This window comes from Alphaproteobacteria bacterium, assembly GCA_037200005.1.
GTDB lineage: Bacteria > Pseudomonadota > Alphaproteobacteria > UBA9219 > RFNS01 > JBBCGY01.
Genome location: JBBCGY010000001.1, coordinates 1,181,967 through 1,237,033 on the forward strand (window position 1 = coordinate 1,181,967; position 55,067 = coordinate 1,237,033).

Here is a 55,067-nt window from a genome sequence, read left to right on the forward strand (position 1 = left end):
ACGTCGGCCGCAGCCTCGCGCTTGACGCCGACCAGCGCCTCGAGCCTGGCGGCGAAATCCGCGTCGGCGCTATGCAGCAGGACGGGCATGGGCGATGCCTTCAAAACGGTCGATCCAGGGGCGCAACCGCGCGCCGTCGGTCTTGAATTTGACCCGGTTGACGACCAGGCGCGACGAAACTTGCGCGATGGTTTCGGCTTCGACCATGCGATTGGCGCGAAGCGTCGCGCCGGTTGCCACCAGATCGACGATGTAATCCGCAAGGCCCAGCGTCGGCGCAAGCTCCATCGCGCCCGACAGGTTGACGCATGACGCCTGCACGCCCGCCGCCGCGTAATAAGCGCGCGTGGTCACGGGATATTTGGTGGCAACGCGCACCTGGCCGCTGCGGCGCGGATCGGGCAGATCCGCCGCATCCAATCTGCAGATCGAAAGGCGGCACAAGCCGATGCCAAGATCGAGCGGAGCATATATTTCCGTATCGTCGCTTTCATGCAGAACATCGCTGCCGCAAACGCCGAGATCGGCGCCGCCGAAGCTGACGAACATCGCCACGTCAAAGGCGCGCACGCGAATGATTTCCATATCCGGCAGATCGGTCTTGAAGCGCAATTGCCGCGCATGCGGATCGTCGAAAGCCGCCTCCGGCCTGACGCCTATTTTCCGCAGGAGCGGCTGGAATTCCTCGGCGATCCGCCCCTTGGGCACGGCGAGAACGAGTGGCCGGGAAGGCTTCATGCCGCGTCCGTGGACGGATCGTGGCGCGGGCAATTGGATGTCGGCCACGGCGCGCCGAAATCCTCCAGCCTGGCAGACCAGTCGCCCAGTTCCAACCGCAGGCAAGCGCCGCCGGCAAAGACCAGCAACATCGCCTGCCCTTCCAGGATCAGTGCCAGCAGCTCATGGATAACACTCTTGGCCGCGAGATCGATTTTCTGGCATTTGACGCCCGTGACGCCTTCGACGGTCACGGCGCAATTGATCCGCTCATAAACCGGCTTGCCGTCCTGTCCCGCTTCCGTGCGCTCCCAGCGGAAACGGCTGACGGCCATGACGAACCGGCGCTCCGCCGCCTCATAGGCGATGTCGCAGACCGGCACGATGGCGTCTTGCAAAATCGCGGAAATGATTTGCATATCTTCCGCGTCTTTGGCTTTAAGCCTGAGACAATCCGCCTTTGTCATTCCCTTACCCTCGCGATATCCGCACCACAGGCCGAAAGCTTGTCTTCGAGCCGCTCATAGCCCCGGTCGAGATGATAGACTCTGTGCAGCATGGTTTCCCCCTCCGCCGCCAGTCCCGCCAGAACCAGCGAAACCGAAGCCCGGATATCGGTCGCCATGACCGACGCGCCGCGCAATTTCTTGACCCCGCGCACCATGGCCGATCCGCCATGCACGGTAATATCGGCCCCCAGCCGCGTCAATTCCGGAACATGCATGAAGCGATTTTCGAAAATCGTCTCCGCGATGGTGGAAACGCCGTCCGCCACGCTCATCATGGCCATGAACTGCGCTTGCAGGTCCGTGGGAAAGCTGGGAAAAGGCGCGGTCATGACGTCGGCGCTGCGCAGCCCCGCGCCAGCCAAGCGCGCCCGAAGCCCTCCTTCGCACGGTTCGATGGAAACGCCGCTCTCGGCCAGCAGGCGGATGGCGGCTTGCAGATGATCGGCGCAGGCGCCCTGGAGAATAAGGTCGCCGCCCGTGATGGCCGCCGCCATGATGAATGTTCCCGCCTCGATCCTGTCGGGAATAATATCGTGCCGCGCGCCATGCAGCCGGGCTTTCCCCTTGATATGCAGGATTTCGGTGTCGATCCCGCCGATTTCCGCGCCCATGGCAACGAGGCAGCGCGCCAGGTCGCCGATTTCCGGCTCGCGGGCGGCATTGACCAGAACGGTTTCGCCGTCCGCCAGACTGGCCGCCAACAGAAGGTTTTCCGTCGCCCCCACCGAGACGACGGGAAAGACGATCTCCGCGCCACGCAAGCCCTTTGGCGCCGTGGCGCGAACGCAACTTCCCGCCAGCTCGATTTTCGCGCCCATTGCCTCCAGGCCTTTGAGGTGCAGATCGATAGGCCGCGCGCCGATGGCGTCGCCGCCGGGCAGAAAAACCGTGGCCTCGCCGCAACGCGCCAGAAGCGGCCCCAGCACGAGGATACTGGCGCGCATCTTGTGCACCAGATCATAGGGGGCGGTCGTGGTGGTGATCTTGCGCGCCGTCAGCTCCAGCATGCGCCCGGCATAGCCCTCTCCTTCCGGCGCGCCGTTAAGGCCGATGCCGACGCCATGCTGCCCCAGCAGATTGGCCATGATCGTGATATCCGCCAGATGCGGCACATTGCCGAGCGTCAGGGTTTCTTCCGTCAGCAGCGCGGCAGGCATCAAGGTCAGCGCGGCATTCTTCGCCCCGCTGATGCGGATGGTTCCCTTGAGCGGATTGCCGCCCCGAATACGCATTTTATCCATGGATTACTTTTTTCCCTTATTCATTTTCTCTTCCTTGAGAATATCCTCGAGCAATTTCCCACCCTTGGCGAAGTCGTGATCGGCGATGTCGTGCCAAAAGATTTCAACGAGTTCCGGGTCCTTGTTCAGCTCCTTGACGAAGACATCAGTGATTTCTTCCGACAGTCTGCGCTTCTGCGCCTTGGAAAGCCCGGCGCGGTGATTGATGTGAATGACGGGCATGACGGCTCTCCGGATTTACGGACGGACAGCCTTATGGATAGGCAATTTGCAGGATTTAGGGAATAGGGAAAGCGCGGCGTTCGCTAATTTTAGACAGGCGTGCAAGCGGAATTCCGCCGCATGATGCGGCCGATGTCATAAAGGCGCATCGGCTTGTCGCTCACGTCGGCGTAAAGCCATTGGCCGTCCGGAATCTGCGTCCGGCCATGCAGGACTTCATAGGCCTTAATCTGCGAATCCATCAGCGGGCCGGGATAGGCGAAAATCTGCTGGTCGAGGCTATTGGGAGACGTCAGGCGTCTTTCCAGGCTCGCCTGTTCCGTCATCAATGCATAGGTCAGGGCGTGCTCTTCGAGAATGAAAGCGATTTTATCGGGAGTCGGCTGGCGGCCCTGCCGGGCAAGATCGGCATGGACGGCGTCTTTAAAGGATGGGTCGGTATTATAGGCCTGCCGCAACCTGCCGCGCATAACCCCGAAATCGGAAACGGAGAACATCATCTGATCCCAGCCATGCAACTGATAGGCATACGGAATCACCATGGAATTTTCGCTAGCGGCCTGATCGATAAGCTGGGAAAATTTTCTCCGGTATCTCATGCTGGTGTCCAGCATGCCTCGCCATTTGAAGGCGGTCAGACTCTCATCATTGGCGTAAAGGCCTTCCGAAGTGATAATATGGGCGTCGACCTTGGGGCCGGTGACATAGTCCATGAAGTCATCAACGAAAACTTCGGCCACGGCTCCAGGCTTCTGCTGGCCTTTGATCTTCGCCATGGAAACCGGAACGAAAATCTGCGCCGCGCCAAGCCGGAATTTATCCAGCGAAACCAGACCCGCGCCTTTATCTAACTCCGGCATATCCTAACCTTCCGAAAAATATGCCGGATTTTATGACTCGGATTTACTTTCAACAAGGCTGAACTTACAGCCTCGGCAGCGTCACGCCGGTCTGGCCCATATATTTGCCGCCGCGATCCTTGTATGAAATCTCGCAGGCGCTGTCGCCCTTCAAAAACAAGAATTGGCATAAGCCCTCATTGGCATAGACGCGCGCGGGCAGCGGCGTGGTGTTGGAGATTTCCAGCGTGACATGCCCCTCCCACTCCGGCTCCAGCGGCGTGACATTGACGATCAGGCCGCAGCGCGCATAGGTCGATTTGCCCAGGCAGATGACCAACACATCCCGCGGAATGCGAAAATATTCGACGGTGCTGGCGAGCGCGAAGGAATTCGGCGGAATGACGCAGACATCGGTCTTGCGGCGAACGAAGCTTTGCTCCGAGAATTTTTTCGGATCGACGATGGCGCTGTCGACATTGGTGAAGATCATGAACTCGTCGCCGACGCGCGCGTCATAACCGTAGGACGACAGGCCGTAGGAGATCATTCCCTCGGCCCGCTGCTTCTCGACGAAAGGTTCGATCATGTTCTTGTCGCGCGCCATGGCGCGAATCCAGTGATCGGGCATTATGGACATTCGGCTTGCTCCCCTATTGTCGCTTCGGACCGCCCGCGTTCCTGGGCCTTGCGCTTGCGCAGATTATCGCGCATGGCGGCGGCCAGACGGGCTTCTTGCCGCGCCTTCGCGTTCGGCCTAGAATCGGTATTCTGTTCCACATCTTTCATACAGTTTGCTTAACGCATGAAGCCCTACCGGACAATCCCTATCAAGGAATGCGGCGACCCTATGGTTCCGATCCCGGAGGGGCCGTTTCTATTCACGACCCCTCATCCCTATGTCGCGCTGGGCGCGTCCTATGGGGGCGAAAACCCCTGGATGCTCAGGAAAAACGTCCTGGCGTCCCTGACGCAAGCGCAAGAAACGCTGGCGATCCGGAAACCGGGCTGGAAATTGAAGCTATTCGATGCCTACCGCCCCAACGATGTGCAAGCCTTTATGGTCGAATGGGAGTTCCGGCAGCATTCCGGAGGACACCCATCTTCGGACGTGCCGGAACCGGAACGTACAAGATGCTACGAGAAAACCTTCCAAATCTGGGGCATTCCCAGTGAAGACCCGAAAACACCGCCGCCGCACAGCACCGGCGCGGCTGTCGATCTGACGATTGCCGATGCCGATGGCCGGGAAATCGACATGGGATCGCCGATCGACGAGAATTCCGAGCGCTCGGTCCCCGATTATTACGCCCAAAGCAACCCAGAGGCGCACGCCAACCGCCAATTGCTCCATGACGTGATGGCCGCGCAGGGATTCCGGCGGCATCGCGTGGAATGGTGGCATTTTTCCAAGGGGGACCAGATGTGGGCCTGGCTGGGGCGCGAAGAACAGCCGGAAAACCAGGGCATGGCCATCTATGGCCGGGCGGCTCTTTTACCCGATGAAGTATCTTAGGCAAGCTGTTGCCTTTGGCTATCTTTCTGTGGCACAACGCCTTGGTCTTTTCAGATAAGCTGCCGTAGCACAGTGGTAGTGCGCATCCTTGGTAAGGATGAGGTCGGGAGTTCAATCCTCCCCGGCAGCACCACGCTTCGCCCTTACGGGCTACGCGTGGCGCAGCCACCGTAGACCGTTAGGGCGAAGCAGTGTCCGGCGAAGCTCCCCGTAGGGGAGCGAAGACGGACTGGTGAAGTAGGCGCGCCCTCGCGCTATCAGCCATTCATGCGCCCCACCCCCTACCCATTATGGTTAATGGCCTCGCCATGACGATTTCGCTGACGAAACTATATAAGTAATTGCAACTTTCTGGTCTTGACCCTATAACCAGATTCGCGCTTATAGCTTGATCGCCATATTTTGATCGAAATTGATTAGCTAAATAGCCGGATCAACAACCAATGAGATTTTTGAGGGCGTGAAGCCATGCAGCAGCTGCAACAGTTCAAATTTTACGACCTCGGCGCCAAGCTCTACGGCGTCTTCAATCTGCGTAATCACGGCCGCGTCGCCGATCTGTTCGGCCCGCTGACCGACGCGCAAAAATCGCTCGACGCGCTGATCAAGGGCGATCCCATCGAACTCAAGCTCGCCAAGGGCGAAGCCAGCAAGCTGCTGACCCAGATCAGCGCGCTGTTCGACAAATATTTCATCGACAAAACCAACCGCCAGCTGCGTTTTCCCAGCGGCGAAGAAAAAGTCGATCCGCAGGAATTGGCGCTGATCCAGCTCGCGCTGGAGAAATTTGAAAGCGCCCTTGCCGCCGAACTCAGCAGAATCGTCGTCTATCCCGCCGTGCAGCGCGGCATATACAGCTCCGTCGACCTGATCGAGAACGCGCATCTCGCGCTTCCCGAAAGCGCGCAGGCTTACGTCTCCGCGGCAGCCAAGCGCGAACTTGATTCGGCGGGCCGCGCTATCGGCTTCGAACTCGGCACGGCGGCGACGGTTCATGCGCTGAGGGCGCTCGAAACCGTCACCGTGTCCTATTACGAACTCTTTGCCGCACCGCTTACGGGCCGCAACGAGCGGAATCTGACGACCTATCTGCGCAAGCTGGCGGCGCTGGCGGACGAAGAAGATTTGAAAACCCGTCCCGATCAGCGTCTGGTCCAATTGCTCACCCAGATCAAGGACAGCTATCGCAATCCCGTCATGCATGCGGATGCCATTGTCGAAGTCGGCACGGCGGCAAGCCTGTTCGGACTGGTCACGAGCGCGATCGCGCAAATCGCCGAGCAGATCGCCGCGCACCAGGAACCTCAAGCGAAGGCGAGCAGCACGGCGGCAGCCGAATCTTCCACCGTCATCAGCCCCATGATGCCCGACGAAGCGAAGCCCGGCCTGATGGAAACCGACGACGGCGAAGACGTGTACGACTTCCGCATTTCGCAGGCGGGCTAAGGCTAACCGCCGTTTTCCGTTGACGCCGCTATCGCCGCATCCGGATCATGCCGTTTGGCCATCGCCAGCACGGCAAGCGCGGCTTCATCGAGGCGCGCATCATCCGTCCCCCGTACTACAAACGCCAATCCATATCGGCCAAGCTTGAACCACGGATAAGAACCTATGTCGCAGTCAGCATAAGCGTCTGCGATTTTTTCCAGTTCATCGGCGATCACACTTTCCGGTATGTGGCAATTGACCGTGCGGCTTTGCAGCGGCGCGCCGCCTTTCAGTCGGGCGGCGATCCCGTCCATCATCGCCCGCATGATCTCCGGCACGCCGGCCATGACATAGACATTTCCGATCTGAAATCCCGGCGCGGCGCTCAAGGGATTATCCAGCAGCGCCGCCCCCTGCGGCATGCGCGCCATGCGCAGCCGCGCATCCGTCAAATGATCGGTGCCGTAATGATGCAGAAGCCTTTGCCTCGCCGCCGGATCGATAACGAGCGGCAGGCCGAACGCCTTGGCCACGGCGGCGGCGGTGATATCGTCATGGGTCGGCCCAATGCCGCCGGTCGTGAAGACGTAATCATAGCGCCCCCGCAGCGCATTGACGGCATCGACGATCTCGGCCTCGATATCCGGCACGATTCGCGCCTCGGCCAGCCTGATGCCTAAAGGCTGCAAACGCGCGGCGATGGCATTGAGATTGCCGTCCTGCGTCCTGCCGGAGAGAATTTCATTGCCGATGATCACGATGGCGGCGGTGGGATTGTTTTTCATGCCTATGATCTTAATAGCCTTATGGGCTTCAGACAAATTCCCTTTGCCTGCGCCGCCATGAAGGCTATATTCGCCCCTTCCTCCGCACCCAGACCTCCAGGATACGCCCATGCAGGACTTTCATTTCATCAGCCCGGCCTTTGCCCAGGAAACGACTGCGGCCACGGTGCAGGAAGAATCTCCGATCCCGGTGCAGCCGGCATCGCCCGTAGACAGCCTGATGCAATTCCTGCCGCTGTTCCTGATTCTCGGCGTGTTGTATTTCCTGCTGATCCGTCCCCAGCAGCAAAAATTCCAGCAGCATGAGCAATTGCTGAAATCGCTGCGCCGGGGGGACAAGGTCGTGACCGGCGGCGGCATTATCGGAACCATCTTCAAGCTGGAAGGCGACGACATGCTGGTCGTCGAGATCGCGGATAACGTGCGCGTCAAAGTTCAGCGCGCCACCATCGCCGGCGTCGTCGCCCGCACCGAACCCGTAGGAGCGGCAGGCGACGGCGAACAGAAGACGGAAGAAGTGAAACGCCTCGTCCAGAACGATAATAAAAAATAAGCCTGTTCCCATCCTTCATCCGCCGCCCCTCTCCTCAGTCATCTGAATTATGATCAATATTCCCCGCTGGAAAGTTATTCTCGTCATTGCGCTTAGCGTATTGGGCATATTGTATGCCTTGCCGAACGCCCTGCCGCCTTCCGCGCAGCGCTGGCTGCAGGACCATATGCCCGCCGTCCTTCCCCATCAGACGGTCAATCTTGGCCTCGATCTGCGGGGCGGATCGCATTTGCTGCTCGACGTGCAGCTTGATGTCGCGCTTGCTGATCATCTGAACAGCATGGTCGATGAAGTGAGGAGCGGGCTGCGCAAGGAGAAAATCACCTATACCGAGCTTGGTGTCAGGGACGGGAAAATCAGTTTCCGCGTCGGCGACCCCGCTCAGATCGATGCCGCGCGCGAAGCGGTCCGGATCAACCGGAGCCTGGACATCAAGGCGGACGGCCAATTGATCACCATCGCCCTGCCCGTGGATATGATCCGCGAACGGCAGAATTTAGCCATGGATCAATCCATGGAAATCGTGCGCCGCCGCATCGACGAAACCGGCACCCGCGAACCTTCGATCCAGCGGCAGGGCGGCAATCGCATCCTGGTGCAGCTGCCGGGCGTGGACGATCCGCAGCGGATCAAGCAATTGATGGGACAGACGGCGAAGCTGGCATTCCGCTTCGTCGATGAGAACGCCACCTTCGGCGATCCGAAGGCCAGCCCGCCGCCGGGAACGGAGCGGCTGCCCGCCGCCTCGTCTCCGGATCGCGGCGTCGTCGTGCAGAAGCGCGTTATCCTTTCGGGAGAAGCCCTGGTCGACTCCCAGGCCAGCTATGATCAATACAATAACGCCGCCGTTTCGTTTAAGTTCGATTCCCTCGGCGGCAAGAAATTCGCCGAGGCCACACGCGCGAATGTCGGCAGGCTGTTCGCCATCGTCCTCGACAACAAAGTGCTGAGCTTCCCCAAGATCAACGAGCCGATCTTGGGCGGCAGCGGCATCATCACCGGCCATTTCACGATCGAAGAGGCCAAAGACCTGGCGCTGCTGCTGCGCGCCGGCGCGCTGCCCGCGCCGATCAAAGTTCTGGAAGAGCGCACGGTAGGGCCGGGACTTGGCGAGGATTCGATCAAGGCGGGCGCCTTGGCCGCCGTCGGGGGGATCGCCCTGGTCGTCATCTTCATGCTGCTGTCCTATGGATTGTTCGGCATATTCGGCACCATCGCGCTTTTCATCAATCTCGCTTTTATCTTCGCGCTGCTGTCGATTTTGCAAGCTACGCTGACCTTGCCCGGTATCGCGGGCATCGTGCTCACCGTCGGCATGGCCGTGGACGCCAATGTGCTGATTTTCGAGCGCATCCGCGAAGAAGCGCGGCTGGGGCGCTCGATCATCGCCTCGATCGACGCGGGCTATAGCCGGGCGCTGTCGGCGATCATGGACGCCAACGTCACGACGCTGATTTCCGCCTTCCTGCTGATGATTTTCGGCAGCGGCCCGATCAAGGGCTTTGGCGTCACCCTGACCATCGGAACGATCACGTCCGTCTTCTCCGCCGTATGGGTGACCCGATTGATGGTCATCGCCTGGCTGCGCGTCACGAAGCCGAAAGCGATTCCGATTTAATTTAGAAGCCCCGCTCAATGGTGAAGTCGATAATATCGAGCAGCGCGGCTTTCACCGGCATATCCGGAAAAATACCCAAGGCATCGCGGGCGATGGCTCCGTAATGGCGGGCGCGGGCGGCGCAATCCGCCAGCGCGTTATGCCGATGCAGCAGATCCTGCGCCTGCGCCAGATCGCCGGGGCGTTGTTCCAGCCGCTCCAGCACGCGCCGCCAGAAAACGCGCTCGTTTTCGTGGCCGCGATTGACGGCGAGAATGACCGGCAGGGTTATCTTGCCTTCGCGGAAATCGTCGCCAACGGTCTTGCCCAGCTCGGCCTGTTTGGCGCTGTAATCCAGAACATCGTCGATGATCTGGAACGCGATGCCGAGATTGAGGCCGTAGGTGCGCAGCGCCTCTTCCTCGACCGCGCTCTTGCCCGCCACCACCGCGCCGATGCGGCAGGCGGCGGCAAAAAGCTCGGCGGTCTTGGCCCGCACGACTTCCAGATAAGCCTGCTCGCTGGTCGCGGCGTCGTTCATGGTGCTGAGCTGCAAGACCTCGCCCTCGGCGATCACCGCCGAGGCATTGGACAGGATTTTCAGCACTTCCAGCGAACCGTCCTCGACCATCAGCTGAAAAGCGCGGCTGAACAGGAAATCGCCCACCAGGACGCTGGCCTGATTGCCGAATAAGGCATTGGCTGAGGGACCGCCGCGCCGCAAATCGCTGGCGTCCACCACATCGTCATGCAGCAAGGTGGCGGTATGGATGAATTCGACGGACGTCGCAAGCTTGCGGTGCCGCACCCCTTCATAACCGCACATCCGGGAGCATGCGAGCGTCAGGATCGGCCTCAGCCGCTTGCCACCCGCCGCCACGATATGGCCGGCAAGCTGCGGGATCAGCGCCACGCTGCTTTCCATGCGCTGCACGATCAGCGCGTTAACCGCCGTCATGTCTTCCGTGACCAGCGCGGCCAGCCGGTCGAGCGCGTCTGCGTCGCCCTTGCGGTGCGCCTCCGAAAGCGGGATAATTCTTGCCATGCTAAACCCTCTTAAAACAGCGCCTCCTTATAGCGCATCTCCTATCATTTGCGAATAGGCTGCCGATGCGAAAAATAAACACGGCCGACGCCCTTTTGGACGGCAAAGTCGTGCTGGAACAGCCGGCGCAAGGCTATCGCGCCGCCATCGATCCGGTGCTGCTGGCCGCGAGCGTTCCCGCCAAGGCCGGGCAGACGGCGCTCGACCTCGGCTGCGGCGCGGGAGCGGCGATGTTTTGCCTCGCGGCGCGGGTGCCGGGCCTGGCCTTGACCGGCGTGGAACTGATGCCGGAATACGCGGCTTGCGCCCGAGCCAATATCATACGCAATGACGGCCTGGGAATCTTCCACCTGCTGGAAGGCGACGCGAGAAAACTGCCGCGAATCCTGGCGGCGAACAGTTTCGATCATGCGTTCGCCAATCCGCCCTATCATGACAGCAAGGCCTACGATCCCGGCCCGAAAGCCGCCAAGGCCCACGCGCACGCCATGACGCGGGACGATCTGGCCGCCTGGATCAAATCCGCCCATGGCAGATTGAAGCGCAAAGGCACATTGACGATCATCTATCGCGCGGATGGGCTTGCCGATCTGCTGGAGGGCATGGCGGGAAAATTCGGCGGCCTTGCGGTCATGCCGCTATGGCCAAAATCCGGCATCGCCGCCAAACGGGTGATCGTGCGCGGCATCAAGGAATCCAAAGCCCCGCTGCAGCTGCTGGCGGGAATGGTTCTGCATAAGCCGGACGGAAGTTATACGGATGAGGCGGAAGCCATTCTTCGCGGCGGCTGGATTGAAGCGTGATGACGCGATAAATGCAAACAGAGCCGTCATTCCCGCTCGCCCCTGCGGGGCCGTCGGGAATGACGGCTCTATTTGAACCTAATCACGCTCCAACCTAAAACTGATTGAGCAGCCGCTCGATATAGTCGCGCTCTTCCTGCGGGCGGGTATATTCGCCGGAGCGGCGGCGCAATTCGTCGAGAATCTCTCGCGCCCGCTGAAGTTTCTGCTCGGCGGGAATCTTGACGCTGCCGTCATCGACGGAATCGCCGTCATCTTTCGCCGACCGGCCAAAAGGATCGCGCGGCTGCCCGCGGCGGCCCCCGCCGGGAACGATCATCATCTGAGCCTGCATGCGCTGCTTCATGTCTTTGGACAATTCTTCGAGCGCCCGCACGGTTTCTTCCTGCGCTCCCTTGGCTTTGGTCATTTGCTCCTGGCGCAGGTTTAGCACGGCGGATTTCATCCCCTGATCGGCAGTCGCCAGCTGCGGCGGCAACTCCGAATGCCGCCCAGCCAGATCGTCGATCAAAGCGCCGAGTTTAGCGCGCAATTTCTCCTGCCGCTCGGCCAGACCGGCGCCCATGCCTTGTCCGCCATCGCCCCCCTGCTCTTCTCCCGTATCGGCCGCCTTGCTTTCAGGCGGAGCGGCATCGCGCAATCGCTTTTGCTCGTCGATCATTTGCTTGAGATTCTTCATCGCCATGAGATCGGCCTTCTGCTGCGGCGTCATTTCGCTGGCATGATTGAGGCGTTCGAGGATTTGCCGCAGCTCCTCCAATTTCTGCTGGGCCGCCTCGCGCGAGCCGGTTTGCGCCAAATCCTGAATCTCCTGCGCCGTCTGCATGAGATCGTCGACGAGATTTCTTCCCATATCGGCCATCATGTCTTCGGGAATCATGTCCTGCTTGCCGACCAGATTATGCGCCATCGCCGACAGATATTCGACGAGAGCGCCCTGCAATTTGTCGGTCAGTTCCTTGATTTTCTCCGGACTTTCATGATTGGCGATCGCCGACTCAAGCTGCTGCTGAACGGCGCGCAGATTTTCCTGGGCGTTGGCAAGCCCCTTCGTATCGAGCCGCAGCGCAACCTGCCATATGACGGCGGCGACGGGCGCCAGTCCTTCGCGGAACCTGTCCAGATGCATGCGCATGGCGGCGCTGCGCAGTCCGAGAAACACGAGCGCGTCGCCGCGATAAAGCTGCGGCTGGGCCGCCGCGCCCGCCATAAAATTGGCCGTGCCGTTCCATTGCCCTTCCGGGTCGGTCAGCAGCTTCTTGCGGATATTGACCAGAAGCTTGGCGAGCGGATCGGCAAATTCGCGCTCCGGCAGCGTCAAGGTGACGGCGGCGGTCTGTGTGCGCTGCCCCGCCTGGTCGACCGCCGAAAGCCGCAGCGTCACGGGCATTCCCGCCCAGGCATTGCCGGTCAGATCGAGCCGCGCACGGCCTTCGATATCCTTTTGACCGACGCCGGACAAGGATACGGCGAAAGGCTCGTTCGGCAATCCCGGCGTGCTTACGGCCGGAGTTACCACGGCTTCGATCATGGCCATGCCGTAATCGTCATGCGCCCGGAAGTTCAAGACGACATCCTGGCCCTCAACCTGCGGCGGCTCCTGCCAGTCGATCTGCGGCGGCTCGTCCGGAACGACATCGACCTTCCACCGGCCAAGCCGGGTCCAGCCGCTCCGCACTTCCAGCGTTCCGGCGCGCGGCACTTCGCCGTCGAACGTATAGCTCGACGACTCCTCGCCCGCCGCGATCAAATCCGTGACGGCATGATCGGCATGGAGGCGCGGCGTTTCGGAACTTTGGTTGACCCGCAGCGCGATCTTGCTGCCGGCTGGAATTTTAATGACTTCGCCGTTATTTTTTCCGGCTCCGCCTTGCGCCAGCATGATCGGCGGCATTTTTGTGTAAGCGGGCGGGGTCACCCACGCATCCAAAATCGGCCCAGTCTTCTGAGTTAGAGAGAGCGACGGGGCCGCCAGCATAAAGGCTTGGGCAAAACGGGAATGCAGTTCGCCCCATCCGCTCACCGCCGCGACCGCCACGACAACGATAACGGCATAACGCAGCGCCCAGGGATCGTCATGGCTCAAATCCAATTGCGGGCGGGATAAGCGCAGCCTGGCAAGCGCGGCCTTGGCGTCGGCCTGATGGCGCTTCCATAAGCCTTTGACCGTGGCCGTGTTATTGACGGGCGTACCCGCCAGGGCTTCATAGGGACGGTGCTGGATGCCGCTATCGGTTTCCAGGCGGCGGGCGGCGGCCTCGATCGGCGGCATGCGCCATGCTGCGCCCGTGCCGCGCAAGCCGCGGATCGCGGCCAGCATAAAGAAGGCCATCAGCAGCAAATGAAGGGCAAACGGAAGATTTTCGAAAAGGCCGAACCATGCGGAGGCCAGAAAAAGCCCCACGACGCAGTAAAATCTCCAGCATTGCGCGATATGCCGTTCGGCGAAAATCACCCATCTGGCGAAGTGCAAATACCCCTGCCCCGGCAATGGAGCGGCTTTTTGGGATTCGCTAAGAACCGTGCGGCGTTCGTTATGACTCATGCCTGGAACTTGTAAGGTGTAATCTGTTGGTCACTTTATCCAGCATTACAGCGGACGCATCCTATCATAAATAGCTACGCAAACGCACAAAAAAAGCCTTCCCGGCGGAATTATTTGGTAAACGAAATCCTAACGCGACCACACCGGCGCGACGTCCCAGGCGATCTGCTCCTCGATGCCGACCGGGCGGCGGATGAGCGCGAATTGGTCGCCGTCCACCATGACTTCGGGGACAAGCGTCCTGGCGTTGTAGGTGGAGCTCATGCTCGCGCCATAGGCGCCCGCGCTCAAAATAGCCACCAGATCGCCGGGCGCGGGCGCGGGCAAAGGCCGGTCGTGGCCGAATAAATCCCCGGTCTCGCACACCGGGCCGACCACTTCCCAATTTTCCGTTGCCGCGCCCGGAGGCGCATTGACCGGAACGATATCATGCCAGGCGTCATACATCGCCGGGCGGATGAGATCGTTCATCGCCGCGTCGATGATAAGAAAATTCTTGGCGACACCCGGCTTGACGATCATGACGCGGCTGAGAAGAATGCCCGCCGGGCCGACCAGGAACCGTCCCGGCTCCAGCGCAAGCCGCAGATCGAGCTTGCCGAAATGCTTGCCGATCAGTCCGGCATACGCGGAAAGATCGATCAGGCTCTCATCCCGATAGCGAATGCCGATGCCGCCCCCTATGTCCAGCCGCCGGATATCGAACCCCGCGGCGCGCCAGTCGCGCACCAGCCCGGCAACGGTCGCGAACGCAAGATCGAACGGCTCAAGCTCGGTCAATTGCGATCCGATATGCACCGCAAGGCCGCATAAATCCACGTGAGGCAAACCCCTGACCGCATCCAGCGCCAGGCCGATCTGCGTCATCTCGATGCCGAACTTGGATTCCTTATGTCCCGTCGCGATCTTGGCATGGGTGCGCGGATCGACATCGGGATTGACGCGCAGCGCGATGGGAAGCTTCCTGCCCTGCTCCCTGCCGACCGCGTTCAGCAGATGCAGTTCCGGGATCGATTCCACGTTGAATTGATAAATCCCGGCGACGGCGGCTTCTTCCATCGCATGGCGGGATTTGCCCACGCCGGAGAAAATGATCTTGCCCGCGTCCACGCCCGCCGCGAGCGCCCGCTTGATTTCGCCCTCGGAGACGACGTCGGCTCCCGCGCCGAGTTCGGCAAATTCCCGGATGATCGAAAGATTGCCGTTCGCCTTGACCGCGTAGCAGATCAGCGGGTCGAACGGCAGCAAAGCTTCTTTCAAGGCCCCATAAGCCTGACGCAGCGCCGCGCGCGAATAAACATACAGCGGCGTGCCATAGGCTTCGGCAAGACGGGCAAGCGGCACCGCTTCGACATTCGCGGCGCTCATGGCTTCGTTACGCTGGGATAAGTGCGCGGAAAGGTTCCCGACGCGCCCGGAGGCGGATCGACATTCTGCGGCTTAACGCCGCACGCCGCCAATGTCCCGCACAGCAGGGCCAGCACGATAAGGAGATGGGACAGATTTTTCATGCTTTCGTTCTAGCCGCAATTGCCTCTTGCTGCCAATCTCAAAATTATGGTCACATGCCGCCATCGAACTGAAAAGGTCTATCATCATGACTCGCCTCTTTATTCTGTCCTGGCTGTTCATCGGGGCAACGACGCCCATTGGCACAGCGGCGATGGCGACGGTTGCCTTCCAGGCCGCGGGGGTCATGAAAGCCGCCGCGTCGGCGACTCTAGCCCTGGAGCGCATCGATCCGCCCGTGCCCGCGCCCGACCTCTACATGCGCGACGCCGACAACAAGCTGGTTCGCCTCAGCGAGTTTCGCGGACGCTATGTTTTGCTGACATTCTGGGCGACATGGTGCTTGCCGTGCATCGGGGAAATGCCGAGCCTCAACCGGATGCAGGCCGATCTCGACGAAAAAGATTTCAAAATCGTCCCTCTATCGCTGGAGAGCGGCGATCAGCACAAGGTCAAGGGCTTTTACCGCGAGCACGATATCGATAAATTGCCGATTTACGTGACCGAGGGTTATTCCGAACAGGAAAAATACGAGGTGCATGGCATCCCGACATCGTTCCTGATTGATCCCCAAGGAAAGCAAGTCTGGCAGCATGTCGGCGAGATCGACTGGGATGCCGCGGAGACCCGCGCCTTCTTCAAGGAATATCTGAAGCAGCCTAAACAGCCCAAATAGCTTTAGAAACCAACTCAAAAGTCATCAGGCCGAGGCGAAAACCGTGCTTTTCGAGAACCGGGGCGCAGCCTATTCAACATAGGTGAGCACCGGAAGCGCAGGAAAGCGCGATTTGCAGCCCGGCATCATGGCTTTTCAGACGGTTTCTTACGCCGCGACTTTATCGCCGGGGCTATTATAGATATTCAGAATCTTGCTTTCATCGATATGCATGCCGCCGAAGGAAAGCGTGTTGCCGGTGGTCCCTTTCTCGATGCCGGTGACCTTGCCCATCATGCTCTGCTCGGAAACGGCGATCGGATCGCCCTTTGAGTCAAGAGCGGTGATCGACATTTTGTAAGCGCCGTCGGGCAATTGGTTGCCCTCGTTATCCGTGCCGTCCCAGACGACTTGCTGCGCCCCCGCCTTGCCGGTGCTGGTGAAGCTCGCGACCTTGGCATCGTCTTTGTTCATGATGTCGATCGTCACGCTGGGCGATGACTTGTCGAGCGAGTAGCTCATATAAGCGCTGCCGTTCTGAAGCGCGAAATCGGTGCCGCTGACTTCGGCATAACGGCCGAGATAGTCGAGCAGCGCGGAGGTGCTGTTGCCATTGGCCTTTGAAACATTGACCAGGCTGCCCAATTGATCGTTCGTCTTGATCTGCTGCTCGACCTGCGAATAGCTGACCAGCTGCTGGGTATAGGTCGTGGAATCGGTCGGAGCCAGCGGATCCTGATACTGCAGCTGCGCCGTCAGCAGCTTCAGAAACATCGTGTAGTTGCCGCTGAGCTGCGACAGAGCGCTGCCGCCGGATACCGTGCCGGAATTGGTGCCGTTGATCGGCGCGGTTGATACCGGGGGCAATGTCGCGGTCGAAGGTATGCCGCTGATAGGATCGGTCGTAGCCATGAGGTATCTCCTTACACGCGCAAGTTCACGCGCCCTGGTTCAATGAGGTAAACATCGTCTTCCGTTGCGATATCCGCACTCTGGTCGAGAACGGCGGCCAATTCGGCGGTGCCGCGGGAAGCCTTGGAACCCTTGTCGCCGCCCCATGAGGATCCATTGCCGGGATCGCGCAATTGGAACGACAGCGAACCGCTGTCGGCGCGCAAGCCTGCCTCCTGCAGAGCGCGCTCGAGGCTTCGCGAATCCTTCGCCAGCATATCCAGCGTCGCCTGGCTGTCGGCCGTGATCAGCCCTTTAACGACACCATCGTGAAAATCCAGCTTGATATCGACGCGGCCAAGATCGGCGGGACGGAGATGAATGGTCATCTGGTCGAGATTACCCTTGGCTTGCTGGTAAAGTTTGACCGTGACCTGCTCCATGACCTGAGTCCTGGCGACGGTCGAAGATTTCGCGCCCTTTGAAGAAGCCAATTGCGCCGTGGCGTCATAGCCCAGCAAGGGCTTCGCGCCTTCAGGCATCGGCGAGCCCGCGCCGATGCGGGAAATATGCGCCGCGACGCCTTCAACACCGCCACGATTCGCCGCGCCGACAGGATTCACCGTCGGCTTAGGGGCGCTTGCGGCCAGGAAACCGAGATCGGGAGTTTTCACCGCTGCCGGAGAGGCCGAAGCATGATCGACGCGCGGCGCGGCCTCGGCTTTGTCAGTGTTGATTTCCTGCGATACGGACAAAGGCTTCGGTTTCGGCGTCTGGGGATGCGCGTCAACGCTGGCTTCAACGGCCGCTTTCGCGGCAAAGGATGAATCCGCTACCGCGTCTTTTTGTATGCCGTCCACGACGGTTTTGGCTTGGTTCTTAGCCTCAAGCGCCGCATCCGCCGCCACCGAGGCATCCGCCGCCGCATCTTTCTGAACGCCATCCGCCACAGCCGCGGCAGCCGCCTCGACGGCGCTAAGCCGCTTCGCGTGGTCGCCGTCTTTTCCCGAGACGGTTTTAATGGGTGTCACATGCTGAACCGGCGCGGGCGCCACGGCGGCGACAATGGCGGCTTCGGCATCGGATCGCACCGCATCTTGGGTCGATTTCGGCGCGGCGTCATCAACCGCCGCCTCGCCGGTCGCCGCCGGCGCGGAAACGGTTTCGACGGCCTCTGTTTTTTGATCCGGCGATTTCAGCGCGGCCGCATCGCTTTTTTGGTGCTGGCTATGCTGGGCATGTTTGTGCTCTTTCGAAATGCCCTTATTTTTATTGTCCTGCTTGGAGCGGGGAGCGGCAATTTCAGCGTGATTTTTATCCTTGTCATCGCTCTCGGCAGCCGACACATCATCCCGCTTCGAGGACGGAAGCTCATCGCTGCGGGATTTGTCGTCGGCTTTCGGAGCGGGCCGCTCGCTTTTAGCCTTGACCTCCGGCGCGGGCGTAAAGAGCGCGGCATCGAACTGCTGAAGCAGCGCCGAAAATCCTTTCTGCCCGTCGATCATGGCAAACAAATCAGCGCGGGCGCTGATCGCCGTTTGCACGGCGGGCGCCGGGGAAGTGGCTGCGGCGGCGATGGAATTGTCGGTCATGGAAGCGCCTTTCGCTTATGCTGTCGTCTTGAACAGCGCCGACTGGATCGGCGTATTCGAGTTGGGTTGAACCAGATGCTGATAGCCGCGCTGCCCCAGCTTTTCGTCGCGCACGCTTGCCATGATTCCTTGCAGCAGCCGCTGCGTCGCCGTCATCGCGACCTTGACGATCCGGACGTTGCGCTCGGCGACTTCATTCAATTTCGTGCTCGCGCTGCGCAGCAGCGATTTCTGCGTTTGGGGCAATTGCTTCAGCCATTCGGGATGTTCGGTGGCGACCTTGAACTCGGCCTGGTAATCGACCAGGAGCCGCTGCTTGCGCGCCACCAAGGCGGGAAGATGCTCGTTCAAATGCTCTTCCACGGCGGCGATCTCGCGCTCCATCACGTCGGCAAGCTCGTTCATCAGCTTGATCAATTGAATATCCTGGCTTTCCGCGGCTGGCTCTGTCTTGACGGTCATGATGCGATCTCCTGATGTTGAAGCATCTGCTGCTTGATGGTCGAAGCGAGTCCGAGACTGTCGCCTGCCGCCACGATTTTTCCGTATTCCTGCAGCATCATCGTGCGGAAGACCTCTTCGCCGTGCCCGCCGCCGGTTTCCTCGTCTACCGGCACGGTTTCCCACATCGGCGAAAGCATCTGCGTCGCGAACATGGCCTCGAATTCCTTGGCCGCTTTTCCCGCGCGCTCGAGACGCGCCGGCATGGCCTGAGCCGGCATGGCCTGAGATTGCGCCTGCGCCTGAATTCTCATGGTGCTGGATCCGATCGCGTCGATCATCAGATGACCTCCAAATCGGACTGCAGCGCGCCTGCCGCCTTGATCGACTGCAAAATCGTGATCATGTCGCGCGGGCCGACCCCAAGCGCATTCAAGCTCTGCACCAGTTCGGACAGGCTGACGCCGGTTTTAAGCACCGCCATGCGCTTGTCGCCGCCTTCGTCCACATTGATATCGGTGCGCGGCACGGCCACCGTCGTGCCGCCCTGCGAGAACGGCGCGGGCTGCGATACCTGGGGGGTTTCGGTAATGCGGATGGTCAGATTGCCCTGAGCGATGGCGACCGTGTTGATCCGCACATTCTCGCCCATGACGATGATGCCGGACTGATCGTCGATGACGACTTTGGCCGTCTGATCCGGCGTGATCTGCAGCTGCTCGATGGATGTCAGGAAAGCGACCTTGTCGTTATTATGTTCGGGCGGGATCGTAAGTTTCACGGTCTTCGAATCCACGGCTTCGGCGGTTGCCTTATGCTCATGAGCGTTGATCGCGTCGGCGATGCGCGTGGCGGTCGTAAAGTCGGGATTCTTCAACGACAGTCTGAGATGGTCGAGATCGGCGAGCTGGAATCTGATTTCCCGCTCGACAATCGCGCCGCTCGCGATCTTGCCCGAAGTCGGCACGCCCTTCGTTACGCTCTGGCCCGCGCCTTCGGCGGAAAAGCCGCCGACCGAAACCGCGCCTTGGCCCACGGCGAAAACCTCGCCATCGGCGCCCAGAAGCGGCGTGACAAGCAAGGTGCCTCCCATCAGGCTTTTAGCGTCGCCCAGCGTGGATACAGATATGTCGATCCGGCTGCCCTGCGACGAAAAAGGCGGGAGGGTGGCCGTAACCATGACGGCAGCGACATTCTTGGTCTTGAGCGAATCTCCCCTGGTATTGACGCCAAGGCGCTCCAGCATGCCGATCAGGCTTTTGGCGGTGAAAGGCGAGTTGGTCAGGCTGTCGCCGGAGCCGTTCAGGCCAACGACAAGGCCATAGCCGACCAGCATATTGTCGCGCACGCCTTCGATGTCGACGATGTCTTTAAGGCGGGACGACGCGTGGGCCGGCGAGGAAAGGGTCAGGAGGACAATAGAAAGAAAGGCCATACACAGGGATAAAGCCGCGGGGCGGGGTAACCGGCGCGCGCGTGCCAACTTCACGACCGGTGGGTGGGAAAAGCTTGAATCTAACGAATATGGGTTCCGCATGTGCATGGCTTTCTCTATCGTCCTCCGTCGCTTGGTATGCGAAAGCCATGCCAAAATGCCCGCCAAGACAACACATTGAATTAATTATGTTTTTTATTGCCTGCTTAGGTCAGACCCGCCTATAATGACTTTGCCGGAAGCTATCATCAGTGAAAAAGTGCCGGAACGAAGGGCAAAAATTGCCGCTGAATCCTGCTGAATCTTAGTAACCAATCCTTCATTGCCAATCGTTCATATTGGTCCATCGTGAGGACAAAGCCTTGATTGAGAAAGTCGAAGGGCCGGGATCAGTCCGCGGCGCGCAACAGACGAGAGAAGTTCGGCGCGTGGTGCGCACGGGCAGCACCGGCGGCGCGACCTTTGTCAAACACCTCGATCCTTTATCGGAAAGCGAGGCGGCAGGCGCGGCTTCGGGCGCGACGTCGCTGGGCACGATCAGCCCCGTCGTAAGCTTGCAGGAAGTCGATGACGCCATGGCGCGGAAATCGCGCGGCAAAGCCAGGGCTAAGGAAATTCTCGACCGGCTTGAAGATATTCGTCTCGAATTGCTCACCGGGTCCGTCAGCAAGGACAGATTGATGCAGCTTTCCCGCATGGTCGCGCAGCGCCGCCAGGATATCGACGATCCCCGGCTGACGGAAATTCTTGACGACATCGATTTGCGGGCGCAAGTCGAGTTGGCCAAACTAGGATACTAGAATAAAAAGGCTTGCAACCCAGTACGCGGATTATGTAACACGGCTCAGCATTCGCGAACGGAGAAAACAGAATCATGGCTCTGGTAAATGTGCCCGACGATTATCGTCCGACGGAAAAAGAACCCTACATGAATCCCATCATGCTGGGGTACTTCCGGAAGAAGCTGCAGCAATGGCAGAGCGAAATCCTGCATGAATCGTCGGAAACCCTGCAGGAGCTTCAAGACGAAGGCGGCCTGCAGGAACCCGACATCGCGGATCGCGCTTCCGTCGAAACCGAAGTCGCGCTGGAGATGCGCGCGCGCGACCGGCAGAGGAAACTGCTTTCCAAAATCAGCGAAGCCTTGCAACGGATCGCGGATGGCAGCTATGGTTATTGTGAGGAAACCGGAGAGCCTATTGGTATCAAGAGGCTCGAAGCCCGACCGGTGGCAACGTTAACCGTGGAGGCGCAAGAACGCCATGAACGCAAAGAACGCACTCAACGGGATGAACGCGAGTAGCATTTTTACGCTGCTGGCCTTTTTCTTTTTACTCAGCTCTCCGGCTATCGCTCAGGATCCTTCCGCGGCCGACCAGCCCGAGGATGCCTTCGCCAATACCGCACCGGCGCTCTATGAGCTTAAGGAAGTCCTGGTCGAATACCCGGTCTTCGTCGATCCCAGAACCGCCAACGATTGCGGTCTGATGAGGGAAGCGTTGCTTACGACCCTGCAGCGCAACCTCCAGGATCCCGGCCTTGAAGTCATGATGGTCAACGAAACCCATCCTCGCGTCGGCGCGCGCGTCAATTTGACGGTCGAGATCGGCACCGTGAAGCAGGACAAAACATGCTGGTCGTGGATTGATTTCCCCCTCACCGACAAAGCGCCGATCATGCTGCCTCCCGTCAAAGTGCCGCGCACCATGACGCTTACTTTCTGGCATCAAAGAAAACTGGCGACCTCCTCGGTGGAAAGCCATCAGAGTGCCGTGAACGACATGCTGGCGACGCTTTCCCGGCAGTTTCTGCGTGATGTCAAACTCGCGCTGCCCGGCGCTTTTACCCCGGACGGCAAGCGCGCCGACAGCGAAGAAGACAAGCGAGAGCAATTGCTCAAGTCGCTTAACGACAGCGTCTCCAAAAGACTCATTCAGCAACAAGGGGTTACAATTCCCTAAAATATAACATTATCAATGAGATGAGGCTAACGTGCTTCATGTATTTTTTAATACCTCTTGCAACACACCCCAAGGGCACCATATCATTGGGTGTGAATAATTTTTGAGCGGCAAAGGAGACTACTCGCATGCCCATCGATCAAATCCAACCTCGGTCTTATGCCGGTATCGGCGAGAGCAGCGGCAGTTTCGACGCGGGTCTGCGCGCTCATATGCAGCGTGTATACAACTACATGGCGGGCGGCGTTGGCCTGACGGGCGTTCTGGCGTGGCTTGCGGCGAACACGCCGCTGGCGAATATAGTGTTCGCGCCGGGGCTCAGCCTGGTGTTCGCTTTGTCGCCGCTGGCGTTTATCCTGGCGTTGAATTTCGGCGTCCAGCGCATGAAATCCGGCACCGTGCAAACCTTGTTCTGGCTATTTTGCGCCAGCATGGGCCTGTCGATGGCCTATATCTTCCTGATATACACCAACGCCAGCATCGCCCGGGCCTTTTTCATCACCTCGGCGACCTTCGCGGGCATGAGTCTGTGGGGCTATACGACCAAGCGCGATCTCAGCGCTTTCGGCAGCTTCCTCATGATGGGCCTCATGGGGCTTGTCATCGCTTCGCTCTTCAATCTCGGCATCATGCTGTTCACCGGACAGGCTTCAAGCATGCTGCATTGGATGATCTCGGTCATCGGCGTGCTGATTTTCACCGGCCTGACCGCATGGGAGACGCAGCAGATCAAGCAGACCTATGCCCAAAGCTGGGGCAGCGAGGCTAATAGCAAGCTGGCCGTCATGAGCGCGCTGAGCCTCTACCTCAATTTCGTCAATGCGTTCCAGTTTATGCTTCGCCTGATCGGCGATCGCCGGTAAGAAGCGACAACTTTTATAAAGCCGCCGGGGAAATTCTCCGGCGGCTTTTTTTATGGCATAGAGACCACCTGAAAAGTCATCAGGCCGCGGCGAAAACCATGCTTTTCGAGAACCGCCGCGCAGCGTATTCAATATACATGAGCAGCGGAAGCGCAGAAAAGCGTGGTTTGCAGCCCGGCATCATGACTTTTCAGATGGTCTCTAAACGACAATCTTATGCGTCGCCAGTTCCATCATCGGCAGATCGTGGGGCGCATTGCCATAGGCCCAAATCTCGTCATAGGGGCCGGTAGCCGCGATCAGGGCCGCGACCCGCCTCGCCTTCTCTTGCCGCACGCAGTTGCCTTTCAGCAAGCCTGTCACGCGGCCATCGGCGACAGCCATCTCGGTGCATAATAAATGGTCGACGCCTAAGTCCTGCAAGATAGCCGGCAGATACAAATCAAGCCCGCCGGAAGCCACGGCAATTGTGTCGCCGCGTTCCTTGTGCCAGACCAGACGCTCGCGAATGCGGTCGAGCCAGCGCAATTGTTTTTGGAGCGCGGCAACGGCCTGCGGCATTCGCTCGACAGGATGATGTTTAAGGGCAAGACGCAGCCATAGAGTCTTGAACGCCGTGCGCCTGTCCGCCTCCAAAAGAGTTGTTGCAGCCGCAATCGACGCCGTCCCCAGGGCTCGCGGCCAGCCGACGCAGGCGGCGACGAAACGGGGCAAACTATCCCCGGCGACCAAAGTGCCGTCAAAATCGAAAATGGCGATGCGGCGAGGTGCTGGCGTCAAGACTCATAAATCTCCGGCTCCGGCGTAACCTCCGGAATCAGCTTCGCCGCCGTGTACTGATCGAACCAGTCGATGCCGTTGAGCGCCCCGCATTGCGGGCAGTTGATTTCCCATTGCGGGGTTTGGTGGCCGCAATGGTGGCAGCGCCAGGAAGCTTCGATAGGCGCCGTTGCCGCCTGCTGCAGCCAGTCATGGCCCGGCTTGCGATCGAGGGGATTGGCCTTATCGAGCTGCGCCAGCATGAGATAGGTCTGCCGCGTCGGCGCGATTTCGGCGGCGCGCTGCAAATTGCTTGCCGCCTCGCCCCACAATTGCGCGGCCATCGCCGCCTGGGCAAGCAACAGCAAGCTGACCGGATGCTGAGGGGCGCGGACAGCCAACTGCCCGACCTTTTTATATTGCTTCAGGGCATCGCTATCGCCCAGCAATTCGAGATATAACGCTCCCAATTCAGGATGCGGCGTCGTATCCCAGAATTTCTCGATCTTCTTCAGCGCCAGCCTGGTATATCCCATGGCCGCTTGCGTGCGAACCAGCTCGATGCGCGCGGGCAGCCAGTCCGGCTGTATATTCTGCGCGTGCTCCGCCGCCTGCAGAGCGCGCGGCAGTTGATTCTCGGCCCGCGCCGCGCGCGCTTCGGCGACCATGGCCGCCGCCTGCTGCCGCCGGGCGGCGGAATGATTGAGCAGCTGGCGAGCCGTCGCGTGGCGCAGCGACTCCGCCGCCTGAACCCATGCGCCGCGCCGCGCCGCGATCTCGTAGCGCGCCACATGCAGCCATGGGCTTTTCGGATGGTGCGCCGCGAATTGCTCGACATAACCCGCGGCCTTGTCGTCGTCATGGGCGCGAAGCGACGCCGCGATCAGGCCGCGATAGCCGATCGGCGCGCCATCATGATCCTTGCTGAGCTGCAGGAATATCTGTCCCGCCGTCGCGTGATCGCCGGACAATTGCGCCGCCTGCGCCTGCAGCCAGTTGATGAGCGGCGACGACTGGCCCAGCATTTTGCGCGCCGCGACGGCCTTCGCGCCCGCCGCCGCCGCGTCGCCGCTGGCCAGAGCCGAAAAGCCCTTGCTGAGATGAACCAGGCCGAGATTCTGCCGGCGCAGCTGACGCCGCAGCCGCAAGCCGCGGCGGCCGTAGCGCAAAAAGCTTATTCCCCGATAGACCAGCAAGCTGGCGCCGACCAGCCCCAGCACGCATACGAGCAAAAACGCCGCCGAGGTCTGCACCAGATAATCATTCCATACGATCCTGACTTCGCCCGGATTCTCGGCGAGCCATACCGCCAGCGCGATCAGGACGGCGAATTTCGTAATGAACCAGATGAGCCGGATCACGGTGCAGCCTGTTCTTTGTCGTCGTCATGGGCGATATGCTGTCCGAGCAGCGCGCCGATGCGAGCCATCGCGACATCGAGTTCGCGGCGGGCGCGGGCGTCGCCAAGCCATTCCTGCAACTGCTTTTGCGCCGGTTCCGGCATGGCTTCGACCCGGCTGATCGCTTTCGGAAGATCGCCGCGCTGCAACGCCGCCGCCGCGTCATGCACCATGCGCGCCGGGCTGCCGCCGCTGCCGTCGTCGTTCAGCTTGCGCACCATGACGACTTCTTTCATGTGAGCCGACATGCGCTCCCACCAGGTGGTCGCCGCCGCCAGTTCCGCCGCCTGCAAGGCCGAGCCGGACATGACATTAAATCGCGACAGCAGCATCGGCAGCGTGGCGACGCCCCCCTGGGATGGGTTTTCCAGCTTGGAGAATTCTTTGGTCAATTCAGGAGAGCTTCTGGCAACGTCGCTCAGCGCCTGCAGCTCAGTCGCGAAAGGCGCCGCCGTCCCCGCCCTCTCGCGCAGTTGCATATAGGCTATGATTTGCGCGCGCGTGGCGGATTCAGCCGCCGCCGTTTCATGCGTGGTATCGGTAATTTTCTGGACGCTGCCGGACATGGAGGACAGCGATTCCTTGGCCTCCGCCAACTCGCCCTTCAGCCGCGCGATTTCCTGATGCACCGTGCTTGCGCTTCCGACGCTTTGCTGCAATTCGGCCAAATCCGCACGCAAGGCCGCAATCTGGGCAAGCGCGGCCTTCAGCTGCGCGGCGCTCGCCTGATCTTGCGCAACGGCAGGCGGTTCCGGCGCAGGGGCCTGCGCTTGGGCTTGAGCTATCGCGGCGACGTCCTGTTTCAGCAGGTCGAGTTCCTGCGCCACCTCTTTCTGCCTCGCCTTAAGAGCGCTCACATCGACAGGAGGCGCGGCGATAACCGGCGGCGCATCCGGCGGCGGCGGCTGAAGCTGGGGCCAGGCCAAAGTCCCGGCGGCCAACACCAGCGCGATACAGGCGAGTACGCGGGCAAGCCCGTCCGCTCCCCTCGCCTGCCGCGGCTCATCTTCGACCATGGCGGGAGGCAAGCGCGACGGCGCGGTGTTGTTTCCGGATTCTTGCGTATCTGTCATAAGAGCCTCTTGGAAACGCTTGGCCAAGAAAGTCCTAGCGCGCCATTGTCTCGCATAGGGCTTCGATCAATGCCGCTTCGTGGGGTGCCGATGCGACGATAACTTGTTGCCAGGGCAATGCTTTTGCGGCATCGGCCACGGCTTCACTAAGGCATAACGCGATCAGGCGGCGGCAGCAAGCCGTCAAATCGCTTTGCCCGGCTAATTCGGCGAAGATTTGCGCCGACCGCGGCGAAAAGAACAAGGCGGCGCGCAGGCTTCCGGCGAGCGCCTCCCTGCAGGCGGGGGAGAGTTCGATCGCCGCTTCGGCCCGGTAAACCGGCCAATGGGTTATGCCGTAGCCCGCGCGGCGCAGCGAATCGTCAGGCTCCCGCGAAAGATCGGCGCCGCAAACATGCAGCAGCGTTCCCTGCTCCGGCCCCTGAGTCTGGCGGATGATCGCTCCGAGTTCAAATCCGTCGCCGCCACCCGCGATGGTTTTCTTCCATCCCTGCTTCTGCGCCGCCGCTGTGGTGCGATCCCCGACGCAATAACACGGCCAGGACGGCCAAGACGGCAGCAATAATTCATAGGGCAACAGCGCCGCGCCATGCGCGCTGGTGAAGATGACGGCGGCGATATCATCGAGCGGCGGAGGCGGCTCGCGGGCCGCCACAATTTTTGACATCGGCTCGACGAGCGGCGAAAAACCATGCGCCTGCAATAGGGAACTCAAGCGCCATGCATCGTCTTCAGGGCGCGTAATCAGAATATCCGGGCGGCTCATTGCAGGCAATTCTGCGCGAAGAGGGCATGCGCGCGAGTATCATCCGTCAATTCGGGATGAAAGGTCGCGACCATGTGGCGATCCTGCTCCACCAGAACGGGATGGCCGTCATGGCGCGCCAGAATCTTGCCGCGCGCGCCCACGCGGCGAATGACCGGCGCGCGGATCAGAACGGCTTCCATGCTACCCTGGCGCGTGCGGGCGAGAAATTCCGGTTCGGGATCGATCTCGACGATGCAGCTGTCGCGCTGCCGGCCATAGGCGTTGCGCTCGATATCGATGTCGACGACGTTCAGGCTTTGCTGCGGCGGGTTGGAAACATTTTTCGCCAGCAGGATCGCGCCCGCGCATGTGCCGAAAACCGGCTTTTCGGAGGCGAACCGGATCAAAGCCTCCATCAGCCCGTCATAGTGCAGCAGCTTGAGCATGGCGGTGCTTTCCCCGCCGGGAATAATCAGCCCGTCGATTTGCCCGAATTGCGCGGCATCGCGCACAAGCAGCGGAATATTTCCGGTCCTGGCAATGGCGGCCTCATGCGCGGCAAAATCGCCTTGCAGGGCCAGAACCCCGATCATCGCCCTACCATCCCCGTTTCTGAAGCATCGCCGATTCAGGAATCGCGGCGATGTCCAGACCCGGCATCGCATCGGCGAGCGAGCGGCTGGCCTCCAGAAGTTTCGCGGGATCGTTGTAATTCTTCGTCGCCTGCACGATGGCGGCGGCGCGCTGGGCGGGGTCGGAAGACTTGAATATCCCCGATCCCACGAATACGGCTTCCGCGCCAAGCTGCATCGCCAAAGCGGCATCGGCGGGCGTCGCGATTCCGCCCGCGCAGAAATTGGGCACCGGCAGTTTGCCGTGCTCGGCCACCCATTCGACCAGCTCCAGGGAGGCTTGCAAGTCCTTCGCCTCGCGCGCCAGCTCCTCCGGCCTCAGGGCCGCCAGCTTGCGCATATCCCGCGTGATGGCGCGCATATGGCGCACCGCTTCGACGATATTACCCGAACCGGCCTCGCCCTTGGTGCGGATCATGGCGGCACCTTCGGCGATCCGGCGCAAAGCCTCGCCCAGATTGCGCGCGCCGCAGACGAAGGGAATGGCAAAGCCGGTCTTGTCTATATGATGCTCGTCGTCCGCCGGGGTGAGGACTTCGCTTTCGTCGATATAATCGACGCCGAGGGATTCCAGAATCCGCGCCTCGGTGAAATGGCCGATGCGCGCCTTGGCCATGACGGGAATGGAAACCGCTTTCATGATCGCTTCGATCACGTCGATATTGGCCATGCGCGCGACACCGCCTTCCTTGCGGATGTCGGAGGGCACGCGCTCCAGCGCCATGACGGCGACCGCGCCGGAATCTTCGGCGATTTTCGCCTGCTCGCTGTTGGTCACGTCCATAATGACGCCGCCCTTGAGCATTTCGGCCAGGCCGACTTTCAGACGAAATTCTTTATCTTTCAATGGCACCATTTTCTTTACCTGCTTTGCTATAGCGATAGCGTTGAATATTACAAACCCGATTGATTACAGACCCGATGCGCGTGAAAGCGCGGCGATATTCAAATCTGCCGGGCAGACGAAACATCAATGATCGGGCACTCCGATATTGCCCCAGTTTACTCCGCTTGTGAAGCGGTAAGGAGATCGGGCGGCAGGTAGCCGCGCAATTCGCCGCCTAATTCCCCGGCCAGCCGGAGCGCGGCTTCGCGGGCAAAAACCTCATGCCGCCGCTCCAGCTTGCGCCCGTCGGGCGTGGCGACCAGCGCCGAGAAATCGATCCGCCCATCCGCGCGCAGCGTGGCCAGCGCCGCGACCGGCGTATGGCATGAGCCGTCCAGGCGACGGAGAAATTCCCGCTCGATCGTGACGCAGGTTTCCGTGCGCGCGCAATTGATGCGGCGCACGAGATCATAGAGCGCCGTATGATCGCGGCGCATTTCCACGACCAAAGCGCCCTGCGCCGCTGCGGGCAGCATATCGTCGAGCGGCAGAATATGGACATATTCGTCAACCGCGTCGATCCGCTGCAACCCGGCATAGGCCAGCAGCAGGGCGTCGGCCTGGCCGTCCGCCAATTTGCGCAGCCGCGTATCGGCATTGCCGCGCAGCGGCACGACGACAAGATCGGGCCGCATATGCAATATCTGCGCGGCGCGGCGCAGGCTCGACGTGCCGACGCGCGCGCCTCCCGGCAGATCGCGCGGATGCGCCGCCTGAAAAGAGATGAACGCATCGCGGCTATCGTCGCGCGGCAGGAATGCCGCAAGGCACAGCGCGTCCGGTATCGACGTTTCCAAATCCTTGGCGCTGTGCACGGCGAGATCGATCTCGCCCGAGAGCAAGGCTTCTTCAAGTTCCTTGGCGAACAGTCCCTTGGTCGCGCCCATGGCGGCGAAATTACGCTCTCCCTGCTCCGGCCGCCAATCACCCGAACTTTTCATCGGGATGATGTCAATGGCCAGTTCCGGCGCGGCGGACGCAAGAACGCCACGCAGGATATCCGCCTGCTTCAGGGCCATTTTACTAGTGCGGGTACCGAGACGGATAGAGGCGGAACTCGAAACAGAAATATTGGTTGTCATCATCAACACGGAGGTAAAAGAAGGTATGCGATGCAGGTTAATAGCAAGAAAAAATAGCAATGCCATCTTTTCTTGCAGCCAATGGTTAAGTTGTTGCCTGAAATGGATAGTGGATGGCGTGTTAATAAATTTTTTACTTTAATATCAATGCATTAGTTTCATTAAAATACGCTATAATGTTTTTATGCATTTAAACGAGCGTCATTTAAACGAATACATTAATACGACCGCCTCGGCTGCCTTTGCCGGCAGGAGCCGGTGTATTTCTCTGGGTGGCGGAACTGGTGGCATTGCCCTTACTGCCATGCTCGCCCGCTTCGATAGCGCGGGGCGTAATGGGCGCCGCGGCAGGCGGCTGAATGACAGCGCGAATCGCTTGCGGCGGAATGGCGGCCGGAACAGCCGCCTGAGGCACACTCGTGGGGATTGGAACCTGCACGGAAAATACTCCGCCGCTAAAATAATATTTAATGATTGTCTCACGGCTGCCGTGAATAAAAAGTTAAGGAATCAGTGTTTAGTTCAGGTAGCGCAATGAACGAATTAACGGAAGCTTATACTAACGAACAGGATTCAATGAGCCTTATGATGTCTCAACAGGCCATTAATAAGCTTTTGACGCTGGCGCATGACCGCTCCGAGCATGGGCGCGGCAATCTGGTCACGGAACTGGCGACATTGTTCGAGCGCTCCGATGTGATTCTCGGCGTGCGCGAGCAATCCCTGGTCAATGACATCGTCGACGAGCTTATCAGCAACGCGCAAATCACGGCGCGGCAGCAACTGGCGGAAATGCTGGCGCCGAAAACGACGACGCCGCGCCGGCTGGTCCTGGCGCTGGCCAGCGACCGGATCGAGGTGGCGCGCCCTATATTGATGCATTCCCCCATCTTCACCGACTCCGATTTGATGTCGCTGGTCGCGACGCAGGGCGTGGAACATTCCCGCGCCATTGCGCTGCGCGAGGAAATCGGCGAAGCGCTCGCCGACGCGCTGATCGTCACCGGCGATCTGGAAGTCATGCAGAACGTGGCCGAGAATCTCGGCGCCAAGATATCCCCGAAAACGATGACGGTGCTGACGAATGCCGCGCGATTTGCGGAGAAGCTTTGCCGCCCGCTGCTGCAGCGCCCGGAAATGACGCCGGAATCCGCCTCCAAGCTGTATTGGTGGACATCGCAGGACATGCGCCGTTTCGCCTTGCAGCGCTTCGGCGTGACGGTGGGCCAGATCGACCAGACGCTCGAGCAAACCGTCGACGACCTTCTCGCCCGCTATGAAAACGAGAAAAATAACGAGCAGGTCATGGCCTATGTGGCGGACTGGCTGATCGAACGCGATCTCAACACGCCCAAGATTCTCGTGCAGGTTCTGCGTCTGGGGCATTTCCGCCTGTTCAACGTGCTGCTGGCGCGGCTTATCGATCTGCCGGTGGCGCTGACCGATGTCATCGTCGCGGAAATGGGCGGACGCTCGCTGGCGGCGGCCTGCCGCGGCACCAATATGGAGAAGCCGCAATTCGTTTCCATCTTCCTGCTGTCGCGCGCGGCGCGCCGCGATGAGCAAGTCGTGCATCCGCGCGAGCTTAATCACGCCCTGCTCGCCTTCGACCGCCTCAACCCCGTCGTCGCCCGGCAATTGCTGGACACATGGCGCCGCGATCCCAGCTATCTGATCGACCGCGCGCAGGGCAGGCCGGTGGCGGTGCAGTAGCAGTTACATGGTTTATCCTGAAGACATCCAGAATCTCAATGCGAACTCAAGGGCGGCCATTCGCGAACTCTGGGGAAACGTCCGGATCAATGCCGGATTCGAGAAAATGTTTTCGGAGCAGATCCACACCATAGCGGCTCATGAAGTTTTGGGAGACGGCGGCAAGGCGATGCTCGCCCTGAGAATAAGCGATACTCCCGGAGGCAGGACGATTTTTGTAGCGCAAGACGGATCCGGAGGATTCGAGGAGTTCATGAGAGACGACGATGGTCTGCGCCGCCCGGCCTTATCGCCGGAATATGCGGGCAAGATTCTCAATCTCGTGAGGCAATTAAAGCAAGACCCGGCATTCGTATATCGTCCCTTGGAACCGGCCTCGCCGTCGCGGACGAGCGGCGTGCTTGCTCCAACGCCCGAAACCTTGACACTATCATAAAAAAACTTCGGGCCGTGAAGCTTGCGCCGCACGGCCCGTTTTTCATTCTGGATTCCGGCTCTCGCCGGAAGCGCCTTACTTCTTCTTGCCGTTGACGCTTTCCTTGAGCTGCTTGCCAGCGCGGAACTTCGGCTGCTTCGAAGCCTTGATCTTGATGGCTTCGCCGGTCTGCGGATTGCGGCCGGTGCCCGCGGCGCGCTGAGAAATGTAGAAATTGCCGAAACCGACCAGGCGGACTTCATCGCCCTTCTTCAGCGCGGTTTCGATGGTTTCGAAAACGGTATCGACGACGGCCGCGACTGCGGACTTCGACAGATCCAATTTCGCCAGAGCTTTTGCGTCAGCAATGGCGGCGACGAATTCATTCTTGTTCACTGGAGATCTCCCCCCGTTTGAGTGATAAATTAAAGCGCTTTCCTGGCGGGCATGGCGAACTCTCTCCGCCATTATCGCCCATTCGGAAACCGCCTCATCATGCTACGAACTGGCGTTCATACCGCGAATCCGCAAGCATGTTGAAGTCTAGGCATCGGCGATTTCGGCTGTCAACGCCGAAACGAGCGGAAAAGCAGGAAAAATGTGGATTATCCATGATCGGAAGGCAGGGGCCGAATTCGACCCCGCCCCGTCTAATGCCGCATCACGTCTTCGTCCTGGGCCTTGCGCTTGGCGAGCGCGGCGGCTTTGGCTTCCTCTTCTTCTTCGTTCCAGGTGATTGGCGTTACCGGATTGGCCAGCGCCAATTTAAGAACTTCGTCCACCGTGGAGATGGGCATGATCTTAAGTCCGCGCTTAACATTGTCCGGTATCTCCGCGAGATCCTTCTCATTTTCCTTGGGGATGAGCACCGTGGTTATGCCGCTGCGCAGCGCCGCAAGCAGCTTTTCCTTAAGCCCGCCGATCGGCAGCACGCGCCCCCGCAGGGTGATTTCGCCGGTCATGGCCAAATCCCTGCGCACCGGATTGCCCGTCAGAACCGAGACGATGGAAGTTACCATGGCAACCCCCGCCGACGGCCCGTCCTTGGGAGTCGCGCCCTCGGGCACATGGACGTGAATATCGCGCTTTTCGATATGGGTCGGCTTGATCCCGAAGGCGATGGCGCGGGAACGCACATAGCTTTCCGCCGCCTGCACCGATTCTTTCATGACATCGCCGAGCTTGCCGGTGATGGTCATGCGGCCTTTGCCGGGCAGGGAAACGGCCTCGATCGATAGGATTTCGCCGCCGACTTCCGTCCAGGCAAGACCGGTGGTGACGCCCACCATATCCTCGGCCTCGATTTCGCCGAAGCTGTAACGCCTTACGCCCGCGTATTTTTCCAGGTTGCGGCGCGTGAGGTTTACGCCCTTGAGATTCTTGACCAGGATATCCTTCACCGCCTTGCGGGTCAGGTTGGCGATTTCGCGCTCCAGATTACGCACCCCGGCTTCGCGGGTGTAATAACGGATCAGGTCGCGCAAGGCGTCGTCGGAGATCGAGAACTCGCCTTTTTTCAATCCATGCTGCTTGATTTCCTTTTCCAGCAGATGGCGGCGGCAGATTTCTATCTTTTCGTCCTCGGTATAGCCGGAAAGACGAATGACCTCCATGCGGTCGAGCAAGGGCTGCGGCATCCGCAGCGTATTGGCCGTGCACACGAACATCACATCGGAGAGATCGTAATCGACTTCCAGGTAATGATCGGCGAAGGTGTGATTCTGTTCGGGATCGAGCACCTCCAGAAGCGCCGACGAAGGATCGCCGCGCCAATCGGAACCCAGCTTGTCGATTTCGTCGAGCAGGATAAGCGGATTGGACGATTTGGCTTTCTTCATGCCCTGAATGACTTTGCCGGGCATGGAGCCGATATAGGTGCGGCGATGGCCGCGGATTTCCGCTTCGTCGCGGACCCCGCCCAGCGACATGCGGACGAAATTCCGCCCGGTGGCCTTGGCGATGGATTTGCCGAGCGACGTTTTGCCGACGCCTGGAGCGCCGACCAGGCACAGGATCGGCCCCTTGAGCTTGCTCTGGCGCTGTTGCACGGCGAGATATTCCAGGATGCGCTCTTTGACTTTCTCCAGCCCATAATGATCGAGGTCCAGAACCTTTTGCGCGGCCTTGACGTCTTTTCTGACCTTGGTGCGCTTGCCCCAGGGAATGCTGACCATCCAGTCGAGGTAATTCCGCACGACGGTGGCTTCGGCCGACATCGGCGACATGGAGCGCAGCTTCTTGACCTCGGCGGCAAATTTCTCCGCCGCTTCCTTGCTCATTTTCAGCTGCTTGGCTTTATTCTCAAGCTCGGAAATCTCGTCGCGGCCTTCCTCACCCTCGCCAAGCTCCTTCTGGATCGCCTTCATCTGCTCGTTGAGGTAATATTCGCGCTGGGATTTCTCCATCTGGCGCTTGACGCGGCTGCGGATGCGTTTTTCGACCTGAAGAACGCCGATCTCCCCTTCCATGAAGGAGAAAATCTTCTCGAGCCGCTCGCTGATCACGGGCGTTTCCAGAATGGCCTGCTTGTCGGCAATTTTCAGCACGAGATGCGACGCGACCATATCGGCCAATTTGCCGATTTCGTCGATCTGGTTGATCGACACCAGAACTTCGGGCGGAATTTTCTTGTTCAGCTTGATATACTGCTCGAATTGGCTGGCCACGGCGCGCGCCAGCGCCTCGAGTTCGGCCTCGTCGCCCATTTGTTCGGGCATGAGCTCGGCGGCGGCCTGGAAAAAGGCCGCATTGTCGGTGAAGCGGCTGACTTTCGCCCTTTGCCCGCCTTCGACCAGCACTTTCACCGTACCATCGGGCAGTTTCAGCAATTGCAGCACGGTGCCGATGGTGCCGATTTTATATAAATCTTCCGCGCCGGGATCGTCCTGCGCCGCGTTCTTTTGCGTCAGAAGCAGGATTTGCTTGTCGTCATGCATGACGTCTTCAAGCGCCCGGACGGATTTCTCCCGTCCGACGAAGAGCGGCACGATCATATGCGGGAACACAACGATATCCCGCAAAGGCAAGACGGGGAATACTGTGTTATTCGGGGCGGTGGCCATCGTAATCCTTTCGGCAGCCAAAATTCCTGGCCAACATGATGATAGAGCTAGATGCTAGGGTCTTACGTTGAAGATTTGGTTATTCCCTATTCGATTTCAAGCTGTGAAATTGTGGAATCTTTCCCATGCTTATGCAATCGCTCTATTTCCAATATCGTCTTCAATCAGGCCTAGAAGCCTTTTTGCCACAGCCCAAGCCTATCCGGCTATGTCCTTCCCATTGAAATCCTTGATTTTTTAAGCCTGATTCCGCCGGATAACGCTGATTTTCCCGCTGCTTTCCAGAACCGCCGCCGCCACGCTTTCGATGCTGGCGCAACCGGTCTGGCGTAACGCGGCCTCAAGCTCGCGATGCGATATTTTGGCGCGCTGCATGGCGTCTTCGTATAGCTTGCCGTTATGGATCAATATTTGCGGTTGTCCCTCGATAAGGGTTTCCAGTTTTCTGCTGCGGTAGGTCGCCAGGCTGATCAGGTAATCGATCGACACTAATATGATGGCGAGAATCAAGCCGCCTATAAGCGACACGTCGCCGCCATTCATCGAGTTCTGAACCGCGTTCGACAGAATCAGCAGCAGCACGAGATCGAACGGCGCCAGTTCTCCCACCTGTCTCTTGCCCGCGATGCGCAGCAGAACCAGCAGGACAACATAAACGATAGCGCCCCGAAGAATGAGTTCCCACCAGGGGACGGTCATAGTGAACATATGGGGGGCTTTTATTTCACCGTAATGGTAATCGGCTGCGATACGACCGGCGGATCATGAAGCTCGTGATTGCCGTCACCGAGGACGATCTGCAGCACATGCTTGCCGGGCGCAAGGCTGACCGCGGCCTCGGTTTGCCCTTTGCCGTAGTGCAAATGATGGTCGTCGTTGGGAATGGCGAATTGAGCCATATCCAGCGTAAGCGGCGCATCGATGAATAAATGGAAATGTCCCGTGCCGGAATCATGCGTGAGCGCGGGCGCGATTTTCATGCCTTCGATTCCGAAGACCACCTTCACCGGATTCGCCACGGTGTCGCCGTCCTTGAGATTGACGAAAAACGTCCTGGCGCCCGCGGGCGAAGGCGCGGAGCCTGCCTGAACCGGCACGGCGCACGCGACCGCCAGCATAACGACACTCATCCATAAGGATATTTTCCGCCGCATCGCTCAATCTCCGTTTCATGCAGAAGCGGAGTTTAGCCTTATCCTGACGCCAGGACAAGGCGCGGCTATTGTATCAGAGAAACCTCGGCCGCTCCGCCGCCGCCCGTGGCGGCGCACGAGAAGGTATAGGCGATATCGTCGTAATCAAGGTCGTCGGTAGGGCCGCCCATATCGTTCCAGGCATAGACGTAGCCACTGCCGCCCAGCCCGCCGCATGTCGGCGCCGCATTGACGGAATTGCTGGTGAGGCTGCCGCCGGCCATGCCGCTGACCACTTGGGCCTGAGTCTGATTGCTGGGTTTCTGCTTGACCTGCAAAGCTCTATTCGTGGTTTGAGTCGGATAGGCGACTTTGCTGGGCGGATAGCGGTTCGAATAGAAATAATGCGTGCTGCCGGGCGCGCCGCCGTAGGAATTGTTGCCGTACGTATTGCAGGTGACGTTTTTCATCGCGAAGCCGATTTGCGAGCCGGCCGTCATGGTGAATGTCACCGCCGGATTGCTGGTGCTGGTATTGCTGTACAGCTTATGGGCATTGTCCATGACGGAAATCGGCGGCGTATAGGTCGACAGGTCGGAACCGGGAGGAATGGGATACCAATAGATCGTGTTGGTATCGCAAGCGCTGCTGGTGAAATTCGTGGGGTCGGCCTTCGCCGTCACGACCGGATTCTTCGCGGTCGCCGAAGTTTTGATCGTCATCGTGTTGATCGCCGCCAGGGACATAAATCCGGTCGGCAGAGTCGCGGTGGCGGCGATGGCTATCGTATACGCCGATGTGGTGCCGCTCGTCGTTTGCGTGCCCGGCGTTATCGTGAAAGTAACGCCGCTGTTACGCGGCAGGCTGGCGATGGATTTGGTCATATAATTGGTCGCGACCGTTTTGGCGGTCGAGACGCTGGCAGAATCCACATAGGCGCTGGCGCCCGCCAGCGCCGCCGCGTCCGTGATATCCTGCAGAGCGCCTTTGAAATGCACCCCCTGGCCGTAATCGATGCCCACGCCGGCGGGCAAGCGTCATAGGCAGCAGCATCAGGCCGAACATGACGGCGACGTTGCCGCCGCGATCCCGGATAAAACGGCGCCATACATGAAATCAACATGGTGTTCTCCCTTGCTTCAACTGTGCGTTATGGCCGTCATGCCGCGCGGGCGCGCAAAAACGGTTTTCGTCAAGGTGTAGTTCGAGGCAAGCAGGTAATGCAGCGGCGACGAATACGTGTATGTGGCCTGCACGATGATCGTGCTGTCGCCGACATTCGGTATCACGACGCTGGCAAGCGCCGGGGCGCCGCTAATCGCCGTGGCGCCGCCGCATGTCGTATCCTGCCAATCCACCGTGGTGCTGGCGGTATAATGCGTGACGCTGGCCATCGCGGCCTTCAGGCTCGCGCCAGCGAGGGGCGCTATCGAAATCTTGCCCCCCATCGCAGAGGTTGGTCGCTATCGCGGTAGTGACCTGGGTTTGCTGGGCCGCCATATTGGCGATCGACTGCGCCGCGTTGCTGAGCTTCAGGCTGACATTCAGGTAATACGTCACCTCGAACAGCCCCATGAATAGAATAATCATGATCGGAAACACCAGCGCGAATTCCACGGCTGCGTTGCCGTTCTGATTTTGCATGAATGAGGACAGGCGTTTCATGGTCAAGGCTCGTTCTGAAAGGCCATGGTTGAAATCATCAATCTGCTGTTGTTCAGATATTTCGCCGCCCAGGGAATGATCGAAGGCCGGTTATACCCTACCTGCACGACGACGTTCTGGCCGCCGGTTCCGGGAAAAAAACATGCCATTGCTCGTCATGTTGCCCTGCGCATTGGTCTGGACGGTCGCGTTCATGGCGCTGAACGTATTGCCCGACTGCACGTAATATTGGACGTCGGCGCATGGGATCATGGCGCCGATCTCGGCGCAGACCGCAGTCTTGAAGGCCGTCCCCGTCGTCACCTGGCGGGTTTTGACGAACCGCGCCGCGTAGCGCGTGGCGTCGTCGAGCACGGACTGCGTGAACAAGATCAGGCTCATCTCGAAAAATATGCATACCACCGAGAAAAAAATCGGCGAGATCAGCGCGAACTCGATGGCGGATACGCCTCTGCATCCCCGTCCGCGCACTGACGGGCGCATGATGCACAAGCCAAAAACGGACCGGCCCCCGGCTGCTGCCCCGGTCGCTGAATGCGCCGTTGAATATACCCGTGCCCCGACCATAATGACGCCGCTCTATTTGATGTCCAATATCAGACCATTATGGCGGGGTAAGTTTTAAGAAACCCTAATAATTCCGTGGGTTTGAGAGTATCTTGGGGGTTCGGAAACCGGCCTCAGGACACCTCTTTTCGCGTCCGGAGGGGCTAAAAACAAGGCGGGAGCCTATGTTAGCGGGTAATGCTTCAGCGATATTTCGAAATTTGAACTATTACAAGACGTTACCGGGCGGGATTTTTTCGACAATCGTCGGACGGTCTTCCGCCGAAACCGGACGCATGGTCGGGAAGGCAATGACTTCGCGGATGCTGTGCGCGTCGGTCAGCAGCATCACCATCCGGTCGATGCCGATGCCCAGTCCCCCCGTCGGCGGCATGCCGTATTCCAGCGCGATGACGAAATCCCGGTCCATCTGGTGAGCCTCGTCATTGCCGCCCTCGCGCGCCGCCATCTGCTCCTCGAACCGCGCATATTGCTCGAACGGGTCGTTGAGTTCAGTGAAGGCGTTTGCGACTTCCCAGCCGTTGATATAAGTCTCGAACCGCTCCGCGAGGCGCGGATTGGCGCGATGGGTTTTGGCGAGCGGCGAGATATCCTTCGGCAGATCGATGACATGGATAGGCTGGATCAATTTATCCTCGACGCGCGCGCCGAACGCGGCCTCGACCGCCTGCCCCCAATTTGAGCCTGTCTTGACATCCGCGCCCAGCTTGCGCGCGGCGGCGACGGCTTCCTTGGCATCCGTGATCGCCATGAAATCGACGCCGGTATGCTCCTTGACCAGATCGGCCATGCTCTTGCGCGGCCATGGCGCGGCGAAATCGATTTCCTTGTCGCCGTAGCTCAGCTTGGTCTTGCCGTGAATTTCCTGCGCCGCCCCCGAGATAATGGCCTCGGTCAGCGTCATGATATCGTTGTAGTCGGCATAGGCCTGGTACAATTCGATCGTGGTGAATTCTGGATTATGCCGCGTCGAAATCCCCTCGTTGCGGAAAATCCGCCCGATCTCGAACACGCCGTCGGCCAAATCGCCGATCAGCATGCGCTTCAAATGCAATTCGGTCGCGATCCGCAGATAAAGGCTGAGATCGAGCGTATTATGATGTGTCACGAAGGGCCGCGCCAGCGCGCCGCCCGCGATGGTTTGCAGGATCGGCGTCTCCAGTTCGACGAAGCCGCGATCATGCAGCATCGCGCGCATGAAATGAATGATCCGGGCGCGGTTGCGGAAAATCGTGCGGCTGGTTTCGTTGGCGATAAGGTCGGCCTCGCGCCCCCGATAGCGTTCTTCGGGATCGACCAGCCCATGCCGTTTTTCCGGCAAAGGCCGCAGCGATTTGCACAGCATTTTTATATCGTCGCTGTCGATGGTCAGCTCGCCGCGCGGCGTCCTGCGCACGATGCCGCCGATGCCGATAATGTCGCCGATATCGACCAGCTGCAGAAACCGCTGCTGCTCCGGCGTGATTTCCTTGACGTTGGTATAGACCTGCACCTTGCCGGTCGGGTCGCGCAGATCGATGAACATGCCGCTGTTGCGGATCGACAGCACGCGGCCCGCGACCGTAACATGGTCGGCGGTTTTCTCGCCGGTGGGCAGTTCCTTATATTGCTCCTGCAGCGGCCCGGCCTTATGGCTTGGCCTGAACACATGCGGATAAAGCTCGACGCCCATATCCCGCAATTCGCGGTAATTATTGTATTTGGCCAATAAGGTTTCGGTGACTTCGGACATGATGGGTTCCCAGAGTTGAAGGGGGAAGCTATCGGGTTTCGATGATTTTTTGAAGTGTTTTTGGATGAAAAGATGATAGGTTCCAACAGAGCCGTCATTCCCGGCGGCTTTGCCCGCTTAAAAGCGGGCAAAGTTGAACGGGAATCCCGTTTTTTGTTTTTTAAACCAAACGGGATTCCCGCTCGCCGCTTCGCGGCGTCGGGAATGACATAAACAGCAAACCAACTCCACTTAACCGAATGACCGGATTCCCCGCCCTCGACCAACTGCCGAACCGCCCCTTCTGCCTGATCCGGCGCGAAGGCGAGGATTTCGTATGGTGCTTCACGGGTGCCGTCGAACGGCTGGATTTGCTCGAACAGATCAAGCTGACTCCCAAGACCCGCGCCAAGGGCCAGGAAAATTACGCCTCGATCAATTTGCTGCCCTTTTCCCAGGTGCGGGAGCGGGGTTTCGCCGCGCATGGCGATAACGAGACGATCGCCAGCCTAGTCATCGATCACACCAGCCATATTCCCGCCACCGATATTATCGCGCATTTTTCCGGCGAACCCGTCGCGCTCGCCGACAAGGGCGCGTTCGGCGAAAGCGACGCCGACTATGCCCGGCTGGTGCAAGATGTCATCGACGAAGACATCGGCAACGGCGAAGGCGCGAATTTCGTGATTTCCGCGCTGGTATCGCGCTCAAATCGCCGATTTCTCCGCGCGCAAGGCGCTTGCCGCCTTCGCCAATCTGCTGCGCGAAGAGCAAGGCACCTACTGGACGTTCATTTTTTACGACGGCGAATCTTTCCTGGTCGGCGCGACTCCCGAGCGGCATGTATCGCTGCACAATGGCTGGGTCAGGATGAATCCGATCAGCGGTACGCTGCGCAAAGCCGACATGAACCCCGAGCATCTTAAAGAACAGCTGCTCGCCTTCATCGCCGACAAAAAAGAAACCTTCGAGCTGCTGATGGTGGTCGACGAGGAGCTGAAAATGATCGCCGATTTCTGCCCCAGCGGCGGACAGGTCATCGGCCCGCTGCTCAAGGAAATGGCGCATCTGGTGCATAGCGAATATCTGCTCGCCGGGCCGACGGATCGCGGCGTCATCGATCTGCTGCGCGGCAGCATGTTCGCCGCTACCGTAACCGGCAGCCCGGTCGAAAGCGCCTGCCGGATCATCAAGAAACGCGAGCCGGGATCACGCGGCTATTACGGCAGCGTGCTTGCGCTGATCGGCGAAGACGCAGACGGCAAGCCGCTGCTGGACGCGCCTATTTTGATCCGCACGGCGCGGATCGACGGCGCGGGGAATATCGCCATCGGCGCGGGCACGACCATCGTCCATCATTCAAATCCCGCCGACGAAGTGAAGGAAACTCATGCCAAGGCGGCCGGCATCATGCGCGCCTTCGGCCTCGCCCCAGCCAAACCCGCGAAGAAAATCGCGCTGAAAGACCTGATCGCGCGCGAGGAAATCCAGATCGCGCTCAACCTGCGAAACAAGGATCTGTCGCGCTTCTGGATCGACTATCAGAACGACGATTTCACGCTCGATGCATCCCTCGCCGGAAAGACCGTGACCGTCATCGACAACGAAGACAGCTTCACCCATATGTTCGCGCATATCCTGCGGCGTCTGGGGATGGCGGTGAAAATCGTGAGCTTCCGGGACGCGGATTTGGCCCAAGAGCAGGCGGATTTGATTGTCATCGGCCCCGGCCCCGGCGATCCCAATAATATGGACGATCCCAAGATGCGCAAGGCGCGCGCCCTGATCGAAGCCTTGATGGCATCGAAACAGAAATTCCTGTGCGTCTGCCTGGGCCATCAAATTCTATGCGGCGTTCTCGGCCTGAAAGTCGCCAAGAAGCAGCCCGCCGCGTTCCAGGGCCGCCAGGACATCATCGATTATTTCGGGAAAAAACAGCGCGTCGGCTTTTACAACACCTTCGTCGCGCATTACGAGAAACCCCTGCCGGGCATAGAGTTTTGCAGCGATCCCGAAAGCGGCGACATCCACGCCCTGCGCCACCGGCAATTCGGCGCGGTGCAGTTCCATCCGGAATCCATCCTCACGACCAATGGGCTGCAGATTATTCAGGATGAGATGGCAAGGCTGTTGTCGTAAGCCCCTGGCCCGACGTGGGAAATTTCCCTTGCTTTTCTCCCCCGCTTCTGCTATTGACGATCCCAGGGGCCATTGCGCCCAAAACCCGCCGTCGCGTCGTAGCCCTAAAGGGGGCGAAGACGGACAGGCGGGTTTTTTGTTGAACTCAAACAATAGGAGCCGTCATTCCCGACGCCCTGTCACACGCTTGCGGGTGACAGGGCGAGCGGGGAATCCCGTTTGGTTTGATCGCATGAAAACAAGAAACGGGATTCCCGTTCGTCTTTGCCCGCTTTGAGGCGGTCAAAGTCGCCGGGAATGACGGCTCTGCTTGAGGTTCCGTTCGTTGCGCATCGGAAAACAGCGCCAAACTCAACTTTTGAAAACGGGGAGTGAGAGTCGGCCTTTTTCGACGCTTTCCTGGCGCGCCTCGCTTTATGCCTTGGCCGCGGCCTCTGCCGTCGCCTTGCAAGACGCAACCGCGCGCAGGATATCGGAGCCGACCGCGATAAACTGAAAGCCGCGCCCGATTTCCTTTTCCAGCGCAGCGTCGGTGCCGATGAAAATACCGGAAATCATGTTCCGTTTTTTGGCGGAGGCCGCGACCAGCGTGATGGCGTTCTGAACTTCGGCGCTTCCGACCTGCCCGATCATGCCCATGCTGGCGGAGAGATCGTAAGGCCCCACGAACACGCCATCGACGCCGGGAACGCTCAAAATTTCATCCAGGTTCTTGACGGCGTCGGCATGCTCGATTTGCACGATGATGGATTTCTCGTCGTTATGGCTGGCGATAGCCTGTGCAAGATTTGCTCCATAGCCGGTCGAACGGCTCAGCCCGACGCTGCGGCTGCCGAGCGGCGCGTATTTCCCCGCCTCGACGATATGGCGGGCGGCGGCGGCGGAATTCACCTGCGGCACGATGATGCCGTTGCATCCGGTATCGAGCGCTTTTTTGACATACGCGGCCTCCGGCTCCTGGATGCGGATGAAAGACAGGCATGGCGGCCTGACCGCCTGGATCATCCGCTGCACGTCTCCCACGGAAAATGCCGCGTGCTCCAGATCGAAAAACAGCCAGTCGAGTCCGGATGCGGACAGCGCTTCCACCTGTTCGCATGAATTGACGGAGACGATGGTTCCTATCAGAACGCGGCGGCGCTCAAGGGCGTTTTGCAAGACATTTGACATAAATGCGCTTCCTGGCACGAGTGAATGTCGTGCCATCAGCATAGACCTTTTTTTATTAAGAAAGCGCTTTAATGCGCGGCATTTTCGGTGCGAATTCGCTGCCGCAGCAAATCGATCGGCGCGAGCTGCCCGCGGCTTTCATAATACCAGAACGTCCAGCCGTTGCAGGCGGGAAGTCCCTGCACTTCCGCCCCCACTTTATGAATCGAGCCGCGAAAATCCCCCTGGCTGCTGCTCGCGATCAGCGTGGCGTCGGCCTTGACCTTGGCGCGATGGCGGCGACGCTGGTCGAACAGGCAATCGCCCGGCTTCAGCAAGCCGCGCTCCAGCACGGTGCCGAACGGAATGCGCGGCTCTTCGCGCTTGCTGGGCGTCATCAGCAATTCGGGCTTCTCGGCCGGATCGATGTTGCGAATGCGTGCCGTCGCAATTTTTGCGTAAGTCGGATCGCGCTCGAGGCCGATGAAATTGCGTCCGAGACGCCGCGCCACCGCGCCCGTCGTGCCGGTGCCGAAAAATGGATCAAGAATAATGTCGCCGGGCTTCGACGACGCCATGACGACGCGATACAGCAGCGCCTCCGGCTTCTGCGTCGGGTGCGCCTTCGCGCCGTCCGCGCCTTTGAGCCGCTCGCCGCCGCTGCAAATCGGCAGCAGCCAATCGCTGCGCATCTGCACGTCGTCGTTGAGATATTTCATGGTCTCGTAATTGAAGACCGGACGGGCGTCCTCCGATTTCGCGCACCAGATCATGGTCTCATGCGCGTTGGTGAAACGCTTGCCGCGAAAATTCGGCATCGGATTGCTCTTGCGCCAGACGATGTCGTTCAGAATCCAGAAACCCATATCCTGGAGCGCCGCGCCGACACGGAAAATATTATGATAGCTGCCGATGACCCACAGGCTGCCGTCCGGCTTCAGGATCCGGCGCGCCGCCGCGAGCCACTCGTTGGTGAATTTGTCGTAAGCGCCAAAACTGGCGAATTTGTCCCATTCCTGATCGACGCCATCGACGCGGCTGTTATCGGGACGTAGCAGATCGCCGCCAAGCTGCAGATTATAGGGCGGATCGGCGAATACGACATCGACCGATTCCGCGGGCAGACTATTCATCAAGGCAATGCTGTCGCCGACAAGAACGCGATTCAGCGGCAGCGCTTCAGCCGCCGCGATGGATTCAGGAAGAAATGTTTTGGCCATGATTGTCGCTAATATCGGGTTGATAGCGACTAAGTTATCCACAGGTAGGAATATTGCAAGAAAAGAGTCTTATGAATCAGCGTTTTGCACGCGATATCTGATAAACTGGTGCAAAAGAATCACGGTGCCAAGGGCTTGTGCCATGAGATGCCAGGGCCGCCAGATGTTGTGGCGTGCCATAGCCAGCATTCCGCTCCCATCCATAAACCGGGTATTGCGCCGCCAGTTCCGCCATCATCCGGTCGCGCCGGACCTTGGCGATAATCGACGCGGCGGCAATCGAAAGGCTTTTGCCATCGCCGCCCACGACCGCTTGAGCGGGACAGGCGAGTTCCGGACAACGATTGCCGTCGATCAATGCCATGGCCGGTTTCACCGGCAAAGCGGAAACCGCGCGCTGCATGGCCAGCATGGCGGCCCAGAGAATATTCATTTGATCGATTTCGGCAACGCTCGCCTCGGCGACGGCGTACGGACACAGGCCGATCAGGATATCATGCAAGGCTTGGCGTTTCGCCCCCGACAATTTCTTGCTGTCGTTGATTTCATCGGCCAGTTCAGGCGGCAGGCCTTGGATCGGCATAATAACCGCCGCCGCCACGACCGGGCCGGCAAGCGGCCCGCGCCCCACTTCGTCCACGCCGCAGATGATTGCGCCATCCAGCAATCCGGCGGCGATTTCAAAGGATAGATCGGGCATGCTACGGCTTGTAGACGTATATGCGTTTGGTCATCGCCTTATCCTCGAAAAACTCGACGGACTCCAGTTTGGCGTCGATTTTTAAATCGGAAATCCGGCTGACTCTGCTGGTCTTGTCATACCATTTGTCGGCCAAGCTGTAATCGATGGGTATTCTATCGATATAAACCAGCCGCAGATTGAATTTCGCCATGATCTGGCGATCGACGTTACCGTTTTGAGTCAAGCGGGCCAGCAAAGCGCTGGCGTCCGCCTCATCCATGACAAAGCCGGGAATATTGATCTGAGCATCGACCACCGCCTCGTAATTCATCGGCAGCATTTTAATGGTGGTGCCGCATACCGTTCTGGGCGCCTCGACTAGAAGAAAGGAGTTCACGCCCCTGATCCCTCCCTGCCCCAAAGCCAATCGGAATATTTTATTGTTGAAGTCATACCGATCCAGACTAATCAACCCCTTGGCATAAAAATTGGTCGGATAAGTCACCAATTCTTCCTTGATCTTGGCCCTCAAGCCATCACGAATTTTGTGCCACTTGAAATCATCGCCGCCGAAGGTGGTGTATAAATCGCATTCGGCGATCTTGGCATAATCGTCGATAACCACATCCGTATCGAGGTCGAGAGCGCCGAAACGCAGCATCGCCTGGAGCATTCTGGGCAAGGTCGGCTCAAGAAATTCTCCCGCCGATGCGGCAAGCGGCCATGACAATGCCAAGACCATTATCATGACGCTTAAAATTTTCTTCATCCTGCTTCTCCCCTCGCCTCGGCCCAAACGATTACTTTTTTCATGATGCTCGGCATGGCCAACCGCGCCATCTTCGTCCGGTCGGCCCACATGCCGTCAGCACCAGCCATCGCTCCCCGAGCGACCGCGACTTTAATATATAGATCGAAATGAGTAAAAGTATGACGAATTTCGCCAGGTAATAATCGCCAATTCGCTCGACCGGGCGCGACACTCCGGACAGAAGCCAATTCAGGCATGGGCTGCTCGAGCCAGGGAGACGACGGTATTTCCATCATGCCGCCCAACAAGCCGTCAGGCGGACGCCGCCTGACCCAGACCCGCCCCTGCCGGTCCATGAGCCAAAACATGATGGCGCGCCGAACCGGTTTAACCTTTCTTTTACCTTGGACCGGGAAGCGATCCACCTCGCCCGCCGCATAAGCGCCGCAGGATTTCCGCCAGGGACAAGCTTGGCAGTTCGGATTGCGCGGCTTGCAGACAGTCGCGCCCAAATCCATCAACGCCTGGGCATAATCTCCATGGCGAGCGGACGGCAGCAATTCAGCGGCCTTGTTCCTGATCTCCGCCTTCATCTTTTGAATCGGCTGCGAAAGCCTATAGAGACGCGCCATGATCCGATCGACATTGCCATCGATCACGTTCGCGCGCTTGCCGAAAGCGATCGCCGCAATGGCCGCAGAGGTATAAGCGCCGATCCCCGGCAGACGGCGCAGCGCCGCTTCATCCGCGGGAAATTTTCCACCGTATTCGCTGACGACGATCCGGGCGCATTCATGGAGCAGCCGCGCGCGGCGGTAATAACCCAGCCCTGCCCAGGCGGTCATGACATCGTCGATATCCGCCGCCGCCAGATCATGAATGGACGGCCATCGGGCCGTGAATTCGCGGTAATAACGGCCCACCGTCGGCACAGTCGTCTGCTGCAGCATGATCTCCGACAGCCAGACATGATATGGATCGGGCCTCTTTCCCGGCTTGGCCCGCCAGGGCAGGTCGCGGCGATGGCGGTCGTACCAGCGCAGCAGGCTCCTTGCGTCCGGAGCCGGGAGAAGAGAATTTTTGACTTTAGCTTTAGGCATGATCACATTGGACTTTATGGTTTATATTCCTCGACCGCTCGCCACCCCCATTCATGCCATAGCCAAGCAGGCGCTTGGCAAGGACTGGCAGCTTTACGGCATTCTCCTGACCCACTGGAGGGACATTGTCGGCGAGTCCTGGGCCGATATGGCGACTCCGGTCAAATTGAACTTTCCGACTATACCGCAAAACCAGGGGCAAAACGGAAAGCAACGCCTCCAAAACGGCGTCCTGACGATCCGGCTGCCCCGCGGCCTGGCGCTGGAAGCTCAATATCAGCATTCCAGGATTATCGACAGGATCAACAATTTTTTCGGCAGCGCGACCATTTCCCGCCTCATTTTCACTCATGCGACCGATCCGGCCCCCCTCGCCGCCTCGCCGCCAGCGCCCCTTTCCGCAGAAGCCAGGAAGAAAATCGCCGCCAAACTGGCCCCGGTTTCCGCGCCTGAAATCCGGGATGCGCTGCAAAATCTGGCGGAGAGCATGGAGAAATCTCGAGGATAAATTCTATATTCGGTTGAGTGCCTCCCCCGACTCGGATAAGCTCATAGAATCAGTGGCAAACGGGGCGTATGCGATGTCGTTACGATACTGGATGGGTTGTGTCTTATTGAGCGTTATGGCGCTGGGGCTAACGATTGCCGCGCCTGCTCATGCCGACCGGGCCGACGAAGCGGCGGCCCTGCCCGACCGCGTTCTGGGCAATCCCGACGCGCCCGTAACGATTATCGAATATGCCTCGCTGACCTGCGAGCATTGCGCCCATTTCCAAAAGGAAACCCTGGAGCAGCTCAAGGCCAATTATATCGCCACCGGCAAGGCCAAATTGATTTTCCGGGATTATCCGCTGGACGGCGTCGCGCTTCGCGTCGCGGCGATCGCGCGCTGCATGCCGGAAGACAACTACCATGCCTTCATCGGCATTCTGTTCAAAAGCCAGGACCAATGGCGGCAGGGACTCGATGTCGATACGATCATCAAGGCTGTTTCGCAATATGCCAAACTGGGAGGCCTGAACGATGCCGATGCCGCCGCGTGCTCGACCAGCGACAAACTGATGGACGCCATCGTCGCCGGACGCACGAAAGCCACCGAGGATTACGGCATTCAGGCGACGCCGACCTTTATCATCAATGACGGCGCGGATAAAATATCGGGCGCGCAGGATTACAAAGCTTTCGCTACCATCATCGACCGCACCCTGACGAAGATTAAAGCCAAAGGACCATAATGTTACATTTTACCCAACTTAGATTGCACGGATTCAAGTCTTTCGTCGAGCGCACGGAACTCGACATCGGCCCCGGCATGACCGGCATTGTCGGCCCGAATGGCTGCGGCAAATCGAATCTGGTCGAAGCCCTGCGCTGGGTCATGGGCGAAACTTCCGCCAAACGCATGCGCGGCAGCGAAATGAATGACGTCATCTTCGGCGGCACGGCACTGCGTCCGGGACGCAACGTGGCCGAAGTCTCGCTGGTGCTGGACAACAGCAAGCGCGGCGCGACGGCGGAATTCAACGATGCCGATACGCTGGAGATCACGCGCCAGATCGAGCGCGACGCCGGATCGGACTATCGCGTCAACAGCCGCCCGGTGCGGCAGCGCGACGTTCAGCTGCTGTTCGCCGATCTCGCCACGGGGGCGCACGCCACCAGCCTGGTCAGCCAGGGACAAATCGACGCGCTGATCCGGGCCAAGCCGCAGGATCGGCGGCAGATCCTCGAAGAAGCTTCCGGCACGGCAGGGCTGCAGGCCCGGCGGCATGAAGCCGAACTGAAGCTCAAAGCCGCCGAGCAAAACCTGACCCGCGTCGATGACGTGCTGAACGCGCTCGACGCGCAATTGCGCGGCTTGAAAACCCAGGTGCGGCAAGCTTCGCGTTACCGGAATCTCGCGGATCATATCCGGCGCGCCGAAGCGGCGCTGGCGCATTTGCGCTGGGTCGCGGGGCAACAGCAATCCTCGAACAGCCGCGAAGCCCTGACGGCCGCCGAAGCCGCCGTCAATGAGTTTCTGGCCATCGTCACGCGCGGCGCGGCGGAACGGACCCAGGCGGCGGCCGAATTGCCGCCCTTGCGCCAGGCCGAAGCGGCGGCGGCGGCGGTCGTCCAGCGCCTGATCCTGGCGCGGGAACAGGTGGAAGCGGAACTGCGGCAAGTCGCGCAGGAAACCGCGCGGCAGGAAGAACGCCGCGCCCAGGCGATCCAGGATCGCGTCCGCGAAGAACATCTGCGCGAGGACGCGCTGGCCGCCACGGCCAAGCTCGACACCGAGAATGCCGAATTGGAAGCGCGGCTGGAAGCCATCGCCGTCGAACTGCCCGCCGCGAACGCGGCGCTCGACGAAGCCACGGCGGCGGTCGAAGGGCTTGACGGGCTTTTGGGCACGCTTACGCAGAATATCGCCGAATACGAAACCAAACATGCGGCGCTGACCCGCCGGATCGCCGAACTCGAAGACCGCCGGGCAAAGTTTCAGGAACGGCGCGAGGAATTCGTGCGGCAGCGCGCGGCGCTGACGGCGGAGAACGCGTCCCGTCCCGATCTAGCGCTGGCGCTGGCGATGATCGACGCCTGCGAGCAGGAAATGGAAAAGCGCCAGGCATCGGTGGCGCATTCCGAAACCGAGCAAAGCACGGCGGAAGAGCGACATAAGGCCGATCTTGAAATCCGGCGCGACGCCGACGCCAAGCTTACGAAATCGAAGGCGGAGGCCGAAGCGATCCGCACGGTGATGCGCGACGCGGCGGATGAGCAGATCCTCGATCTGGTCGAAGTCGCGCCCGGCCTTGAAACCGCGCTGGTCGCCGCGCTCGGCGAAGCTCTTGCCGCGCCGCTCGACGAGCGCGCCGCGACGCATTGGCTCGTGCTTCCTCCCATGGAAAACGCTCCTCCCCTGCCGCATGGAGCCGAGCCGCTTACCGGCCACATCAAGGCTCCGCAAGCGCTGGATCGGGCGCTGACGCAAATCGGCCTCGTGCAGAATGCGGAAATCGGGCGGCGGATGGTCGAACTGCTCGCGCCCGGACAAATACTGGTCAGCCGCGACGGCTGGGCCTGGCGCTGGGACGGCTTTACCGTCACGCCTACGGCCCCCACGGCGGCAGCCGTGCGATTGCAGCAGCGCAACCGCCTGACCGCGCTGCAAACCGAAATCGCCGAAGCCGAAGCCGCCTTCGGCGCGGCCCAGACGGCGGCACAGGAATCCGGACGGATTTTCACCGAACGCCAGCAGCAGGCCTCGACGGCGCGCCAGGCGCTGCAGCAAGCCTATGCCGCCCTGGACGACGCGCGGCGGCATCATGCCCGCCATGCCGAAGCGGCGGCGGCGGCCCAATCGAAACTGACGGCGCTGGATGACGCGCTGTCGCATCTGGACCAGGATGACGCGGCGCTGGCGGAACAAGCCGGGCAGGCGCAAACGGAAATCACCGCGCTGCCCGATACGGCTTCCATGCGGCGGGAGCAGGAGAATCTTCGGCTTCAGCTGGCGGAAAAGCGGCAGGCGCAGATCGAACGGCGAAGCAAGCGCGACCATGCGGCGCGCGAGCAGGAAAGCGCGGCAGCACGGCAGAAACACATCGCCGGCGAAAGCGCCGGCTGGCGAAACCGCACCGAAAGCGCGGCGGCGCAAATTCAGACTTTGGCGGAACGCATCGGCGAACTGGACTCCAGTCTCGCGTCGCTGCGGGACAGGCCGGTGGAGCTCGATGCCAAGCGCGGCGAACTGCTGACGCAAGGCGGCGAAGCCGAAGCCGCGCGCCGCGATGCCGCGGACGCCCTGATCGCGGCTGAAAATCATCTGGCCGCCATCGAACAGCAACTGAAGCGCGACGAAACCGCCCTCACCGAAGCGCGCGAAAATCGCGTGCGCGCCGAAGGAGCGGTCGAGGCCGCCGACGAGCATCTTCGGGTGCTGGCGGCAGGAATCGCCGAGAAACTTAGCTGCGCGCCCGAAGGCGCGCTGGAACTCGCCGAACTCGAGGCCGATGCCCCCTTGCCGGAGCAGAGCGGACTTGAACAGCAGCTCGCCCGCCATGTCCGGGAGCGCGACAATATGGGGCCGGTCAATCTGCGCGCCGAGATCGAAGCCGAAACGGTCGAAGCGGACATGACGAAGCTCCAGACCGAAAAAGACGATCTGGTGGCCGCGATCGCCAAACTGCGCCAGGCCATCGGCCAATTGAACAAGGAGGCCCGCGACCGGCTGATCGAAGCGTTCCAGAAAGTCGACGAGCGGTTCCAGGTCTTGTTCAAGCGCCTGTTCAACGGCGGCAGGGCGCATCTCCAGCTCATCGACGATGAAGACCCGCTCAATGCGGGATTGGAAATCTTCGCCTCGCCGCCGGGCAAGAAACTGCAAATCCTGTCGCTGCTGTCGGGCGGAGAGCGATCCCTGACCGCCCTTGCGCTGCTGTTCGCGGTGTTCCAGACGAACCCTTCGCCGATCTGCGTGCTGGACGAAGCCGAGGCCGCGCTGGACGAAAGCAATATCGACCGTTTCTGCTCGCTGGTCGCCGATATCGCCAGGGAAACCTCGACCCGCTTCCTCATCATCACGCACCAGCGCATGACGATGGCGCGCATGGATCGCCTGTTCGGCGTGACGATGAGCGAAAAAGGCGTCTCGCAGCTGGTTTCGGTCGATCTGAACCAGGCCGAAGCCATCCGCGACGGCGAGATCCCCCACGATCTGACGCTGGCGGCGGCGGAGTAATTAATCCCTGCCTTTATGAAAAGGTAATCAATTTTTAGCAGACTGCTGACGTCGCTTTCAAAAGAGGTAGTGCGGTGACTAAAAACATGTTTGCCATCCTGGCCATAACCACGTTTCTACTTATTCCGGCAGCCGCTCGGGCTGAAGTTCCGCCCGATCCCCCGCCCCCGGCCGCAGCCCCGCCTTTCACATGCCTGGAACTGCTGCGCCGATGCACCGCCTTCAACGCCACGGCTGTCGAGCGCCAATATTGCTACGGATTCATTTATGGCGGACTGGGGCAATTTGGGCCGGCCAGCCATGTCTGCGCGCCGCCCGACGTGCAAACCGAGCAACTGATCCAAGGCATCATTACCTATACCCATCAGGCGCCGACCACATTGAACGACAATGCGGAAATCTGCGTTTATGAAGGCATGAAGCTGACATACCCATGCGCGGTCCAGACTCAGGAGCCGGTGGCCACGGACGCGCTCGAAGAAAAAAAGAAAAAGCAGAGGGATCTGGAAGAAAGCATTATCCAACAGCTCAAGAAGAGAAAATAAGATGAAAAAACTTCTTATTCCCGCCGCTGTTCTGGCGACACTTTTTTCCGCTCCCGCCCCCGCTTCGGCGACGTCTTATACCTGCATGGATTTGGCCAATCGCTGCGCCTCCAAGGTCGAAACCGACAAGCAATTTTGCCTCGCCTATCTCACGGGGGCCATCAAACAGCTGCTGCCGGTCGATGGGGTGTGCCCTTTCGAAGGCGTGCCGGTCGAGCAATTGCAAAGACTGTACATCAAATGGGCAATCGAGAATCAGGGCAGGCTGAATGAACCGGCAGGCATATGCACGCTCGCCACTTTTACGTCTAATTTCCCCTGCGGACGATAAAATTCCCTCAATAACCTTCCTGCACCGACTTCACGAATTCCGACAATCCCACCTGCCGCCTGCGTTTCAGGCGTTCGCTGCTGAGGATCGCCAGGACTTTTTGCACGCTGTCGTCCAGGTCGCGATTGACGATGACGTAATCATATTCCGCCCAATGCGTCATCTCGTCCTCGGCTTTGGCCATGCGGCGGGCGATTTCCTCCGGGCTGTCCTGCGCCCTGCCATGCAGGCGGCGCTCCAGCTCGCGCCATGACGGCGGAAGAATGAAAACGCTGACGAGATCGTCCCGCGCCTTCTCCGCAAGCTGCTGCGTGCCCTGCCAGTCGATATCGAACATCACGTCTCTTCCGGCAGCCAGATTCTGCTCCACGGCCGGGCGCGGCGTGCCGTAGTAATTGCCGAACACTTTGGCATGCTCGAGCAATTCGCCGCGATTGATCATCAGGTTGAATTCGGTCGGCTCGACAAAATAATAATGCGTGCCGTTCAATTCTCCCGGCCGCCTGGGCCGGGTCGTCACGGAAATAGAGAGCGCCAGATTCCCGTCGAGTTCCAGCAAGCGGCGCGAGATCGTGGTCTTGCCCGCGCCCGAAGGCGATGACAGCACCAGCATCAGCCCCCGCCGCTTGATGTCGTTCAATGCATATCCGTCTGACATGGACGATAATTTCTGTTAGAAAAGTTGAGATTGTTATAATAGGTTTTCGATTCTCATGCAAAATCCCCGTCACATAGCCATTACCGGCGCTTCAAGCGGCCTGGGCGCCGCCCTCGCCGACGCCTATGCCGCGCCGGGCGTCACTTTATCGCTGCATGGACGCGATGCCGCCCGGCTAGGCAAAACCGCCGACGCCGCCCGCGCCAAGGGCGCGGAAATCATGACCGATCTTGGCGATATCACCGACGGAAACGCCGTCGCCTCATGGCTGCATGAATGCGACATGGCGAAACCCATCGATTTGCTGATCGCGAATGCCGGAATCTCGGCGGGCACGGGCAGCGGCGGCGAAGACGCCGCCCAAGCCGCGAGGATTTTCGCGGTCAATGTCGGCGGCGTCGTCAATACCGTGCAGGCCATGATCCCGAATATGACCGTCAGAAGGCGCGGGCAGATCGCCATCATGGCTTCGCTGGCCGGTTTTCGCGGCCTGCCAAGCGCGCCGGCCTATTCGGCCAGCAAAGCCGCCGTCCGGGTCTATGGCGAAGCTCTGCGGGGAGATTTGGCGGAGCATCATATCGGAGTCAGCGTCATCTGCCCCGGCTACATCGCCACGCCGATGACGGCGGTTAACAAGTTCCCGATGCCGTTTCTGATGACACCGGAGCGCGCCGCCGCGATCATCAAAAAGGGGCTTGCGCGCAATCGCTCGCGCATCGCCTTCCCGTTGCCCCTTTATGCGGCGGTATGGCTGCTCGCGGCGCTGCCGCCCTGCGCCACGGACGGGTTCATGGCGAAACTGCCCAAAAAGCCGTGACGGCTTGCCATGGAGGAAATCGCCGTCTATAACCCCGCCACGTAATGAATTTATGGAGCGAGAATCAATGGCGGTCGAACAAACTTTTTCCATCCTGAAGCCCGATGCCACGCGCCGGAACCTGACCGGCAAGATTAACGCCCTGCTCGAGGAAGCCGGGCTGCGCATCGTCGCGCAGAAACGCATCCAGATGAGCCGCGCCCAGGTGGAAGGGTTTTACGCGATTCACAGCGCCCGGCCTTTCTTCAAAGACCTGTGCGACTTCATGATCTCCGGCCCGGTCGTCGTGCAAGTGCTGGAAGGCGAGAATGCCGTGGCCAAGAATCGCGAAGTCATGGGCGCGACCAATCCGGCCAATGCCGCTCCCGGCACGATCCGCAAGGAATTCGCCGAAAGCATCGAAGCCAATTCGGTGCATGGCTCGGACAGCGCGGAAAACGCCAAAACCGAGATCGCGTTTTTCTTCAAGCCGGACGAGATCGTCAGGTAAGCTGGCCTTACGGACGCAACAGCAAAAACAGCCCGCCGAAGATGCAAGCGATGCCGATGGAACGCGCCGCCAAAGTGCGGTCGGCTTTTGCCTTATTGAAATGGCGCGGCAAGATATGACCCAGCATTATTCCGCCGAGCAGGCCGAATAGCGGCTGCAGCCCGCTGCATAAATTGACGTGAAAAGCCGACGGCGCGCTCGCCATCGCCACAACGAGCGAAGCCTGCGCGGCGACGCTGAACCCTTGCTCGAAGACGCAAAGGCCGATGACGCGGCCCCCGGAGGCGCGAAAAGACCGGATGGCGGATTGCCTGTTGGATGCGCCCGCCAAGCCGCCGACGCCGAACACCATTCGCGTCGTCAGCAACCAGAATAAAACCTTGTACCACGGCCATCCCTGCGCCAAAGCGTGGATTCCGACCATATATCCGGCGACCAGCATGGACCCCAGCATCGTCAGCACAAAAGG

The 55,067-nt window shown here is 59.8% G+C and carries 60 protein-coding genes, 1 tRNA gene and 1 pseudogene (2 of these 62 cut by a window edge); 21 read left to right on the top strand and 41 right to left on the bottom strand.

All coding sequences use genetic code 11. The features are described from left to right. The 8 genes and pseudogenes from hisD to WDO70_06180 all read right to left on the bottom strand — a co-directional run. Positions 1–89: pseudogene (hisD, locus tag WDO70_06145) on the bottom strand (histidinol dehydrogenase) (it extends 1,217 nt beyond the left edge of the window). Then, positions 70–738 carry an ATP phosphoribosyltransferase gene (hisG, locus tag WDO70_06150; protein MEJ0062777.1) on the bottom strand — a complete coding sequence of 223 codons (669 nt, stop codon included), beginning with the start codon at positions 736–738 and terminating at the stop codon, positions 70–72. The pseudogene hisD and the gene hisG overlap by 20 nt, the downstream one beginning before the upstream one ends. Further along, complete coding sequence (locus WDO70_06155; GenBank protein MEJ0062778.1) at positions 735–1,184, bottom strand: DUF2948 family protein; 450 nt, start codon at positions 1,182–1,184, stop codon at positions 735–737. The genes hisG and WDO70_06155 overlap by 4 nt, the downstream gene beginning before the upstream one ends. Next, positions 1,181–2,467 (bottom strand): UDP-N-acetylglucosamine 1-carboxyvinyltransferase, encoded by a 1,287-nt coding sequence (murA, locus tag WDO70_06160; GenBank protein ID MEJ0062779.1) that lies wholly within the window; start codon positions 2,465–2,467, stop codon positions 1,181–1,183. The genes WDO70_06155 and murA overlap by 4 nt, the downstream gene beginning before the upstream one ends. A 3-nt stretch (positions 2,468–2,470) precedes the next feature. Then, positions 2,471–2,689 (bottom strand): tautomerase family protein, encoded by a 219-nt coding sequence (locus WDO70_06165; protein MEJ0062780.1) that lies wholly within the window; start codon positions 2,687–2,689, stop codon positions 2,471–2,473. A gap of 89 nt (positions 2,690–2,778) precedes the next feature. Then, complete coding sequence (locus WDO70_06170) at positions 2,779–3,549, bottom strand: hypothetical protein (GenBank protein MEJ0062781.1); 771 nt, start codon at positions 3,547–3,549, stop codon at positions 2,779–2,781. Between the two features lie 64 nt (positions 3,550–3,613). Further along, positions 3,614–4,168, bottom strand: coding sequence for a dCTP deaminase (dcd, locus tag WDO70_06175; GenBank protein MEJ0062782.1), 555 nt, complete (start codon positions 4,166–4,168; stop codon positions 3,614–3,616). Continuing rightward, a complete protein-coding gene (locus WDO70_06180; protein ID MEJ0062783.1) occupies positions 4,159–4,317 on the bottom strand; it encodes a hypothetical protein in 159 nt (52 codons plus the stop codon). Before WDO70_06180 ends, dcd begins: the two co-directional genes overlap by 10 nt. A 61-nt stretch (positions 4,318–4,378) precedes the next feature. Between WDO70_06180 and WDO70_06185 the strand changes: the two genes are divergently transcribed. The 3 genes from WDO70_06185 (at position 4,379) to WDO70_06195 (ending at position 6,490) form a co-directional block, all read left to right on the top strand. Further along, positions 4,379–5,044 (top strand): M15 family metallopeptidase, encoded by a 666-nt coding sequence (locus WDO70_06185; protein ID MEJ0062784.1) that lies wholly within the window; start codon positions 4,379–4,381, stop codon positions 5,042–5,044. Positions 5,045–5,102: 58 nt separating this feature from the next. Then, positions 5,103–5,177: transfer RNA gene (locus WDO70_06190), tRNA-Thr, on the top strand. Positions 5,178–5,512: 335 nt separating this feature from the next. Then, a complete protein-coding gene (locus tag WDO70_06195; GenBank protein MEJ0062785.1) occupies positions 5,513–6,490 on the top strand; it encodes a hypothetical protein in 978 nt (325 codons plus the stop codon). Positions 6,491–6,492: 2 nt separating this feature from the next. Here the strand turns inward: WDO70_06195 and WDO70_06200 are convergent, their stop codons facing one another. Continuing rightward, positions 6,493–7,257 (bottom strand): molybdopterin-binding protein, encoded by a 765-nt coding sequence (locus tag WDO70_06200; protein MEJ0062786.1) that lies wholly within the window; start codon positions 7,255–7,257, stop codon positions 6,493–6,495. Positions 7,258–7,366: 109 nt separating this feature from the next. Here WDO70_06200 and yajC point away from each other — a divergent pair, with 109 nt between their 5' ends. Further along, positions 7,367–7,810: a preprotein translocase subunit YajC gene (yajC, locus tag WDO70_06205; protein ID MEJ0062787.1), complete on the top strand. Its 444-nt coding sequence runs from the start codon at positions 7,367–7,369 to the stop codon at positions 7,808–7,810. A 49-nt stretch (positions 7,811–7,859) separates the two neighbouring features. Next, positions 7,860–9,428 (top strand): protein translocase subunit SecD, encoded by a 1,569-nt coding sequence (secD, locus tag WDO70_06210; GenBank protein MEJ0062788.1) that lies wholly within the window; start codon positions 7,860–7,862, stop codon positions 9,426–9,428. A 1-nt stretch (position 9,429) separates the two neighbouring features. Here the strand turns inward: secD and WDO70_06215 are convergent, their stop codons facing one another. Then, positions 9,430–10,452 (bottom strand): polyprenyl synthetase family protein, encoded by a 1,023-nt coding sequence (locus tag WDO70_06215; protein ID MEJ0062789.1) that lies wholly within the window; start codon positions 10,450–10,452, stop codon positions 9,430–9,432. A 65-nt stretch (positions 10,453–10,517) separates the two neighbouring features. Here WDO70_06215 and WDO70_06220 point away from each other — a divergent pair, with 65 nt between their 5' ends. Further along, positions 10,518–11,255, top strand: a complete 738-nt coding sequence (locus WDO70_06220; protein MEJ0062790.1) for a methyltransferase — start codon at positions 10,518–10,520, stop codon at positions 11,253–11,255. Positions 11,256–11,349: 94 nt separating this feature from the next. Here the strand turns inward: WDO70_06220 and WDO70_06225 are convergent, their stop codons facing one another. The 3 genes from WDO70_06225 to WDO70_06235 form a co-directional block, all read right to left on the bottom strand. Then, entirely contained in the window at positions 11,350–13,800 is a 2,451-nt protein-coding gene (locus tag WDO70_06225) for a DUF4175 family protein (GenBank protein ID MEJ0062791.1), read from the bottom strand. A 129-nt stretch (positions 13,801–13,929) separates the two neighbouring features. After that, the gene (gene lysA, locus WDO70_06230) at positions 13,930–15,168 is read right to left on the bottom strand and encodes a diaminopimelate decarboxylase (protein ID MEJ0062792.1); all 1,239 of its coding nucleotides are present in this window, start codon (positions 15,166–15,168) and stop codon (positions 13,930–13,932) included. Then, positions 15,165–15,311 (bottom strand): hypothetical protein, encoded by a 147-nt coding sequence (locus WDO70_06235; protein ID MEJ0062793.1) that lies wholly within the window; start codon positions 15,309–15,311, stop codon positions 15,165–15,167. Before WDO70_06235 ends, lysA begins: the two co-directional genes overlap by 4 nt. An 86-nt stretch (positions 15,312–15,397) precedes the next feature. On the opposite strand from WDO70_06235, the gene WDO70_06240 reads away from it, so the two are divergent. Beyond that, the gene (locus WDO70_06240; GenBank protein ID MEJ0062794.1) at positions 15,398–15,985 is read left to right on the top strand and encodes a TlpA disulfide reductase family protein; all 588 of its coding nucleotides are present in this window, start codon (positions 15,398–15,400) and stop codon (positions 15,983–15,985) included. A gap of 147 nt (positions 15,986–16,132) precedes the next feature. On the opposite strand, the gene WDO70_06245 is transcribed toward WDO70_06240, so the two are convergent. Genes WDO70_06245 through WDO70_06265 form a run of 5 tightly spaced genes read right to left on the bottom strand, consistent with a single transcriptional unit; the run spans position 16,133 to position 20,323 of the window. Further along, complete coding sequence (locus WDO70_06245) at positions 16,133–16,876, bottom strand: flagellar hook capping FlgD N-terminal domain-containing protein (protein MEJ0062795.1); 744 nt, start codon at positions 16,874–16,876, stop codon at positions 16,133–16,135. Between the two features lie 11 nt (positions 16,877–16,887). Beyond that, positions 16,888–18,447: a flagellar hook-length control protein FliK gene (locus WDO70_06250; GenBank protein ID MEJ0062796.1), complete on the bottom strand. Its 1,560-nt coding sequence runs from the start codon at positions 18,445–18,447 to the stop codon at positions 16,888–16,890. A gap of 15 nt (positions 18,448–18,462) precedes the next feature. Next, positions 18,463–18,909 carry a hypothetical protein gene (locus tag WDO70_06255; protein MEJ0062797.1) on the bottom strand — a complete coding sequence of 149 codons (447 nt, stop codon included), beginning with the start codon at positions 18,907–18,909 and terminating at the stop codon, positions 18,463–18,465. Continuing rightward, positions 18,906–19,229, bottom strand: a complete 324-nt coding sequence (locus WDO70_06260; protein ID MEJ0062798.1) for a rod-binding protein — start codon at positions 19,227–19,229, stop codon at positions 18,906–18,908. The genes WDO70_06255 and WDO70_06260 overlap by 4 nt, the downstream gene beginning before the upstream one ends. Further along, positions 19,229–20,323 carry a flagellar basal body P-ring protein FlgI gene (locus WDO70_06265; protein ID MEJ0062799.1) on the bottom strand — a complete coding sequence of 365 codons (1,095 nt, stop codon included), beginning with the start codon at positions 20,321–20,323 and terminating at the stop codon, positions 19,229–19,231. Before WDO70_06265 ends, WDO70_06260 begins: the two co-directional genes overlap by 1 nt. A gap of 362 nt (positions 20,324–20,685) precedes the next feature. Here WDO70_06265 and WDO70_06270 point away from each other — a divergent pair, with 362 nt between their 5' ends. From WDO70_06270 to WDO70_06285, 4 genes are all read left to right on the top strand, one after another. Further along, the gene (locus WDO70_06270) at positions 20,686–21,123 is read left to right on the top strand and encodes a flagellar assembly protein FliX (GenBank protein ID MEJ0062800.1); all 438 of its coding nucleotides are present in this window, start codon (positions 20,686–20,688) and stop codon (positions 21,121–21,123) included. Positions 21,124–21,197: 74 nt separating this feature from the next. Beyond that, positions 21,198–21,626, top strand: coding sequence for an RNA polymerase-binding protein DksA (gene dksA / locus WDO70_06275; GenBank protein MEJ0062801.1), 429 nt, complete (start codon positions 21,198–21,200; stop codon positions 21,624–21,626). Continuing rightward, a complete protein-coding gene (locus tag WDO70_06280; protein ID MEJ0062802.1) occupies positions 21,613–22,284 on the top strand; it encodes a hypothetical protein in 672 nt (223 codons plus the stop codon). The genes dksA and WDO70_06280 overlap by 14 nt, the downstream gene beginning before the upstream one ends. A 128-nt stretch (positions 22,285–22,412) precedes the next feature. After that, positions 22,413–23,147 (top strand): Bax inhibitor-1/YccA family protein, encoded by a 735-nt coding sequence (locus tag WDO70_06285; protein MEJ0062803.1) that lies wholly within the window; start codon positions 22,413–22,415, stop codon positions 23,145–23,147. Positions 23,148–23,348: 201 nt separating this feature from the next. Here WDO70_06285 and WDO70_06290 read toward each other — a convergent pair whose 3' ends face one another. From WDO70_06290 to hemC, 7 genes are all read right to left on the bottom strand, one after another. Beyond that, a complete protein-coding gene (locus WDO70_06290; GenBank protein ID MEJ0062804.1) occupies positions 23,349–23,927 on the bottom strand; it encodes an HAD-IB family hydrolase in 579 nt (192 codons plus the stop codon). Further along, positions 23,924–25,267, bottom strand: coding sequence for a heme biosynthesis HemY N-terminal domain-containing protein (locus tag WDO70_06295; protein MEJ0062805.1), 1,344 nt, complete (start codon positions 25,265–25,267; stop codon positions 23,924–23,926). Before WDO70_06295 ends, WDO70_06290 begins: the two co-directional genes overlap by 4 nt. After that, the gene (locus tag WDO70_06300; protein MEJ0062806.1) at positions 25,264–26,379 is read right to left on the bottom strand and encodes a hypothetical protein; all 1,116 of its coding nucleotides are present in this window, start codon (positions 26,377–26,379) and stop codon (positions 25,264–25,266) included. Before WDO70_06300 ends, WDO70_06295 begins: the two co-directional genes overlap by 4 nt. A 34-nt stretch (positions 26,380–26,413) precedes the next feature. Further along, the gene (locus WDO70_06305; GenBank protein ID MEJ0062807.1) at positions 26,414–27,145 is read right to left on the bottom strand and encodes a uroporphyrinogen-III synthase; all 732 of its coding nucleotides are present in this window, start codon (positions 27,143–27,145) and stop codon (positions 26,414–26,416) included. Next, positions 27,142–27,720 (bottom strand): pyridoxal 5'-phosphate synthase glutaminase subunit PdxT, encoded by a 579-nt coding sequence (gene pdxT / locus WDO70_06310; GenBank protein ID MEJ0062808.1) that lies wholly within the window; start codon positions 27,718–27,720, stop codon positions 27,142–27,144. Before pdxT ends, WDO70_06305 begins: the two co-directional genes overlap by 4 nt. Before the next feature lie 4 nt (positions 27,721–27,724). Then, positions 27,725–28,615 carry a pyridoxal 5'-phosphate synthase lyase subunit PdxS gene (pdxS, locus tag WDO70_06315; GenBank protein ID MEJ0062809.1) on the bottom strand — a complete coding sequence of 297 codons (891 nt, stop codon included), beginning with the start codon at positions 28,613–28,615 and terminating at the stop codon, positions 27,725–27,727. 146 nt (positions 28,616–28,761) lie between these two features. Next, entirely contained in the window at positions 28,762–29,793 is a 1,032-nt protein-coding gene (gene hemC / locus WDO70_06320) for a hydroxymethylbilane synthase (GenBank protein ID MEJ0062810.1), read from the bottom strand. A 519-nt stretch (positions 29,794–30,312) separates the two neighbouring features. Here hemC and WDO70_06325 point away from each other — a divergent pair. Together WDO70_06325 and WDO70_06330 are read left to right on the top strand one after the other, a co-directional pair. Further along, complete coding sequence (locus WDO70_06325) at positions 30,313–31,440, top strand: DUF2336 domain-containing protein (GenBank protein MEJ0062811.1); 1,128 nt, start codon at positions 30,313–30,315, stop codon at positions 31,438–31,440. Positions 31,441–31,546: 106 nt separating this feature from the next. Next, complete coding sequence (locus tag WDO70_06330) at positions 31,547–31,876, top strand: hypothetical protein (protein MEJ0062812.1); 330 nt, start codon at positions 31,547–31,549, stop codon at positions 31,874–31,876. A 75-nt stretch (positions 31,877–31,951) separates the two neighbouring features. On the opposite strand, the gene WDO70_06335 is transcribed toward WDO70_06330, so the two are convergent. The 9 genes from WDO70_06335 to lysS form a co-directional block, all read right to left on the bottom strand. Continuing rightward, on the bottom strand, positions 31,952–32,251 hold the full coding sequence (locus WDO70_06335) for an HU family DNA-binding protein (GenBank protein ID MEJ0062813.1): 300 nt from the start codon (positions 32,249–32,251) through the stop codon (positions 31,952–31,954). 254 nt (positions 32,252–32,505) lie between these two features. Further along, entirely contained in the window at positions 32,506–34,917 is a 2,412-nt protein-coding gene (gene lon, locus WDO70_06340; GenBank protein MEJ0062814.1) for an endopeptidase La, read from the bottom strand. A 237-nt stretch (positions 34,918–35,154) separates the two neighbouring features. After that, complete coding sequence (locus tag WDO70_06345) at positions 35,155–35,616, bottom strand: YetF domain-containing protein (protein ID MEJ0062815.1); 462 nt, start codon at positions 35,614–35,616, stop codon at positions 35,155–35,157. A gap of 20 nt (positions 35,617–35,636) precedes the next feature. After that, positions 35,637–36,047, bottom strand: a complete 411-nt coding sequence (locus WDO70_06350; protein ID MEJ0062816.1) for a DUF4399 domain-containing protein — start codon at positions 36,045–36,047, stop codon at positions 35,637–35,639. Between the two features lie 89 nt (positions 36,048–36,136). Then, positions 36,137–37,084: a hypothetical protein gene (locus WDO70_06355; GenBank protein ID MEJ0062817.1), complete on the bottom strand. Its 948-nt coding sequence runs from the start codon at positions 37,082–37,084 to the stop codon at positions 36,137–36,139. Positions 37,085–37,189: 105 nt separating this feature from the next. Further along, a complete protein-coding gene (locus WDO70_06360) occupies positions 37,190–37,444 on the bottom strand; it encodes a hypothetical protein (protein ID MEJ0062818.1) in 255 nt (84 codons plus the stop codon). Further along, positions 37,365–37,715 (bottom strand): TadE/TadG family type IV pilus assembly protein, encoded by a 351-nt coding sequence (locus WDO70_06365; GenBank protein MEJ0062819.1) that lies wholly within the window; start codon positions 37,713–37,715, stop codon positions 37,365–37,367. The genes WDO70_06360 and WDO70_06365 overlap by 80 nt, the downstream gene beginning before the upstream one ends. A 90-nt stretch (positions 37,716–37,805) precedes the next feature. Beyond that, on the bottom strand, positions 37,806–38,198 hold the full coding sequence (locus tag WDO70_06370; GenBank protein MEJ0062820.1) for a TadE/TadG family type IV pilus assembly protein: 393 nt from the start codon (positions 38,196–38,198) through the stop codon (positions 37,806–37,808). A 292-nt stretch (positions 38,199–38,490) separates the two neighbouring features. Then, complete coding sequence (gene lysS / locus WDO70_06375) at positions 38,491–40,014, bottom strand: lysine--tRNA ligase (GenBank protein ID MEJ0062821.1); 1,524 nt, start codon at positions 40,012–40,014, stop codon at positions 38,491–38,493. A 771-nt stretch (positions 40,015–40,785) separates the two neighbouring features. Here lysS and WDO70_06380 point away from each other — a divergent pair. Then, entirely contained in the window at positions 40,786–42,132 is a 1,347-nt protein-coding gene (locus WDO70_06380; GenBank protein ID MEJ0062822.1) for a chorismate-binding protein, read from the top strand. Positions 42,133–42,546: 414 nt separating this feature from the next. Here the strand turns inward: WDO70_06380 and WDO70_06385 are convergent, their stop codons facing one another. From WDO70_06385 to mutY, 5 genes are all read right to left on the bottom strand, one after another. After that, the gene (locus WDO70_06385; protein MEJ0062823.1) at positions 42,547–43,302 is read right to left on the bottom strand and encodes an aldolase/citrate lyase family protein; all 756 of its coding nucleotides are present in this window, start codon (positions 43,300–43,302) and stop codon (positions 42,547–42,549) included. A 68-nt stretch (positions 43,303–43,370) separates the two neighbouring features. Further along, a complete protein-coding gene (locus WDO70_06390; GenBank protein MEJ0062824.1) occupies positions 43,371–44,501 on the bottom strand; it encodes a DNA methyltransferase in 1,131 nt (376 codons plus the stop codon). 76 nt (positions 44,502–44,577) lie between these two features. Then, positions 44,578–45,201 (bottom strand): ribonuclease HII, encoded by a 624-nt coding sequence (locus tag WDO70_06395; protein ID MEJ0062825.1) that lies wholly within the window; start codon positions 45,199–45,201, stop codon positions 44,578–44,580. A 1-nt stretch (position 45,202) separates the two neighbouring features. Then, positions 45,203–45,952 carry a DUF4852 domain-containing protein gene (locus WDO70_06400; GenBank protein ID MEJ0062826.1) on the bottom strand — a complete coding sequence of 250 codons (750 nt, stop codon included), beginning with the start codon at positions 45,950–45,952 and terminating at the stop codon, positions 45,203–45,205. Then, a complete protein-coding gene (mutY, locus tag WDO70_06405; protein MEJ0062827.1) occupies positions 45,949–47,034 on the bottom strand; it encodes an A/G-specific adenine glycosylase in 1,086 nt (361 codons plus the stop codon). Before mutY ends, WDO70_06400 begins: the two co-directional genes overlap by 4 nt. Between mutY and WDO70_06410 the strand changes: the two genes are divergently transcribed. The 5 genes from WDO70_06410 to WDO70_06430 all read left to right on the top strand — a co-directional run bounded on the left by WDO70_06410 (position 47,033) and on the right by WDO70_06430 (position 52,633). Then, positions 47,033–47,542: a DciA family protein gene (locus WDO70_06410; GenBank protein ID MEJ0062828.1), complete on the top strand. Its 510-nt coding sequence runs from the start codon at positions 47,033–47,035 to the stop codon at positions 47,540–47,542. The two genes, mutY and WDO70_06410, sit on opposite strands and share 2 nt — an antisense overlap. A 115-nt stretch (positions 47,543–47,657) precedes the next feature. After that, positions 47,658–48,269: a DsbA family protein gene (locus WDO70_06415; GenBank protein MEJ0062829.1), complete on the top strand. Its 612-nt coding sequence runs from the start codon at positions 47,658–47,660 to the stop codon at positions 48,267–48,269. Then, positions 48,269–51,757: a chromosome segregation protein SMC gene (smc, locus tag WDO70_06420; GenBank protein ID MEJ0062830.1), complete on the top strand. Its 3,489-nt coding sequence runs from the start codon at positions 48,269–48,271 to the stop codon at positions 51,755–51,757. The genes WDO70_06415 and smc overlap by 1 nt, the downstream gene beginning before the upstream one ends. 86 nt (positions 51,758–51,843) lie before the next feature. Then, on the top strand, positions 51,844–52,302 hold the full coding sequence (locus WDO70_06425; GenBank protein MEJ0062831.1) for a Rap1a/Tai family immunity protein: 459 nt from the start codon (positions 51,844–51,846) through the stop codon (positions 52,300–52,302). Between the two features lies 1 nt (position 52,303). Continuing rightward, positions 52,304–52,633 (top strand): Rap1a/Tai family immunity protein, encoded by a 330-nt coding sequence (locus tag WDO70_06430; protein MEJ0062832.1) that lies wholly within the window; start codon positions 52,304–52,306, stop codon positions 52,631–52,633. 7 nt (positions 52,634–52,640) lie between these two features. On the opposite strand, the gene gmk is transcribed toward WDO70_06430, so the two are convergent. Then, positions 52,641–53,291, bottom strand: coding sequence for a guanylate kinase (gene gmk / locus WDO70_06435; protein ID MEJ0062833.1), 651 nt, complete (start codon positions 53,289–53,291; stop codon positions 52,641–52,643). Positions 53,292–53,346: 55 nt separating this feature from the next. Between gmk and WDO70_06440 the strand changes: the two genes are divergently transcribed. Both WDO70_06440 and ndk read left to right on the top strand, forming a co-directional pair. Continuing rightward, a complete protein-coding gene (locus WDO70_06440) occupies positions 53,347–54,108 on the top strand; it encodes an SDR family NAD(P)-dependent oxidoreductase (GenBank protein MEJ0062834.1) in 762 nt (253 codons plus the stop codon). Between the two features lie 67 nt (positions 54,109–54,175). Next, positions 54,176–54,598, top strand: coding sequence for a nucleoside-diphosphate kinase (gene ndk / locus WDO70_06445; GenBank protein ID MEJ0062835.1), 423 nt, complete (start codon positions 54,176–54,178; stop codon positions 54,596–54,598). A gap of 7 nt (positions 54,599–54,605) precedes the next feature. Here ndk and WDO70_06450 read toward each other — a convergent pair whose 3' ends face one another. Further along, a protein-coding gene (locus tag WDO70_06450) for a hypothetical protein (protein MEJ0062836.1) crosses the window boundary here: on the bottom strand, positions 54,606–55,067 show its 3' portion. Its footprint extends 387 nt past the window's final position; only the last 462 of its 849 coding nucleotides appear in the window; the start codon falls outside the window, past its right edge; the stop codon is at positions 54,606–54,608.

Bases quoted from the DNA above. Each gene is read 5' to 3' on its own strand.
- WDO70_06400 (MEJ0062826.1), bottom strand. From the start codon at position 45,952: ATGAAGAAAATTTTAAGCGTCATGATAATGGTCTTGGCATTGTCATGG.
- WDO70_06350 (MEJ0062816.1), bottom strand. From the start codon at position 36,047: ATGAGTGTCGTTATGCTGGCGGTCGCGTGCGCCGTGCCGGTTCAGGCA.
- WDO70_06365 (MEJ0062819.1), bottom strand. From the start codon at position 37,715: ATGAAACGCCTGTCCTCATTCATGCAAAATCAGAACGGCAACGCAGCC.
- WDO70_06220 (MEJ0062790.1), top strand. From the start codon at position 10,518: ATGCGAAAAATAAACACGGCCGACGCCCTTTTGGACGGCAAAGTCGTG.
- WDO70_06180 (MEJ0062783.1), bottom strand. From the start codon at position 4,317: ATGAAAGATGTGGAACAGAATACCGATTCTAGGCCGAACGCGAAGGCG.
- WDO70_06360 (MEJ0062818.1), bottom strand. From the start codon at position 37,444: ATGGCCAGCGTCACGCATTATACCGCCAGCACCACGGTGGATTGGCAG.
- lon (MEJ0062814.1), bottom strand. From the start codon at position 34,917: ATGGCCACCGCCCCGAATAACACAGTATTCCCCGTCTTGCCTTTGCGG.
- dcd (MEJ0062782.1), bottom strand. From the start codon at position 4,168: ATGTCCATAATGCCCGATCACTGGATTCGCGCCATGGCGCGCGACAAG.
- WDO70_06415 (MEJ0062829.1), top strand. From the start codon at position 47,658: ATGGCGCTGGGGCTAACGATTGCCGCGCCTGCTCATGCCGACCGGGCC.
- WDO70_06305 (MEJ0062807.1), bottom strand. From the start codon at position 27,145: ATGAGCCGCCCGGATATTCTGATTACGCGCCCTGAAGACGATGCATGG.
- WDO70_06170 (MEJ0062781.1), bottom strand. From the start codon at position 3,549: ATGCCGGAGTTAGATAAAGGCGCGGGTCTGGTTTCGCTGGATAAATTC.
- WDO70_06255 (MEJ0062797.1), bottom strand. From the start codon at position 18,909: ATGACCGTCAAGACAGAGCCAGCCGCGGAAAGCCAGGATATTCAATTG.
- yajC (MEJ0062787.1), top strand. From the start codon at position 7,367: ATGCAGGACTTTCATTTCATCAGCCCGGCCTTTGCCCAGGAAACGACT.
- WDO70_06385 (MEJ0062823.1), bottom strand. From the start codon at position 43,302: ATGTCAAATGTCTTGCAAAACGCCCTTGAGCGCCGCCGCGTTCTGATA.
- WDO70_06285 (MEJ0062803.1), top strand. From the start codon at position 22,413: ATGCCCATCGATCAAATCCAACCTCGGTCTTATGCCGGTATCGGCGAG.
- smc (MEJ0062830.1), top strand. From the start codon at position 48,269: ATGTTACATTTTACCCAACTTAGATTGCACGGATTCAAGTCTTTCGTC.
- WDO70_06165 (MEJ0062780.1), bottom strand. From the start codon at position 2,689: ATGCCCGTCATTCACATCAATCACCGCGCCGGGCTTTCCAAGGCGCAG.
- WDO70_06225 (MEJ0062791.1), bottom strand. From the start codon at position 13,800: ATGAGTCATAACGAACGCCGCACGGTTCTTAGCGAATCCCAAAAAGCC.
- WDO70_06250 (MEJ0062796.1), bottom strand. From the start codon at position 18,447: ATGACCGACAATTCCATCGCCGCCGCAGCCACTTCCCCGGCGCCCGCC.
- WDO70_06185 (MEJ0062784.1), top strand. From the start codon at position 4,379: ATGGTTCCGATCCCGGAGGGGCCGTTTCTATTCACGACCCCTCATCCC.
- hisG (MEJ0062777.1), bottom strand. From the start codon at position 738: ATGAAGCCTTCCCGGCCACTCGTTCTCGCCGTGCCCAAGGGGCGGATC.
- WDO70_06430 (MEJ0062832.1), top strand. From the start codon at position 52,304: ATGAAAAAACTTCTTATTCCCGCCGCTGTTCTGGCGACACTTTTTTCC.
- WDO70_06370 (MEJ0062820.1), bottom strand. From the start codon at position 38,198: ATGCGCCCGTCAGTGCGCGGACGGGGATGCAGAGGCGTATCCGCCATC.
- pdxS (MEJ0062809.1), bottom strand. From the start codon at position 28,615: ATGGTGCCATTGAAAGATAAAGAATTTCGTCTGAAAGTCGGCCTGGCC.
- WDO70_06440 (MEJ0062834.1), top strand. From the start codon at position 53,347: ATGCAAAATCCCCGTCACATAGCCATTACCGGCGCTTCAAGCGGCCTG.
- WDO70_06390 (MEJ0062824.1), bottom strand. From the start codon at position 44,501: ATGGCCAAAACATTTCTTCCTGAATCCATCGCGGCGGCTGAAGCGCTG.
- WDO70_06245 (MEJ0062795.1), bottom strand. From the start codon at position 16,876: ATGGCTACGACCGATCCTATCAGCGGCATACCTTCGACCGCGACATTG.
- WDO70_06425 (MEJ0062831.1), top strand. From the start codon at position 51,844: ATGTTTGCCATCCTGGCCATAACCACGTTTCTACTTATTCCGGCAGCC.
- WDO70_06395 (MEJ0062825.1), bottom strand. From the start codon at position 45,201: ATGCCCGATCTATCCTTTGAAATCGCCGCCGGATTGCTGGATGGCGCA.
- WDO70_06240 (MEJ0062794.1), top strand. From the start codon at position 15,398: ATGACTCGCCTCTTTATTCTGTCCTGGCTGTTCATCGGGGCAACGACG.
- mutY (MEJ0062827.1), bottom strand. From the start codon at position 47,034: ATGCCTAAAGCTAAAGTCAAAAATTCTCTTCTCCCGGCTCCGGACGCA.
- WDO70_06410 (MEJ0062828.1), top strand. From the start codon at position 47,033: ATGATCACATTGGACTTTATGGTTTATATTCCTCGACCGCTCGCCACC.
- murA (MEJ0062779.1), bottom strand. From the start codon at position 2,467: ATGGATAAAATGCGTATTCGGGGCGGCAATCCGCTCAAGGGAACCATC.
- WDO70_06200 (MEJ0062786.1), bottom strand. From the start codon at position 7,257: ATGAAAAACAATCCCACCGCCGCCATCGTGATCATCGGCAATGAAATT.
- WDO70_06265 (MEJ0062799.1), bottom strand. From the start codon at position 20,323: ATGGCCTTTCTTTCTATTGTCCTCCTGACCCTTTCCTCGCCGGCCCAC.
- pdxT (MEJ0062808.1), bottom strand. From the start codon at position 27,720: ATGATCGGGGTTCTGGCCCTGCAAGGCGATTTTGCCGCGCATGAGGCC.
- WDO70_06280 (MEJ0062802.1), top strand. From the start codon at position 21,613: ATGAACGCGAGTAGCATTTTTACGCTGCTGGCCTTTTTCTTTTTACTC.
- WDO70_06345 (MEJ0062815.1), bottom strand. From the start codon at position 35,616: ATGACCGTCCCCTGGTGGGAACTCATTCTTCGGGGCGCTATCGTTTAT.
- WDO70_06325 (MEJ0062811.1), top strand. From the start codon at position 30,313: ATGATGTCTCAACAGGCCATTAATAAGCTTTTGACGCTGGCGCATGAC.
- lysA (MEJ0062792.1), bottom strand. From the start codon at position 15,168: ATGAGCGCCGCGAATGTCGAAGCGGTGCCGCTTGCCCGTCTTGCCGAA.
- WDO70_06195 (MEJ0062785.1), top strand. From the start codon at position 5,513: ATGCAGCAGCTGCAACAGTTCAAATTTTACGACCTCGGCGCCAAGCTC.
- dksA (MEJ0062801.1), top strand. From the start codon at position 21,198: ATGGCTCTGGTAAATGTGCCCGACGATTATCGTCCGACGGAAAAAGAA.
- WDO70_06155 (MEJ0062778.1), bottom strand. From the start codon at position 1,184: ATGACAAAGGCGGATTGTCTCAGGCTTAAAGCCAAAGACGCGGAAGAT.
- gmk (MEJ0062833.1), bottom strand. From the start codon at position 53,291: ATGTCAGACGGATATGCATTGAACGACATCAAGCGGCGGGGGCTGATG.
- WDO70_06260 (MEJ0062798.1), bottom strand. From the start codon at position 19,229: ATGATCGACGCGATCGGATCCAGCACCATGAGAATTCAGGCGCAGGCG.
- lysS (MEJ0062821.1), bottom strand. From the start codon at position 40,014: ATGTCCGAAGTCACCGAAACCTTATTGGCCAAATACAATAATTACCGC.
- WDO70_06300 (MEJ0062806.1), bottom strand. From the start codon at position 26,379: ATGACAGATACGCAAGAATCCGGAAACAACACCGCGCCGTCGCGCTTG.
- ndk (MEJ0062835.1), top strand. From the start codon at position 54,176: ATGGCGGTCGAACAAACTTTTTCCATCCTGAAGCCCGATGCCACGCGC.
- WDO70_06235 (MEJ0062793.1), bottom strand. From the start codon at position 15,311: ATGAAAAATCTGTCCCATCTCCTTATCGTGCTGGCCCTGCTGTGCGGG.
- secD (MEJ0062788.1), top strand. From the start codon at position 7,860: ATGATCAATATTCCCCGCTGGAAAGTTATTCTCGTCATTGCGCTTAGC.
- WDO70_06215 (MEJ0062789.1), bottom strand. From the start codon at position 10,452: ATGGCAAGAATTATCCCGCTTTCGGAGGCGCACCGCAAGGGCGACGCA.
- hemC (MEJ0062810.1), bottom strand. From the start codon at position 29,793: ATGGCATTGCTATTTTTTCTTGCTATTAACCTGCATCGCATACCTTCT.
- WDO70_06330 (MEJ0062812.1), top strand. From the start codon at position 31,547: ATGTTTTCGGAGCAGATCCACACCATAGCGGCTCATGAAGTTTTGGGA.